A 56,779-nucleotide genomic window follows, 5' to 3' on the forward strand; every position below is an offset into this window, starting at 1 on the left:
CGCCGTTTCCCCCACAGGATCCAGGAGACCCAGTGCCGCTCCCCACGCTTCGCCGTACCCAGGGCGCAGCCCTCGCCGCCGTCCTGGCCGCCGCCACCCTGGCGACGACCGCGACGGCCCCCAACGCCTCGGCCGCCGAGACTCCCCGGCTGAAGGTGCTGACGTACAACGCCTTCCTGTTCAGCAAGAACCTGTACCCCAACTGGGGCCAGGACCACCGGGCGAAGGCGATCCCGGCCACCTCCTTCTTCCAGGGTCACGACGTGGTGGTGATCCAGGAGGCCTTCGACAACTCCTCCTCCGACGCGCTGAAGAGCAACTCCTCGGCCCAGTACCCGTACCAGACCCCGGTGATGGGCCGCAGCAGGACGGGCTGGGACGCCACCGGCGGCTCGTACTCGGCCACCACGCCCGAGGACGGTGGGGTCACCGTGCTGAGCAAGTGGCCGATCGTGCGCAAGGAGCAGTACGTCTACAAGGACGCGTGCGGCGCCGACTGGTTCTCCAACAAGGGCTTCGTGTACGCCGTGCTGAACGTGAACGGCACGAGGGTGCACGTCGTCGGCACCCACGCCCAGTCCACCGACCCCGGCTGCCGCGCGGGCGAGGCGGCGCAGATGCGCAGCCGGCAGTTCAGGGCCATGGACGCCTTCCTGGACGCGAAGAACATCCCGGCGAGCGAGCAGGTGCTGGTCGCCGGTGACTTCAACGTCGACTCGCGCACCCCGGAGTACGCCACGATGCTCGCCGACGGCGGCCTGGCGGACGCCGACGCGCGGACCGGGCACCCGTACTCCTTCGACACCCAGGACAACTCGATCGCGTCCGAGCGCTACCCGGACGACCCGCGCGAGGACCTGGATTACGTGCTGCACCGCGCGGGTCACGCCCGGCCGGCGGGCTGGACGAACAACGTGATCAAGGAGCAGAGCGCGCCCTGGACCGTCACCAGCTGGGGCAGGAGCTACACGTACACCAACCTGTCCGACCACTATCCGGTGGTCGCGTCCGGGCAGTAGCTGCGAGGCTGTCGCACCTGGTCAGCGGGCGCTTTTCGATGCTGGCTGCAGGGGAGTTGGTGTGCCACGGTGGTGTTCATGACGAGTCAGGGACACCACCGTCACGGCCACGGACACCACCATCACCACTCCCACGACCGGATCGACAGCGCCCTGGAGGGATCGGCGGCGGGACTGCGGACCCTGTGGTTCTCGTTCGGTGTGCTCGCCGCCACCACCGTCGTCCAGGCGGTGATCGCCGCGCTGTCCGGCTCGGTCGCGCTGCTGGGCGACACCGTCCACAACGCCACCGACGCGTTCACCGCGCTGCCGCTCGCCGTGGCCTTCCTGCTGGGCCGGCGGGCGGCGACCCGCCGCTACACCTATGGCTTCGGCCGGGCCGAGGATCTGGCGGGCGTGTTCGTCGTCCTCGTCATCGCCGCCTCCGCCGTGTTCGCCGGGTACGCCGCCGTGCGGCGGCTGATCGAGCCGCAGGACGTCAGCCACCTCCCGGCGGTCGCGGCGGCCGGCCTGGTCGGCTTCGCCGGCAACGAGTGGGTGGCCAGGGCCCGTATCCGTACCGGCCGCCGGATCGGATCGGCGGCCCTGGTCGCCGACGGTCTGCACGCCCGCACGGACGGATTCACCTCGCTCGCCGTGCTGCTCGGCGCGGGCGGCGCGGCGCTCGGCTGGCGCGTGGTCGACCCGCTGGTCGGACTGGCGATCACCGGGGCGATCGTGCTGGTGCTGCGCGGCGCGGCGCGCGAGATGTGGCACCGGCTGATGGACGCGGTCGACCCGGCCCTGGTGGACGAGGCGGAGCACGCGCTCGGGCATGTCGAGGGAGTACGGGCGGTGGGCGCCGTACGTCTGCGCTGGCTCGGGCACAGTCTGCGGGCCGAGGCGGCCATCGTCGTGGACCCCGGGCTCACGGTCGTCGAGGCCCACACGCTGGCGGTGGCCGCCGAGCACGCCCTGCTGCACGCGGTCCCGCGGCTGGCCGCCGCCACGGTCCATGTCGACCACACCCCGCAGGGCGCGACCGACCAGGACCCGCACGCGCCGCTGGCCCACCATTTCGGCTGACGGAGACGTGGAGGTTTCACATCGTTGGTGAGACAGCAATACTGTTGAACCACGCGCAGAGAGAGTGAGGCACCGCCGATGACCACGCAGGCCACTCCGGCGCAGGAGCCCACGCTCACGGTCGACGAGCTGGCCGCGCGGGCCGGGGTGACCGTCCGCACCGTGCGGTTCTACAGCACGCGCGGGCTGCTGCCGCCGCCGGTGATCGGTCCCCGCCGGGTCGGCCACTACGGTCCCGCGCATCTGTCCCGGCTGGCCCTCATCGAGGAGCTTCAGCATCAGGGCATGACGCTGTCCGCGATCGAACGCTACCTGGAACAGCTGCCGGCTGATCTGAGCGCCCACGATCTGGCCATCCACCGGGCTCTGGTGGCTTCCTGGGCGCCCGACTCGGCCGAGGACTCCTCCCGGCCGGAGCTGGAGCGGCGGGCCGGGCGGGCCCTGTCGGAGGAGGACATCGACCGGCTCGCGGCGATGAACGTCCTGGAGCGCGCGGCCGCGCCCGACACGTTCCGGGTGGACCCCGGCCTGCTGCGGCTCGGCGTACAGCTGCTGGACGTGCCGATCGCGACCGAGACGCTCCTGGCGGCCCGCACGGTCCTGGTGGAGCACACCCGCGCGGTGGCGCAGGAGATGACCCGGCTGTTCCGGGACGAGGTCTGGGGGCCCTACCGCGAGCGGGAGTCGGACCCGGAGCATGTCGCGGCGATGAAGTCGCTGTCCGCCCATATGCAGCCCCTGGTGGTGCAGGCCCTGGTGACGGCGTTCCAGCGGTCGCTGAAGCAGGAACTGCGGGCGGCGTTCACCGCGGAGTGAACCGCCGTGAACACCGCCCGCGTTACCGGCACGGGCCGGGTCAGTCGCTGAACGTCTCGCCCCGCTCGGCCTTCCCGACCAGCAGCGCCGGGGGCGCGAAGCGGTCCCCGTACGCCGCCTGGAGCTCGCGGGCGCGGGCCACGAAGCCGGGCAGGCCGCCCTCGTACCCGTTGATGTACTGGATCACGCCGCCGGTCCAGCCCGGGAAGCCGATGCCGAGGATCGAGCCGATGTTGGCGTCGGCGACCGAGGTGAGCACGCCTTCCTCGAAGCACCGGACGGTGTCCAGCGCCTCGGAGAAGAGCATCCGCTCCTGCATGTCGGCGAACGGGATCTCCGCGCGCGGGCGGGCGAAGTGCTCGCGCAGGCCCGGCCAGAGGCCGGCCCGCTTGCCGTCCTCCCCGTACTCGTAGAAGCCGGCCCCGCCGCTGCGGCCGGTACGCCCGAACTCGTCGACCATCCGGTCGATGACCTCGTCCGACGGGTGCCCGGTCCAGGTGCCGCCGGCCTCCTCGACCGCGCGCCGCGTCTCGTTGCGGATCTTGCGCGGGAGGGTGAGTGTCAGCTCGTCCATCAGCGAGAGCACCTTGGCCGGGTAACCGGCCTGCGCCGCCGCCTGTTCGACCGAGGCGGGCTCGATGCCCTCGCCGACCATCGCCACGCCCTCGTTGATGAACTGGCCGATGACACGCGAGGTGAAGAAGCCGCGCGAGTCGTTGACGACGATCGGGGTCTTGTTGATCTGCCGGACCAGGTCGAAGGCGCGGGCCAGCGCCTCGTCGCCGGTCCGCTCGCCCTTGATGATCTCGACGAGCGGCATCTTGTCGACGGGCGAGAAGAAGTGCAGCCCGATGAAGTCCGCGGGACGCGACACGCCCTCGGCGAGGACGGTGATCGGGAGGGTGGAGGTGTTCGAGCAGAGCAGCGCGTCCGGCTCGATGACGTCCTGGATCTCCTGGAACACCTTGTGCTTGAGCGCGGTGTCCTCGAAGACCGCCTCGATCACCGCGTCACAGCCGGCCAGGTCCTGCGGCTCGGCGGCCGGGGTGATCCGGGCAAGCAGCGCGTCGCGCTTGGCCTCGGTGGTGCGGCCCCGGGAGAGCGCCTTGTCGAGCAGCTTCTCGGAGTACGCCTTGCCCTTCTCGGCGGCTTCGAGCGTGACATCCTTGAGGACGACCTCGATACCGGCCCGGGCGCAGGAGTACGCGATGCCCGCGCCCATCATCCCGGCGCCGAGGACGGCGACCTTGCGGACCGGGCGCGGTTCGATGCCCTGGGGCCGGTTGGCACCGGAGTTGACGGCCTGGAGGTCGAAGAAGAACGCCTGGATCATGTTCTTCGCGGTCTGGCCGGTGACCAGCTCGGTGAAGTAGCGGGCCTCGATGGTCAGGGCCGTCTCGAAGTCGACCTGGGAGCCCTCGACGGCCGCGGCGAGGATGTTGCGCGGGGCCGGGTAGGGGGCGCCGTTCAGCTGCTTCTTCAGGTTGGCCGGGAAGGCCGGCAGGTTGGCGGCAAAGCGCGGGTTGGCCGGGGTGCCGCCGGGGATCTTGTACCCCTTGACGTCCCACGGCTGCTGGGACTCGGGATTCGCGTCGATGAAGGCGCGTGCCTTGGCGAGCATCTCCTCGGGCGTGGCGGCGACCTCGTGCACCAGGCCGTTCTCGAGGGCGCGCTGCGGGTTGTACTGGGTGCCCTGGAGCAGGACCTTGAGCAGCGCGTCCGCGATGCCCATCAGCCGTACGGTACGGGTGACGCCGCCGCCGGCCGGCAGCAGGCCGAGCGTGACCTCGGGGAGGCCGATCTTGGAGCCGGGGGCGTCGAGGGCGATGCGGTGGTGGGAGGCGAGGGCGATCTCGTAACCGCCGCCCAGGGCCGCGCCGTTGATGGCCGCGACGACCGGCTTGCCCAGGGTCTCGATGCGGCGCAGGGAGTTCTTGATGGCCGTACCGGTGTCGAAGGCGAGCTGGGCGTCCCCGGGGCGGAGGCGGATCATGTCCTTGAGGTCGCCGCCCGCGAAGAAGGTCTTCTTCGCGGAGGTGTAGATGATGCCGCGGATGGAGTCCTTCTCGGCTTCCGCGCGGTCGGCGATCGCCGCGATGGACTCCTTGAAGGCCTGGTTCATGGTGTTGGCGGACTGGTTGGGGTCGTCGAGGACGAGGGTGACAACGCCGGTCTCGTCCTGTTCCCAGAGAATGGTCGACACAGCGGGGGTTTCGCTCATGGTGTGGCTACTCCGTAAGGGAAAGGACGGTCAGAGACGCTCGATGACGGTGGCGATGCCCATGCCGCCGCCCACGCAGAGCGTGGCCAGGCCGTACCGCTTGTCCTGGCGCTCCAGTTCGTCGATGAGGGTGCCCAGGATCATCGCGCCGGTCGCGCCGAGCGGGTGGCCCAGGGCGATCGCGCCGCCGTTGACGTTGATCTTGTCGAGCGGGAGCCCCATGTCCCGGGCGAAGCGCAGCACGACGCCCGCGAAGGCCTCGTTGATCTCAACCAGGTCGATGTCGTCGATGGTGAGGCCCGCCTTGGCCAGTGCCTTACGAGTGGCGGGCGCGGGGCCGGTCAGCATGATGGTCGGCTCGGAGCCGGAGACCGCGGCCGAGATGATCCGCGCCCGCGGGGTCAGGCCGTAGCGCTCGCCGACCTCCTTCGAGCCGATGGCGACCAGGGCCGCGCCGTCCACGATGCCGGAGGAGTTGCCCGCGTGGTGGACGTGGTCGATCTTCTCGACCCAGTGGTACTTCTGGAGGGCCACGGCGTCGAAGCCGCCCATGTCGCCGATCGTCGCGAACGAGGGCTTGAGCGCGGCCAGCGAGTCCGCGGTCGTGCCCGGGCGCATGTGCTCGTCGCGGTCGAGGACGACCAGGCCGTTGCGGTCCAGGACCGGGACGACGGACCGCTCGAAGCGGCCGTCCTTCCAGGCCGCGGCGGCCCGTTCCTGGGAGAGCGCCGCGTACTCGTCGACGTCGCGGCGCGAGAAACCCTCGATGGTGGCGATCAGGTCGGCACCGATGCCCTGCGGGACGAAGCCGGTGTCGTAGTTGGTCATCGGGTCCGCGAACCAGGCGCCGCCGTCGGAGGCCATCGGCACGCGCGACATCGACTCGACGCCGCCCGCGAGGACCAGGTCCTCCCAGCCGGAACGGACCTTCGCCGCGGCCATGTTGACGGCTTCGAGACCGGAGGCGCAGAAGCGGTTCTCCTGTACGCCGGCGACCGTGTCGGGCAGCCCGGCCGCGATCGCGGCGATCCGCGCGATGTCGGAGCCCTGGTCGCCGACCGGGCCGACGACACCGAGCACGATGTCGTCGACGGCGGCCGGGTCGAGGTCGGGGAACCGGCGGCGGATCTCGTGGATGAGCCCGACCACCAGGTCGATCGGCTTGGTGCCGTGCAGGGCGCCATTGGCCTTTCCGCGGCCGCGCGGGGTGCGGATCGCGTCGTACACAAACGCTTCGGTACTCAAGACAACAGCCTTTCGCAATGCGGATGAGGGTGGGGCGGGGCTCAGGCGAGCAGCGAGCGGCCGATGATCTCCTTCATGATCTCGGTCGTACCGCCGTAGATCGTCTGGATACGGCCGTCGGTGAAGGCCTTGGCGACCCGGTACTCGGTCATGTACCCGTAGCCGCCGTGGAGCTGGAGGCACCGGTCGGCGACCCGCTTCTGCAGTTCGGTGGCCCACCACTTGGCCATCGAGGCGTGGACCGCGTCGAGTTCACCGTTCGCGTGGTCGACGATGCAGCGGTCGAGGAACGTCCGGGTGACGGCGCACTCGGTGGCCATCTCGGCTATCTCGAACCGGATGTGCTGAAGCTTGGAGAGCGGCCGCCCGAAGGCCTCCCGCTCCTTGACGTACTGCGTGGTGATCTCCAGCAGGTGCTCGGCGGCGGCGATGCCCGCGACCGCGATGCCCATCCGCTCCTGCGCGAGATTGGTCATCAGGTGGATGAACGCGCCGTTCAGCTCACCGAGCAGGTTCTCCTTGGGCACGGTGACGTCGTGGAAGAACAGCTCGGCCGTGTCCTGCGACTTCTGGCCGATCTTGTCGAGGTTGCGGCCGCGCTCGAAGCCGGCGGCTCCGCGCTCGACGACGAGGAGGGAGAGCCCCTTCGCACCGCCCTCGGGCGTCGTCTTCGCCACGACGATCACCAGGTCGGCGAGGATGCCGTTGGAGATGAAGGTCTTGGAACCGTTCAGCACCCAGTGGTCGCCGCGGTCCTCGGCGGTCGTCCGGATGCCCTGGAGGTCGGAGCCCGCGCCCGGCTCGGTCATCGCGATGGCGGTGATGATCTCGCCGGTGCAGAAGCCGGGCAGCCAGCGCCGCTTCTGCTCCTCGGTGGCCAGGCCCGTCAGGTAGGGACCGATGATGTCGTTGTGCAGGCCGAGGGCGAGCCCGGCGGCGCCGGCCCGGGTGAACTCCTCGGCGAGTACGGCGCTGTAGCGGAAGTCGGGGGTGCCGCCGCCGCCGTACTCCTCCGGCACGGCCATCCCGAGCAGCCCCTGCCGGCCCGCCGCGAGCCAGGCGTCCCGGCTGACGATGCCGTCCCGCTCCCACTGCTCGTAGTGGGGCAGGACCTCCTTGTTCAGGAAGGTACGTACGCTCTCGCGGAACGCCTCGTGCTCGGCGGTGAAGATCTGGCGCTTCATGCGTGCGTGCCGCCCTTCGTCAGGCTCGGAACGTCCCAGTCGCGTGCCACCGCGTCGGTGTCCGCCCCCGGCCGGGCGGGCGGCCGGGTGACCGCACCCGGGGTGGCGGAGAACCGTGGGGCGGGGGCCGGCTGGGTGATTCCGCCGTGGTCGGTGAAGGTGCCGCGGGCCGCGAGATGCGGGTGGGCGGGGGCCTCGCGCAACGACAGCACGGGCGCCACACAGGCGTCCGAGTCCTCGAAGACGGTGGTCCACTCGGCTCGCGTCCTGGCCCGGAAGCGGGCGGCCACCGCGTCGCGCAGCTCGTCCCAGCGGGCGAAGTCCTTGCGGGCGGGGGCGTCGTCCGCGAGGCCGAGCCGCTCGGTGAACTCGGTGTAGAACTGCTGCTCCAGCGCCCCCACGGCCATGTACTGGCCGTCGGCGGTCTCGTAGGTGCCGTAGAAGGGGCAGCCGCCGTCGAGCAGGTTCGCACCGCGCCGGTCCTGCCAGCCGCCGGCCGCCATCATCCCGTGGATCATCGTGGCGAGATGGGCGGCGCCGTCCACGATGGCGGCGTCGACGACCTGGCCCGTACCGCCGTCCGAGCGGGCGTGCTGGAGGGCGGCGAGGACGCCGATGACGAGGTACAGCGAACCGCCGGCGTAGTCGCCCACCAGGTTCGCGGGCACGGCGGGCGGCTCGTCCGGTTTGCCGATCATGCCGAGGGTGCCGGTGATGGCGATGTACGCGATGTCGTGCCCGGCGCGCGGGGCGAGCGGCCCTTCCTGGCCCCAGCCGGTCATCCGCCCGTAGACGAGCCGCGGATTGCGGGCGTGGCAGTCGGCCGGCCCGACGCCGAGGCGCTCGGCGACGCCCGGCCGGTATCCCTCGATGAGGATGTCGGCGCGTTCGACGAGGTCGAGGACCTGGGCCGGGCCTCCCTCGTCCTTGAGGTCGATGAGTACCGAGCGCTTGTTGCGGTTGGTGAGGTCGTGGTCCGGATCGATGCCGAGCCCCGCGCCGCCGGGCCGGTCGACCCGTACGACGTCGGCGCCCAGGTCGGCCAGGAGCATGGCGGCGAACGGGCCGGGGCCGATGCCCGCCAGTTCGACCACGCGTACTCCGGCCAGTGGGCCGTTCCCTGTCGCTGCCATCAAGCCCCCAGCACTGTGACACCACTGATGTAACACCGATGATGCTAAGAACGTGTTCCACTCCGCACAAGCCCTGTGGGTGAGCAAGTGCTTAGTTCTTTTGAGGTCAGCGTCCGTCGAGCTCCGCCACCAGTTTCTTCGGGGCGACGGTCCGGTAGCTCTCCTCGACCCACTCGCAGAGCACCTCGGCGGACGGCGCGCCCTTCTCGGCCAGCGGGATCTGCACCCAGCCGGCCTTGCCCAGGCCGTACCCGGCGGGCACCGCTCCCGGCGCGGCCATCGCGTGGCCGTGCAGCGCCTCGTCCTTGAGCTTGACGGTGACGCTCGGCGGGTAGTCGCCCTCGGTGTCACCCAGGAAGACGAAGATCTTCTTGTTCACCTTCGCCACACAGTCCTCGGGACCCCACGGGAACTCCTCCACCGCGCCCGGCAGACCGAGGGTGAATTCCCGCACCTTCTCCCATTTCCTCACCACTGTCCTGGCCACCGCAGCCATGGGATCCTCCCTGGTAGTACCGGCCGGTTCTGACCACGCTAGCCTCGGCCACCGACAGCGGCGCGGGGCGAAACGGCGGAGGGCTCAGGGATGAACCGACAGGACGGCGCGGCGCGCCCGTACGACATCGTGCTCTTCGGAGCGACGGGCTTCGTGGGTGTACTGACGGCGGAGTACCTCGCGGCGCACGCGCCGCAGGAGTGCCGCTGGGCGATCGCGGGCCGCAGCCGCGCGAAGCTGGAGCGGCTGCGCGAACGGCTCACCGCGATCAGCCCCCGCTGCGCGGACCTGCCGCTGATCGAGGCCGATGTGTCGGACTCGGCGGCCCTGCGCGAACTGGCCGAATCCACCCGGGTGGTGGCCACCACCGTGGGTCCGTACCTCTGGTACGGCGAGGAGCTGGTCGCCGCGTGCGCCGAGGCGGGGACCGACTACGCGGACCTGTCGGGCGAGCCGGAGTTCATCGACCGGATGTTCCTGGCGCACGACGCGCGGGCCCGCGAGACGGGCGCGCGGATCGTGCACGCCTGCGGCTTCGACTCGGTCCCGCACGATCTCGGTGTCTATTACACGGTCCATCAGCTGCCCGAGGGCGTACCGCTGCGCATCGACGGTTTCGTACGCTCCAACGCCGTCTTCTCCGGCGGCACGCTCGCGTCCGCGCTCAACGTGATGGGACGCGGCCGGCAGACCCTGCGGGCCGCCAAGGAGCGGCGCCTGCACGAGCCGCGGCTGGTGGGACGGCGGGCCCGGGCCCCGCTCGGCGCGCCGCGGCACAGCAAGGAGACGGGCACCTGGGCGCTGCCGCTGCCGACCCTCGACGCGCAGGTGGTGGCCCGCTCGGCGGCCGCCCTGGAGCGGTACGGGCCGGACTTCCGCTACCGGCACTACGCGTCCGTGAAGTGGCTGCCGGTGGCCCTCGGCGGTGTGGCCGTGGTCGGTGCGACCTTCGCGCTCGCTCAACTCCGCGTCGCCCGCGACTGGTTGAGCAGCCGCTACGCACCGGGCGAGGGCCCCGACGCGGAGCGCCGGGACCGGAGCTGGTTCACGGTGCGGTTCGTCGGCGAGGGCGGTGGCCGACGGGTGTTCACCGAGGTGTCGGGCGGCGACCCCGGTTACGGCGAGACGGCGAAGATGCTCGCGGAGTCCGCGCTCTGCCTCGCCCTCGACGAGCTGCCGAAGACGGCCGGCCAGGTGACGACCGCCGACGCGATGGGCGATGCGCTGCTGGCGCGGCTGCGGTCGGCGGGGATCAGGTTCCGGGTGGCGGACTCGCGCTGAAGGGGACGGTGGAGGCGGGCCGGTGGCGTCAGTCCATCGACCAGGCGGCGATGGTGTAGATCATCGAGCCGAGCCAGCCGATGCCGACGAGCGCGGCGACCACCAGCGCCGCGACGACGCTCCGCTCGACGGGGTGGAGCGGGGCGGCTTTCGGGGCGCGGTGCGTTCGGTAGGTCGTCATGCGGCCAAGCCTGCCGATCATGACCGGAAGCCGGCATCCGCTCGGGTACTCAGATGCGGTACTCAGACGCGTACTCGGTGCGGCACGCGGGTGCGGCACGCGGGTGCCGCTGGCGGGTGCCGCACGCGGAACTCAGCCGGTCGCCTCGCGCAGGGCCCGCCGGCACAGCGCGTCGGCCCTGCGGGTGGATTCCGGCAGGCGGTAGGCCGGGGCCAGCTCCAGGGTGTGGGCGCACGCGTTGTCGAGGCTGACGCGGTGGCCGACGGAGACGAACAGCGGTTTGACCCGGTCCTGGGTGCGCAGAGCGCGGCCGACCTCCTCTCCCGCCTCGTCGAGCAGCGGCGCCCAGTGTCCGCGCCGGGGGCCCGGCTGCTCGTACGAGAAGGTGAACGGGTTCTTCGCCACGCCGATCGTCGGCAGTCCGGTGAGTACGCCGAGATGGCTGGCCAGCCCGAAGCGGCGGGGATGGGCGCGGCCGTAACCGTCGCAGACCACCAGCCCCGGGTCGGCGGTGAGGGCGTCCAGGGCGGCGAGGACGGTCGGGATCTCACGGAACGCCAGCAGGCCCGGTACGTAGGGGAAGCTGACCCGGCCGACGGCGGTGGCCTCCTCGACGACGGCGAGACTGCGCGCGTCGAGCACGACGGCGCCCGCGGCGACGACGTCACGTGCGTCGTCGTAGGCGACGTCGACACCGGTGACCGTGCCGGTTCCGGGCCGCGGCCCGGGCTCGTCCAGGATGACGCGGGCGCGCAACGCGTCCTGCATCGCGCGCGCTTCGGCCTCGTCGGCGGGGGTTCGTACGCTTGTCATGGTGGGTCAGAGGGTACGGCCTCGATTGCCGTAACCTGACGATCATGTTCGTACTGGAATTGACCTACACCGCGCCCGTCGAAGCCGTCGACGCCGAGATGGAGGCGCACATCGCCTGGCTGGACGCGCAGTACACGGCCGGCGTCTTCATCGCCTCGGGCCGCAAGGTGCCGCGCGACGGCGGGGTGATCCTGGCCGCGGGAGTCGACCGCGCGCAGATCGAGAGGATCGCGGCGGCCGACCCCTTCACGGTGGCCGGCGTGTGCGCGTACCGGATCACGGAATTCGTCCCCACGAAGACGGCCCGGGACCTCGCCCCCTACCGGGAGCAGCCCCGTACGCAGTGAGCTGAGGTCAGAGACTGGTTCATTGCGGCGGCCTGCGCGCGGCGTACGTTCCCGCGCCTGCCGCCAGCAGCATCACGCAGCCGGTGAAGATCAGCCCGGCCTGGCGCAGCCCGAGCCAGGTGGCCATGGCGCCGACACCGACCACCGGCAGCGAGATCCCGGTGTAGGCGACGACGAAGAACGCCGAAATGGTGCCGCCTCGGTGCTGCGCCGGGGCCGCGCCGCTGACCAGGGTGAGCGCCGCGCGAAAGGCCAGTCCCTGGCCGGCGCCGCCGCACAGGGCGCCCAGGACGAGCAGGGGCATGGACTCGGCGATCAGTGATGACGCCACCAGCAGCAGGCCCACGATGAGGATGCCGCAGCCGACGGGGAGCGCGAGGCGCGCGCCGATCCGTTGTGTCAGGGATTGCCCGACGGTCGAGGCGAGGAACACGGAGAACACCACCGCGCCCGAAACAGCCAGGTTGCGCACACCCAGGGTCTGCGAGGCGAAGGCCGGCGCGACCGCCGTGAACAGCCCGAGCAGCGCGAAGCCGGCGAACGCCGCCAGCGAGGCGGGTGTGAAGACACCTTTCACCTCCGGGGGCACCGTGACTCCCTGCGGCTTCAGAGGTGGCCATCGCTTCGGCTCCGCCACGGTCTCCGGCAGGAGCCAGGTGATTCCGCAGGCCACCGCGACCAGCCCCAGGTGGACCCAGAACGGCAGCATCAGCGGCCAGGGCGTGTACTGGGCGAGGATGCCGGAGAGCAGTGGCCCGCAGCCCAGACCACCCATGTTCGCCGCGGTGGCGGCGAACCCGGCCCGTGCCTTCTGCGCAGGACCGGCCAGCTCGATGACCGCCGCGGTCGCCGCGCCGCTCAGCAGGGCGGCCGCGCAGCCGGACAGCAGCCGCCCCGCGAAGAGCAGAGGCAGACCGCTCTGCAGGAGGAAGCAGCCCGCACTCGCGGCCGACAAGGCCATGGCGCACAGGATCACCGGTCTGCGGCCGATCTCGTCGGAGTAGTTTCCCGCCACCAGCAGCACGGTGATGACCGCGACGGCGTACACGGCGAAAACGACGGTCACCATCAGCTCGGAGAAGCCGATCTGTTCCTGGTAGAGCCCGTACAAGGGTGTGGGCAGGGTGGTCCCGGCCATCCCGATGGCGAACACCCCTGCCGCGGCCGGATAGCCCGGTCGCCGGCCACCGCCCGCGTTCACTGCGCCCTCGCGACGAGTCACGCACGTCACCCTACGAGCGCCCTCCCCCCAGCAGCGCCCGGCACGCGGCGGCGCGCAGCCCGGGCCGCCGTTGCCGGTCGCCGGGGCGATCCGGGCGCACGGCGGTCGGGGTGATGAGCGGCCCTCAGCGCTCCAGGCGGGACCTCACCGCTCCAGGCGGGCGATCCGGCCCTTCTCGCCCGAGGCCCAGCATCCGTGGTCCGGCGCGCAGTCGACCGTGTCGTACGAGCCCGTGTCGATCGTGCGCCAGCTGCGGCCCGCGTCCAGCGTCAGGTCGGTGCCGGTCGGTCCGACCGCCAGCGCGGCACGCGAGCTGTGCGGCAGCCAGGTGACACCGGAGCGGTACGCGGGCGGCGGAGTCGTGGACTGCTGCCAACTGCGGCCGCCGTCCCGGCTGACCGCCGAGGCCTGCGGGGACGCCTGGCCCGTGCGGTAGTCGCCGCCGACCGCGAGGCCGTTGCCGCGGTCGCGGAAGGCGAGCGCGAAGACGCCCTTCGCCGGGTCGCCGGCCGGGATGGTCGACTCGGCGGCGGACCAGGTCAGCCCGCGGTCCGGGGAGTGCAGGACACGTGCGGTGGCGCCACCGCCGGTGGCCAGCCAGACGTCCTTCGGGCCCGCGCTGACCAGGCACTGGCCGCTCGCCGCGAAGCCGGCTTCGCCCGGCTGGGCGGCCGGCATTCCGTCATACGGCAGCACCTTCCACGTCCTGCCGCCGTCACCGGTGGACAGGATCCGGTACTTGCCGTCCACCGGTGACGGCGGCAGGCCGTGCCAGCTGTCGAAGAAGGTGATGCAGTCTTGAAGTTCTCTCCTGGATGAATCCGGGAGATTCCCACCTAGCTCGCGCCGGCAGGTTTGACGGGTCATGCCCGTCCGGCGACGACCCTCCCGGCCGCCGGAGCAAGTACGAGACTCACTCTGAGTGTTGAGGACTTGGTTGTCGTCCCCGACGATGTGGTGAGCGTACCAGCAGCGTCCCGGAGTGATGCTGCGGTGGTCCACACCTGCTGATTTCGGATGGCCTACACCCCCCCCGTAGACGGGGAGCACTGGTCAAGATCACGGGTGGAAGGTCCTGGGGTCAGTGTTCAGGAACGACTCGGTCCAGGTCGCGGCCGTCCTTCAGCTGCCAGCCGGGGTCCCGATCCCGCCTGCCTCCGGCGCTCGCACGTCCGTTCGTACACCTGGGCCGGGACCGTCAACGCCGCGGCGAGCGCCGCCCCGCAGATCCCCAGCGCCGTCATTCGTCTCGTCTTCCCCATGGACCTCATGGCGCGGGAAGCTAGTCCACGCTCAGGAACCCGTCCAGAGTGCGGTCCCCACCGCCCCCCGCCGGTGATGACCGGCGATCCGCGGGTACGCGGGAGTGAAACGGGAGAGACGAAGGGGACGGAGAGACGAAGGAGACGAGGAGCGCGGTGACACAGCTCACGCACCCACCGCATGCACGGATTCGCGGATTCCGTCGTCTATCCCTCCGGACCCCACCCACCGAGTCGTCGCAAGGGAGCAGGCCTTGTCCACCGTCATCGAGCAAGCCGTGCAGGCCCGCCTGGTCGCCAACGAGCCGAAGGTGCAGAGTGTCCCCGCGACCCTGCGCTACGACCGGGAGGACCCGTTCGCCGTGCGGATGGCCTTCCCGGCGCCGGCGACGCTCGAAGGCATCGAGGTGTCCTGGGCGTTCGCCCGTGAGCTGCTCGAAACCGGGGTGGACGCGCCGGCGGGCATGGGTGACGTACGGGTGCGGCCGTACGGCTTCGACCGTACGGTCGTCGAGTTCCACGCGGCCGAGGGCACCGCGATCGTGCACATCAGGACCTCGGAGCTGCGCAGCTTCCTGCAGCGGACCGCCGTCCTCGTCCCGGCCGGGCGGGAGCATCTGTTCCTGGACATGGACCACGACCTGGCGGAGTTGCTCGGCTGAAACAAATCGGTTGGCAGGGGTGACGGTCCGGGCATACCGTTGTTCTCGGCCCTGTTCCCGCTGAATCGGAGAAAGACATTGCTCGTCTGAGGTCTTGAGACACCACCTCGCGCACCGCTGGTGTGCGCGTGTGTCGCGTGCGACCTCGGCACTTGAGCCGTCTTCCCGGACCGGGGCCTTTGTGCTGCCCCCTCCCCGTCGTCACCCGACCCGGTGTCTCACGCGTTGCCGTAGCCGTTTCCACGCGACCCGGAGGCCCGTATGTCTACCGTCCCTTCCTTCATCACCTGCTCGTCCCTCTCCTTCGGCTGGCCCGACGGAACCACCGTGTTCGACGGCTTCCAGCTGGCCGTCGGGCCCGGACGCACCGGGCTCATCGGCCTCAACGGCTCGGGAAAGTCCACCCTGTTGAAGCTCCTGACCGGTGAACTCGGCCCCACCGAGGGGCAGGTCAAGGTGGCCGGCACGATCGGGTACCTCCCGCAGAACCTGGTGCTCGACACCGGGCTGCGGGTGGACGCCGCCCTGGGCATCGCCGGTACCCGCGCCGCACTGCACGCCATCGAGGCCGGTGAGGCGACCGAGGAGAACTTCGCCGCGGTGGGCGACGACTGGGACGTGGAGGAGCGCGCCCGCGCGACTCTCGACCAGCTCGGCCTCGGCCGGATCGGCCTGGACCGGACCATCGGTGAGGTGTCGGGCGGCGAATCGGTGCTGCTGCGGCTGGCCGCGCTGCTGCTGAGCCGGCCGGACGTACTCCTGCTCGACGAGCCGACGAACAACCTCGACCTGAGCGCCCGGCGGCGGCTGTATGCCGCGGTCGATGCGTGGTCCGGCGTGATGGTCGTGGTCAGTCACGACCGCGAACTGCTGGAGCGCGTCGACCAGATCGCCGATCTGCGCGACGGCGAGGTGCGGTGGTACGGCGGCAACCTCTCGGCGTACGAGGAGGCGCTGACCGTCGAGCAGGAGGCGGCCGAACGCATGGTGCGGGTCGCCGAGGCCGACGTACAGCGACAGAAGCGGGAACTGGCCGACGCCCAGGTGAAGTTGGCGCGCCGCAAGCGGTACGGGCAGAAGATGTGGGACAACAAGCGGGAGCCCAAGGTCGTCATGGGCGAACGCAAACGCCAGGCCCAGGTCGCCGCGGGCAAACACCGCATCATGCACACCGAGAGACTGACGGAGGCCCGGGAGCGGCTCGACGAGGCGGTGGAGGCGGTGCGGGACGACGACGAGATCCGTATCGAACTGCCGTACACGAAGGTCCATCCGGGGCAGCGCGTACTCACGCTGCGGGAGCTGCACATGCCGTACGGCGTACGGGTGCCCGGGGCGCTGGAGATCCACGGGCCGGAGCGGATCGCGCTGGTCGGACGCAACGGATCGGGCAAGACGACCCTGCTGCGGACCATCGCGGGCCTGCTGGACCCGGTCGCGGGCGAGGCGGTCGCCCATGTGCCGCTGCGTTTCCTGCCCCAGCGACTGGACGTACTGGACGACGGGCTGACGGTCGCGGAGAACGTGGCGAGAGTCGCGCCCACGGCCACCAACAACCTGATCAGGACGCGGCTGGCGCGGTTCCTGTTCAAGGGCGCCCGGGCCGATCAGCCGGCCGGGACGCTCTCGGGCGGCGAACGCTTCCGGGCGGCGCTCGCGGCGCTGCTGCTGGCGGAACCCGCACCGCAGCTGCTGATGCTGGACGAGCCGACGAACAACCTGGACATGGCGAGCGCGCGCCAGCTGACGGCGGCGCTGGAGGCTTACGAGGGTGCGCTGATCGTGGCGAGCCACGACATGCCGTTCCTGGAGTCGGTCGGCATCACCCGTTGGGTGCAGCTCGACGGCGCCGGTGAGGCGTGACGTACCTCTCGTTCCGGGGGCCGCGACCTGCCCTCATAACATACGGTTAACGGACATATCGACGGGAGGGCTTGGATCCGCCTTACCGGGGGCTTAACCTACGGTCTCGTAACCTACGTAGCCGTAAGTATTTCCCCGTCCCCCCTGGAGCACCCGTGACGATCACCTCCTCCCACCTCGGCAGCTCGGAGGCGTGGACCGACGCCCGACTGCTGTTCGCGCTGGAAGAGGTGGTGGAGAAGGAGCTCAACCGCCACCTGAAGGTCACCAAGGACTGGATGCCGCACGAGTACGTGCCCTGGACCGACGGCCGCAACTTCCCCGGCTTCTTCGAGGACGGCGAAGCCTGGGAGCCCGGTCAGTCCAAGGTCACGGACATCGGCCGCATCGCGCTGGTGGTGAACCTCCTCACCGAGGACAACCTGCCGAGCTACCACCACGAGATCGCGACCCTCTTCGGCCGTGACGGCGCCTGGGGCACCTGGGTGCACCGCTGGACCGCCGAGGAGGGCCGGCACGGCATCGTGATGCGCGACTACCTGCTCGCCTCGCGTGCCGTGGACCCGGACAAGCTGGAGCAGTTCCGCATGGCGCACATGTCGGAGGGCTTCGAGTCGGACAACCGCCACTCGATGCTGCACTCCGTGGCGTATGTCGCCTTCCAGGAGCTCGCCACCCGCATCTCGCACCGCAACACCGGCCACCAGTCCGGTGACCCGGTCTGCGACCGGATGCTGGCGCGGATCGCGACCGACGAGAACCTGCACATGGTCTTCTACCGCAACCTGCTGGGCGCGGCGTTCGAGATCGCCCCCGACCTGACCATGCAGGCCGTGCGCGACGTGGTCGTCAACTTCCGGATGCCGGGACACGGCATGCCCGGGTTCGAGCGCGCTGCCGCACAGATGGCCATCGGCGGGATCTACAACATGCGGATCCACCACGACGACGTGCTGCAGCCGGTGCTGCGCTTCCTGAAGGTCCTGGAGATCGACGGGCTCGGCCCGGAGGGGCTGAAGGCGCAGGAGGAGCTGGGTCTGTTCATGGGCGGCCTGGACGAGGAGGCGCGCAAGTTCGACGAGCGCCTGGCGGCCCGCCAGGCCCGCAAGGCGGCCCGCGCCGGCGCGTAGTCCCTGAGTATGAGTTGACCTGATGTCCGGTTCCCGCCCGGGGGGAACCGGACATCGGCGCGTCAGCACTCCTTGATCCACGCCACCCGTCCGAGTGACGGCATTTATCCCCTGTGGTCGATGATCTGCCAGGGTGATCGGCCATGAACCTCGATCTTCGGGTGCCCATCGATCAGCTGGGCCGCTTCTCGCGTGCGCTGGAGGAGTCCCTCACCTCGCTGAGCGAGGCGCGTCGCGCACTGAAACACGTACGGTCGGACCAGCTCGGCACCCCGGAACTCGACGAGGCGTGCGACGGCTTCCAGCGCAGGTGGAAGTACGGCGCGGAGCTGCTCGGCGACCGCGTGAAGACGGTGCACGACGGCATCAAGCTCAGCCACGAGGGCTACGCGCAGCTGGAGATGGCGATCCGGGACGCGTTCCGGAAGGCCGGCGCCGATGCCTGAGCCGGTCTACCCGCACCTGGGCTGGAACCCGGCGCCGGGCAGCGCGACGGAGATCGGCGCGCTGCACACCAAACTCAGCGCGTCGGCGACCTCCCTGGGCACCGCGCACCGGCTCATCGACCGGCTGCTGGGCGAGAGCGCGTACTGGCAGGGCGAGGCGGCGGACGCGTTCCGCGACGCGATCGACGGCGACCTGCCGCGCTACCTGAGGAACGCGCACCGCTCGGTGTCCAAGGCGGCGAAGCAGCTGCACGCGTGGCACGAGGACCTGGTGGGCTACCAGGCGCTGGCGCGGAAGTACGAAGCGCAGGCGAAGGAGCACCGGGCGGCGGTGGCAACGGCGGAGTCCACCCACGCGACGGCCGCCACCCACCCGGACCTGACAGCCCCGGACCCGTCGGCCGCGGCGGCGGCGTCCCGGACCCTCGACGCGGCGACGGCGTCGGTGACGAGGGCGAGGGCGGCACTGGAGTCGGTACGCAAGCTCGCCCGAGAGCTGGAGGAAACCCACCGCGCGGAGGCGTCGCGCATCGCGAAGGCCCTGAACGAGGCGACGGACCGACTGGCACCGCGGGAGCCGGGGGCGTTGAGCGAGTTCGTGGACTGGATGGTCGAGGATCTGTCGGACATTCTGTCCGGCGTCTCAGCCATTGCCGGCTTCGCAGGCCTCGTTCTGTCTGCGGTGTTCCCGCCTGTCGGACTGGCCCTGCTCATCGTGGCAACAGGAACCAGTCTCGCGGCTCTCGTCCTCCATGCTTCCGATCCCAAGATCCGGAAGTCACTCACGGGCGGCTTCACGAAGGGTGAGTTCGGCAGCGAATTCTGGAAGAGCACCGTGACGCTGACCGGCGACGCCTTGGGAGCGGTGCCGGGAGTTGCAGCAGTGGCGCAAGGCGCCAAGGCGGGCTGCGCTGCAGCCAGAACGGCCTCCGCTGTCCCCGACGCTGCGATGCCGGCCATTGCGCGCGCTGGCGCACGTGAGTTCACCGGCGCTTCCAAATCCGCCATGGAGGAGCTGCGGGACATCGACAATCCGCTTACCGGTTGGGCGCTGCGCCATGCCTCTTCGGGCGTTCAGCAGACGGCGAAATACGGCCTGCCGGCCACGGGGGCTGCCACGGCTATCGGTGGATTCACATCTCTGGACGAGAACGACACCTACAGCCATACGGCCACCGCTGTCGACGGCGCGCGGAACATCATCGACGACGGCCCGAGCAACGTGGCAAAGGCTGCCCACGCATGGGCCGCTCTCCGGCCCTAGACATCAGAGCGAGGGATCACCATGCCATTCCCACAGCCGGAATCACCACCAATCTGGTTCCGCCTGCCGCCGGGCTTCCACGATTTCGGGCTCACAGCCCTTCAAGGGTTAGACCGCACCATCACGGAAGCCCTCTCTCCTGTGCTGGGTGGCGTGACGGCTGTCGATCGCGCACTCGGCGAAGCGCGCTCACTGGCGTCCCTCGTCAACGCCCTCTACAACCAGTCCACCAAGTTCACCTCCCTCGGCTTCCATCCGGACGGTGAATCAGGCGTCTGCACATCGATCTTCTCGCTGGCAGTCCAGGCGACCGCGTCACGCCACCCACAAATGGCTCTCGCGCGAATCGGAGTCAGCCTGGCTCGCTCGCCCCTGTGGTCCACCAGCGAGTGTCGAGTTCTCGACCTGCCCTGTGGTGCCCCTGCCACACTCGTGGCAGGGACCATGACGGCTCCGCCCACAGTTCTGGCGCAAGCGGGACTCAGCCCGGTCACCAACAGTGTCTTCCAAGCCCGGCTCGCGGTGCCGTACCCCGGTGGATCCCACGTCGCCGTTGCCGACCTCACAAGTCCGGTCCTGCGCTACGCGGATGCCTACGTCGACATCCTCGAAGGCGTTGCCCACACGATTCGCTTCCTCGACCCCGAGGCGACGTCCTCACCCCCACCAGCCGGCCGCCCCTCGCGCATCCTGGAGGCACTTGCATGACGCCCGAGTCACCGCCTCTGATCAAGGCTGCGATGGACCATCCGCCGACTGCACGAGGCTTTGAGCACCTCGTCCGCAAGCGTCGAGCATGGCTGAGCGTCGTGCTGGCCTTGATTGTGGCGACCGCACTGCTCGGCCTGCTGAGGCCTTCCGCGAACACCCTCGTAGGAATGGCCTGCACCGGATTGTTCCTCCACGTACCGGCCCTGGCGGCCACGATCGTGGCCCTGGTCCGTACGCAACGCATCGCGCAGATCCTGCGCTCCTACCCCTGGCAGGCATACGGCTGCCACTACCCCCGCCGCCCCAGCACCAGCCCGACCGTCGTCGAGATCCGGTTTCGGGAGGACTACGCCCCCTTGCTGCGGGTCACCCCGTTCCCCGTGCTCCTGCAGCAGAAGCAGAACGCGCACCCCGATCTGATCTGGTTCGCCGGCGATCCCCGGTACGGGGGTGTGATTTCTCCCGTCGGGGGGCACTTCCCCGTACGTGTCGTGCCCGAATCCGTACCCGCTCAGGGGTGGGTGGGGAGCGCCGAGGACGACGTCCTCGCCGAGCAGGCCGGCCTCGTGACCGGCGGCAAGGCGCACCAGACGTGATCACCCGACGAGCGCGACGCGCACCGAGGGGTCCTCGCATGACCGCGCCTCGCGCTCCGTGCCAGGGGGCCGCCCGGTCAGCGGGGCGTACGTCTCAGGCGGCGTCGCTCCTGCTCGGAGAGGCCGCCCCAGACTCCGAACCGTTCGTCGTGGGCGAGCGCGTACTCCAGGCACGCGGTTCTGCCCTCGCAGGCCGCGCACAGCTGCTTGGCTTCGCGGGTGGAGCTGCCCGGCTCGGGGAAGAAGAACTCGGGCCCGGTCTGTGCGCACAGCGCCTGCTCCTGCCAGGCGAGTTCGCGATCGGCGGTGGTGTTGATCAGCATGCGGCGATGGTGTCGCGGCCGGGTTGACGTCCGGTCAACGAACGGTCAACGCGTGTTTCGGCGGCCTTCGCCCCGTGCCCTCTCCCCTGCCGCCGGGACTGTCAATTCTCGGGGTAGTCGCTCTTGATCACCGCGAAGCGCGCACCGTACGGGTCCGCGAGCTTGGCGAAGCGGCCCGCGCCCTCCATGTCCACTGGCGGCATCCTGACCTTCCCGCCGAGTTCCTGCGCCTTGGCGACCGTCGCGTCGCAGTCGGCCACCTCGAAGTACGGCAGCCAGTACGCCCCCGCCTCCGCCTCCGCCGGGTCCGCGTCGAGCGGCACGACGCCACCGAAGGCCGCGTCGTCGGCGGCACCCGCGGGCTTGAGCATGGTGTACGCACCGCCCGCGAAGGGCATCTCGGAGGTCTGCCAGCCGAACACGCTGCCGTAGAAGGCGGTGGCTGCGGCCGGGTCCGCGGTGTACAGCTCGGTCCAGCACAGGGTGTTCTCGTCGGTGACCGCGTCCAGGCCCTTCCTGTGCTTGGGCTGCCAGGTGGCGAACGAGACCCCCGCGGGATCGGAGAACACGGCCATCCGGCCGAAGTCGAAGACGTCCATCGGCTCGAACAGGACCTCTCCGCCGCCCTCCTCGACCGTCTCCGCGGTCGCGTCGGCGTCCGCGCTCTGGAAGTACAGCCCCCACGCCGAGGGGCCCTGCTCCTCCGGGACGATCATTCCGCCGGCGACGACCTTGTCGCCCAGCCGGAACATGCCGTAGCCGCCTGCTTCCGGCCCTGCGGACAGGAACTCCCAGCCGAACAGTCCGCCGTAGAAGGTGTGGGCACCGTCGAGGTCGGGTGTGCCGAGGTCGATCCAGTTGGGGGCACCGGTGACGAAACGGGTGGTGAGCATGAGCGCGCTCCTTCGATGGGTCCCGTTGTGCTGCAATCGTGAGTCTCGCACCGGCCACTGACAATTCGGGGCAGGCGGGACGCAGGCGGGGCACGCAGGCAGCTCGACCGGGTCATGCTCCTCGTACGGGCACCAAGTCCGCCGCCCCGAAGGAGACCGAGAAGCGCTTGCACCAGATCACCGCGCTCTTGAAGTCGGACAGATCGGTGCCGGCCGGCACGACGTAGTTCTGGTTGCCCAGGTTGCCCTTGAGATGGGCCAGCTGGACCGCGCCGTCCCCGAGGCCGTCCTCGGCCTCCTGCGCCGAACGCGTGGAGAGGTAGACGCGCACATCGGGTCCCTCATCAGTCTTCAGGTCCTCGAACCGCAGGACCTGCGCGCCGTCCGCGAGGCGGACGGTCCGGGCCGTACCGCTGGTGGGGTGGTCGTGAGAGACGAACGAGCCCCGCGCCAGCTCCTCCGGCGCGGTGGCGGCCGGCGACTCGGTGGCCGCGCCCGGCTTCTCCGCGCCCGGTTTCTCCGGGGCCGACGCCGAGGGCACCGCGGTGGGCAGCGACTCCTCGACGGTCGTGTTGGTGAACAACTTCCACGGCTGGAAGAGGTAGAGCCCGAAGGCGGCGACAACGGCCAGCACCAGGAAGGCGGGAACCAGCGTGCGGCGGGTGAAGAGCTTCATGCCTCCACCCAACACTGCCGGCGGCGGCGCACGCACCACACTGCGCCCTCCCGTAAGACTCCCGTAATCACCGCCGCGGCCCCCGGCAATCGTCGCCGTCCCCGCCGGTCCAGAGCCGCGTTGTGGGACCATACGGGCCGGGTCGGGGATGTGCACGTGGGGGGAAGTCATGACAGGTGGCGGGCCCGAGAGCGGCCGGAGGCCGAGCGGGAAGGAAGCCAGGGACCTCCTCGTCGAGGCGGAGCGACTGCACGCGTGCGCGCGGAGCGTGCTGGCCGATCACACGCAGGCCGTCGAGGGGGTACGCACGGCTCTCGCTCCGCTGCACGACGAGCTCGTACGGCGCGAACTGAAGGCGATACCGCTCTCCCGGCTCAAGGACGTCACCGAGGGCAGGCTGCGCCTCGGCGCGGTGGAGCAGGCCGGATACCGGACGGTCCTGCAGGTGCACACCGCCAACCCCTATGTGCTCCAGCAGATCCCCGGCGTGGGTGCGCAGACCGCCGCGCAGGCCGTCGCCGCCGCCAACCAGATCGCGGGCGCCATGCGGGAGACCGTCGCCGTCCGTATCGACGTCAGTGCCCCCGAGCCCCGGACCACCGGACTGGTCATCGCGCTGCAGCGACTGATCGAGGCGGGGCCGGACGCACGGCGGGCACGCGACACCGCCGAGCGGATCGACCAGCAGCTCACCCCGCTGCTCGCCGCCGCCCACCCCGCCCGGGGCCGGCTGCGGCTGGCCCTCAGCGGGCGGGCGAAGCGCGAGCAGGCGCTGGCGGCGGTCGCCGCAATCAGCGCCGTCGTCACGGAGGCGGCGCACCGGGACGTGCCGCTGCTCCTGCGCCAGGCGTCGGTCGACCTGCTCCGGGGCCCGGCTTCGGAGGTCGAGGCGTGGGTCGACTTCGAGCTGCGTTCCGCCGAGTACTACAGCCTGCTCGCCGAAATCTCCGGACGCGGGCCCGACCGCGCGGCCTCCGAAGGCTTCCTGCCCTCCGACATCGCCGACCGCGTCCGCGACCAGCAGCTCGACGACACGCACCGCCGGGTCTCGCTCCGCGGCTACCAGGCGTTCGGTGCCCGCTTCGCGCTGGCACAGCGGCGGGTGATCCTCGGCGACGAGATGGGACTCGGCAAGACCATCCAGGCCATCGCCTCGCTGGCCCATCTCGCGGCGCGCGGACGGACTCACTTCCTGGTCGTCTGTCCGGCGAGCGTTCTGATCAACTGGACCCGGGAGATCAGGAGCCGGAGTGCGCTACGCGCCGTCCCGGTCCACGGGCCGGAGCGCCGGGAGGCGTTCGCCGAGTGGACCGAGCGCGGCGGTGTCGCGGTTACCACCTTCGACGCGCTGCACGGTCTGCCGGCCCCTGCTGACCTGCCGGATCTCACCACCGGCATGCTCGTCGTCGATGAGGCCCACTACGTGAAGAACCCCGCCGCCCGGCGCTCGAAGGCCGTCGCGGGCTGGAGCGAGCGGGCCGAGCGGGTGCTGTTCCTCACGGGTACGCCCATGGAGAACCGGGTGGAGGAGTTCCGCAGCCTGGTCCGGTACGTCCAGCCGCAGCTCGTACCGAAGGTCGAGGGCAGACACGCCGTCGCAGGCTCCCGGGCCTTTCGCACGTCGGTCGCCCCGGCCTATCTCCGCCGCAACCAGGAGGACGTGCTCACCGAACTGCCCGCCCTCGTCCAGGTGGACGAGTGGGAGGAGTTCAGCGCCGACGACCTGGCCGCATACCGGGATGCGGTGGCGGCCGGGAACTTCATGGCGATGCGCCGGGCCGCGTACGCCTGCCCGGAGAAGTCTGCGAAGCTCCAGCGACTGGGCGAACTCGTCGTCGAGGCCGAGGCGAACGGCCTCAAGGTGGTGGTGTTCTCGTACTTCCGCGATGTGCTGAGGGCGGCCCAGGGAGCGCTGGGTCCGGGGGTGTTCGGGCCGATCTCCGGTGATCTGCCGGCCGCGCGCCGCCAGGAGCTCGTCGACGAGTTCGCGAAGGCGCCCGGCCACGCGGTGCTGCTGAGCCAGATCCAGGCCGGTGGAGTGGGACTCAACATGCAGGCCGCCTCCGTCGTCATCCTCTGCGAACCGCAGGTGAAGCCGACCATGGAGCACCAGGCCGTCGCCCGGGCGCACCGGATGGGGCAGGTCCGCAGTGTGCAGGTGCACCGGCTGCTCACGCCGGACAGCGTGGACGAGCGCATGCTCGACATCCTGAGCGAGAAGACCCGGCTCTTCGACGCCTACGCGCGGCGCAGCGACGTGGCCGAGGCCACGCCGGACGCCGTGGACGTGTCGGACGGCTCGATCGCCCGCCGGATCGTCGAGGAGGAGCAACAGCGGCTGGCGGCGGAGTCCCGGAACACCGCCTGACTGCGGGTCAGCCGCTCGCCCCGACCTCGTTGTCCGGCGCCCCGTCGCCCTCCGGGGGCAGGTCGCCGCGCTCGACCGGCTGCCCGCCCGTGTCCGTACCCGTGCCTTCGGGGAGTACGGCGTCCAGCTCCTCGTCGTCCGCCACGTGCGCCGCCTCCGCGGCGCGGCGCAGGGTCGCGCGGTCCACCCGGGCGCCGTCGGCGCTGAGCCGCACCACGTGCCGGGCCTCGGCGCCGGCTACGGCGCGCGCGTACTCGTGCGTTCCCGACGAGGACCGGTACCAGAGCTCGCCGTCCCGCTCGCACTGCGGGCAGCCTGCCGCGGCCGGTGTCCCCCGGTCGACGGTCAGCGTGATCATCCCTCCGGACCGGGAGACGTAGGTGGACTGGAACCCGTCGTGTCCGGACACCCCGACGGACTGCTTCGCCAGCGCGTAACCGGGAACTTCGGTCACATAGATCAGTTCCGGGGCGGACTGCATGGCCCTGGCCCGCGCCTCGAGTTCCGCCCGGTCGACGGACGGACGGCCGGACGGTCCGGCGGACGCTCCGGCAGACGGCCCTGCGGGCGGACCGCCGGACGGACCCGCCGACGGTTCGGTGCCGCACGCCGTCAGCGCGAACGTGAGCGCGAGCGGCAACAGCAGGGCCGGGAAGCGGCGAAGGGCACGAGGCATGCGCCCATCCTGCCGCACCCCGCCCCCCGTACGGCGAATGTCAGTGCGACGCATGCCCCTGCGGGTGGTGCGGCTCGTGGCCGGGGATCGTGCCGTCCGGCTTGGCGACCAGGAAGAGGCCGGCCATACCCATGTCGGAGTGGCTCTGCACATGGCAGTGGTACATCCAGGCCCCCGCGCCGACGTGTTCGCCGGCGATGACCTGGAACCCGAACGAGTCCGCCGGGCCGGTGATCTTGGTGTCGATGACCCGGCTGGGGTCGTCCGGGCCCTCCAGCAGGCCGGTTCGGTTGTCCGCCCAGCGATGCCCGTGGATGTGGAAGGTGTGGTAGTACTCCCCGTGCGTGATCATCACGATCTCCACCCGGTCGCCCACGGTCGCTGTGAAGTCGGGGCTCTGGTGGCCCGGTCTGTTGTTGATGGTCATGTCGTTGAAGACGATCGTGAACTGCTTGTCCGGCAGGATGTCGCCCTTCCTGCGCACCACCACCGGCCCGTAGAGGCCCTTGCGGATGCCGCCGGTGCCGTGGTCCGTGCCGACGACGTGGTCGTGGTAGTGCCAGTAACCGGCGCTGCCCGCACGCCAGGTGCCGTCCTTGCGCCTGCCGGGCGCGTGGGTGCGCCAGGTGTACGTACGCGTGCCGCCCGGCTCGACATGGCTCCTGCTCAGCTTGGTCCCGTCGCTGGCGATGTCGTAGTCCACGCCGTGGACATGCAGGCTGACGGGGACGTCCATGGTGTTCTCGAACTCGATGTGCAGGGTGTCGCCCTCGATCAGCTCGATCGGCGGGCCGGGAATGGTCGCCTTGCCCTTCTCCAGTCCATAGCCCATCTGCCCGCCCGCCAACTTCTCGGCGTACAGCCGCATATGGCGGACCTGTCCGCCGGCCGGGGCCGTCTTCGGCGCGCCCTCCGCCGAGTTCGCCGCGGGGGCGGCGAGCGACAACGATGTCACACCGCTCGCCGCCACGGCGCCGCCCGCCAGGAGACGCCGGTTGAAGCTCCGTCGGTTGAGGCTCCGTCGGTCCACGCTCAACTCCCCACAGTCGTACGGTATGAGACCCCTGGGACGGCCCACACCGTAGCGGGGAAACCTTCGTTCATCCACAGCCTGGACAAAGTTGGTCGGATCCCGGCCATACCCATTGGCGAGCTCGCCGAAGAGGTCTACCTTCATCCGCTGTCGCAGTGACCAAAGTTGGGTGGGTGAACACATGCAGCGCAGAGCGCATCACCGGTCCAGAGCAGCAGTGGCCCTCGTGGCCGGAATCCTGACCGCCTCCCTCCTCGGCGGGACCGAGGCGACCGCCAGACCCTATCCGGAGCCGCCGGAGCCACCAGCACCGTCGACCGCCTCGACAACGTTGTCTCTCCCGTCGCCACCCGGTGGCGCGAATGTACGGGTCCTCGTCTTCCACGCCTCGGCGGCCCCGGAATCGCCCGCCGTCAACGCCGGCATCGAGGCCATCGAGAGAATCGGCCAAACGGGCCCCGCCGCCCAGCGGTTCCGCGTCGAAGCCACCGACGACGCCTCCGTCTTCACCAGGCCCAGGCTGGGCAGGTTCAACGCCGTCGTCTTCCTCACCGGCGGCGGCGACGTCCTCGACCCCGAGCAGGAGGCCGGCCTCGAGGCGTACATGGAGGCCGGCGGCGGCTTCCTCGGCGTCCACGACGCGGCCCGCACCGAGCCGTACTCGGACTGGTTCACCGGCCTGGTCGGCGCCCGGCCCGCGCCGGGCGGGCCCGCGAACGTACAGCGGGCGACCGTCGAGGTCGGCGACCGCACGCACCCGGCCGGCAAGGACCTGCCGCCGCAGTGGAAGCGGCCCGACAAGTGGCTGAACTGGGAGCGGAACCCGTCCGGTGACGTCCACACCGTGGCCAGGGTCCGCGAGAGCACGTACCAGCCCGGCGCCGGCGCCAACGGCTGGGACCATCCCGTCTCCTGGTGCCGCGACTACGACGGCGGGCGGTCGTTCTACACCGCCATGGGCGGCACCGCCGACGCGTACACCGAGACCGACTTCCGCGAGCACCTGCGCGGCGCGCTGCTCTGGACGACCCGGCTCGTGCGCGCCGACTGCAAGGCCACCATCAGCGCCCACTACGCCGCCGAGCGCGTCACCCAGCCCAACCAGCCCGGCCGCTCGGACCAGATCGGCGAGCCGCACGGGCTGGTGACCGCCCCGGACGGCCGGGTCCTCTACATCGGCCGCGGCGGGGGCGACAACAGCGCGCCCGTCGTCACGGACTGGAACAACCCGGACATCGGCAAGGGCCGGGGCCAGATCCACGTCTACGACCCGAAGACCAGGAAGGTCACCCTCGCGGGAGAACTCACCGTCTTCGGCAACAAGGGCGGCGGCGACGAGCTGGTCAAGAACGAGGAGGGACTGCTCGGCATCGAGCTCGACCCCGCGTTCCGGATCAACGGCTGGGTGTACCTGCACTACACCCCGCACGCACGGATCAACCGCGACACGCGGATGGCCGAGCGGCGGGTCTCCCGTTTCACCCTGGACCCGGAGAGCGGCAGGCTCGACCTCGCATCGGAGAAGGTCCTGCTCACCTGGCCGGTGCAGATCCATAGTTGCTGCCATGCGGGCGGCGGGATGGCCTGGGACTCCAAGGGCAACCTCTACATCGCCACCGGCGACAACAACTCCTCCCGGTTCAGCGACGGTTACTCGGGCAACAACCCGGAGCCGGCCTACAAGGGCGTCTCCTTCGCCGACGCCCGCCGCACCTCCGGCAACACCAACAACCTCAACGGCAAGATCCTGCGCATCCACCCCGAGCCCGACGGCACCTACACCCTCCCGGACGGCAACCTCTTCACCGGCAAGGAGCCGGACGAGGGCGGCGGCAAGACGCGCGGCGAGATCTACGTCATGGGTGTACGCAACCCGGCCCGGATCGCCGTCGACCCCAAGACCGACATCCTGTACGCGGGATGGGTCGGCCCGGACGCCGGCGCGCCCAGCACCACCTGGGGCCCGGCCAAGTACGACACCTTCGCGGCGATCACCAGGCCGGGCAACCACGGCTGGCCGTACTGCATGGGCAACAACCAGCCGTACCGGGACCGCAATCTGCCCGATCCGGGCAAGCCGCTCGGCTGGTACGACTGCGCCAAGCCGAAGAACGAGTCGCCGCACAACGACGGCCTGGTGAACCTGCCGCCCGTCACGCCCAACACCATCTGGTACTCCCCGCAGGGCGGCGCCCCGGACTTCCCGCGCGACGCGGCCGGCATCCCGAGCTACAAGATCGCGGAGCAGAAACTGCTGCTGCCGTGGCTGAAGGGCGGCGGCCAGGCCGCGATGAACGGCCCGGTCTACCGTTTCGACGCGGCGAGCGCGTCCACGGACAAGTGGCCGGCCTACTGGGACGGCAAGTGGTTCGTCGGTGACTTCTACGACGGCGACCAGCCTCGGCACGCGGTGCTGACCGACCCGAAGACGGCCGGCAAGGGCGGCCTGCCGGTGCACGCGGAGAGCCTGAAGAAGATCGTCCCGGTCGGTGCGAACGGTATCCGCAACCTCATGGACTGGAAGTTCGCCCCGGACGGCTCGCTCTACGTCCTGGACTACGGGCGCGGCTTCTTCACCTCGGACTCCAAGTCGGCGCTGTGGCGGGTCACCTACCGGGGCGGCGAGCCGACTCCGGCCGCCGCCGATCTCGCGAGGAAGGCGGAGCAGTGGAACGAGCAGTGAAACAGCGAAACCCACGCCTCTGGACGGCCCTGCTGGCCGCTCTGCTGATGCTGCTGGGGCTGAACTCGCCCGCTGCGTACGGCCGTACGGACGACCCGGCACCGGCGGCCGCCGACCAGGTGCTCACCTGGACCGCGGGCGACCCCATCGACCGCTATCTCACGTTCCCGGCGACGGCCGTGGCCGGCAGGGCGACCATCGTCTTCGAGAACAGCAGGGCGACCGGCAACACCACCGGTATGCCGCACACCCTGACCTTCGACGTCTCCGACCCCGAGTACAACAACGACGTCCGGCTGAACATCCTCGCCAACCCCAACGACGACCAGGGCGGAAGGCACACCGCCGAGGTCACCCTCACCCCGGGCCGGTACCTCTACCACTGCACGATCCCCGGCCACGGCCAGATGCAGGGCATCCTCACCGTCACCGAGGGCGGCGAGGACACCTCGGCGCCCGAGACCTCCGCGAAGGTGGAGGGCGAGAAGAACGCCGAGGGCGCGTACGTCGGGCACGCGACCGTGACCGTGTCGGCCACCGACGCCGGCTCGGGGGTGGACACCGTGGAGTACGCGGTCGGTACGGACGGCGCCTGGCAGCCGTACACCGCGCCGGTCATGGTCCACGAAGTCGGCACCCACAAGGTCCGTTACCGGGCCACCGACAAGGCGGGGAACACAGCCGCCGAGAAGGCCGTCGACTTCCGGGTGGTGGCGCCTCCGACGGACGACAGGACGCCGCCGGAGACCTCGGCGACCGTCAGCGGCGAGAAGAACGAGCAGGGCCAGTACCTGGACATGGCGACGGTCACCGTGACCGCCTCCGACACCGGGTCCGGGGTCAACACCATCGAGTACGCACTCGGCTCGGGCGCCTGGCAGCCGTACACCGGGCCGGTGATGGTCCACGGGGCGGGGACCCACCGCGTCCGCTACCGGGCCACCGACAAGGCGGGCAACGCGGCCGCCGAGAAGGCGGTGGAGTTCACCGTGGTGGCCCAGCCCGCCGAGGACAGGACGCCGCCGGTCACCTCGGCGGTGGTCAGCGGGCAGACCAACTCCGACGGCGCGTACGTCACCAGCGCCAAGGTGACGGTCACCGCGTCCGACACCGGTTCGGGCGTGGACAAGGTCGAGTACTCGCTCGACGGCGGGCCCTACCTCGCGTACACCGCACCCGTCCTCGTCGACCGCGTCGGGCGGCACACCTTCGCCCACCGGGCGACCGACAAGGCGGGCAACACCTCGGTGGCGGGGCAGACGGCGTTCACGGTCGCGGAGGGCGGCGGCGTCCCCGCGCCCCACTGCCCGGAGTGGGACGAGCGGCTGACGGTCATCGTGGGCACGGTCGACACCGGGGTGCCGAGCCGCATCACCCGCAGCAGGTGCACCATCAACGAGCTGATCGAGGACGAGAAGGACTGGACCTCCCACGCCCTCTTCCTCAAGCACGTCGATCAGGTGCTGGACCAGCTGCTCGCGGACGGTGTCGTCGACCAGCGCGAGCACAGGAAGATCTACCGGGCGGCCAGGCAGTCCGGCATCGGCAAGCCGGGCCAGACGGGCGGCTACCGCGACCTGTTCGACGGTACGCAGAAGTCATTCGCCAAGTGGAGCCATGTGGGCGGCGGTTCGTTCGGACTGAACGCCGACGGCTCGATGACCAGCGGCACCACCCGGGGCGGCCTCGGCATGCTGTGGTTCCCGGAGCGGACGTACGAGGACTTCTCGCTGAGGCTCCAGTGGCGGGACGACGCGCCGGGCCCGGGCCACGCCAACAGCGGTGTCTTCGTCCGCTTCCCGCAGGTGCACGGCCATCCCGAGGAGCCGCGCCCGGAGTGGGTCGCCATCAAGTACGGCCACGAGGTGCAGGTGCTCGACCGGCCGGACGGCGACATGTACAAGACCGGCTCGGTCTACGGCTTCGACCGGGTGGGCCTCGGCGGTGCGGGCGTCACGCCCAAGGGCACCTGGAACGACTACGAGATCCGGGTGGTGGGCCAGCACTACTCGGTCCACCGCAACGGGGTGCTGATCAACGAGTTCGACAACGTGGGCGGTCAGGACTTCGTCCCGGCGCGTGCCGACGACCCGGGCACCGACGGCCGGCGCTTCGCCGCCGGCTACATCGGGCTCCAGGTGCACGGCACCACGGATGTGATCTCGTACCGCAACATCCGGATCAAGGAGCTGTGATCAGGCACTCGTAGGAGGGCCCTCGGGGCTCTTCGCGCGGCTCGGCTGTACCCGCTTGGGCTCCCCCGGCATCTTGGGGTAGTCCGGCGGGTACGGCATGTCGCCGAGGCCGTGGTCCTGCTCGTGCCGGTCGGCCAGCTCCAGCAGGCTGTCGAGACGGAACCGGTGGTCGTCCATGTCCGCGTGCACGTCGCCCAGTTCGGCGTACCGGGCTGGCATCGTGGCGAGGTCGAAGTCGCGGGGCTCGGCGTCGTCGACCTCGTCCCAGGTCAGCGGCGCGGACACGGGCGCGTGCGGCTTGGGGCGGACCGAGTAGGCGGAGGCGATGGTGCGGTCGCGGGCGGTCTGGTTGTAGTCGACGAAGATCTTCTCGCCGCGCTCCTCCTTCCACCACGCGGTGGTGACCCGGCCCGCCATCCGCCGTTCCAGTTCCCGGCCCACGGCGATCGCCGACCGGCGGACATCGGTGAAGGTCCACTCCGGCTCGATCGGGACGAAGACATGCAGCCCGCGTCCGCCGGAGGTCTTGGGCCAGCCCCGCAGCCCGTGCTCGTCGAGCAGGGCCCGCAGCTCATGGGCGACCGCCACCGCGTCGGCGTAGTCGGTGCCCGGCTGGGGGTCGAGGTCGAGCCGCAGCTCGTCCGGGTGGTCGACGCGGCCCCGGCGGACCGGCCACGGGTGGAAGGTGAGGCAGCCCAGCTGCGCGGCCCACACGACGGCCGCCACCTCGGTGGGGCAGATCTCGTCGGCGAAGCGGCCGCTGGGGAAGGCGATCCGGGCGGTGGGGATCCAGTCGGGCGTGTTCTTGGGCGCGCGCTTCTGGAAGAAGAACTCACCGTCGACCCCGTCGGGGTAACGCTCCAGGGTGGTCGGGCGGTCCCGCAGGGCGCGGGTGATCCCCTCGCCGACCGCGAGGTAGTAGCGGGCGACGTCCAGCTTGGTGAAGCCGCGCTCGGGGAAGTACACCTTGTCCGGATTGGACAGCCGTACGGTCCGCTCGCCGGCCTCCAGCTCCACCGCAGTACCCATGTCGGCCACGGTAGGCCGACCTGCCGGGCCGCGCATACCGGGCATTCGGCGCGTCCGCCCCGCAGAATCGAGTCATGGATCTGCCGGTGATGCCGCCTGTGAAGCCGATGCTGGCCAAGTCTGTGGCCCGCATCCCGCCCGGAATGCACTACGAGGCCAAGTGGGACGGCTTCCGTGCGATCGTCCACCGCGACGGTGCCGAGGTCGAGATCGGCAGCCGTACCGGCAAAACGCTCACCCGATACTTTCCCGAGCTGGTCACCGCGTTGCGGGCGAACCTGCCCGACCGGTGCGTCGTCGACGGAGAGATCGTCATCGCGTACGAGGGCCGGCTCGACTTCGACCGGCTGACCGAGCGCATCCACCCCGCGGACTCCCGGGTGAGGATGCTCGCCGAGCGGACTCCGGCGAGTTTCGTCGCCTTCGATCTACTGGCCCTCGGCGACGAGGCGCTGCTGGACGCGCCGCTGTCGCTGCGCCGCGCCACGCTGACCGCCGCGCTGGCCGAGGCCTCCCCGCCCGTCCATCTGGCGCCCGCCACCACCGACATCAAGATCGCGGAGGAGTGGTTCGAGCGGTTCGAGGGCGCGGGGCTCGACGGTGTGATCGCCAAGCCGCTGGATCTCCCGTACCGGCCGGACGCCCGGCTCATGTACAAGATCAAGCACGAGCGGACCGCGGATGTCGTGGTCGCCGGCTATCGCTACCACAAGAGCGGCCCGGTGCTCGGCTCGCTCCTCCTCGGCCTGCACGACGACTCGGGCCGGCTGCAGCACGTCGGAGTCTGCGCGGCCTTCCCGATGAAACGGCGGCAGGAGCTGGTGGCGGAGCTGGAGCCGCTGCGCATGGAGAATCCGGAGGGCCACCCGTGGGCCGCCTGGGCGGAGGAGGCCGCCCACGAGAGCGCCCGGCTGCCCGGCGCGCCGAGCCGCTGGTCCGGCAAGAAGGACCTGTCGTGGATTCCGCTGCGGCCGGAACGGGTGGTGGAGGTGGCGTACGACCACATGGAGGGCGACCGGTTCCGGCACACGGCGCAGTTCCGGCGCTGGCGTCCGGACCGCGAGCCGGCCGGCTGTACGTACACCCAGCTGGAGGAACCGGTGCGGTACGACCTGGACGAGGTGCTCCGGACGCCGTGAGCGCACGCCCCCCGACCGCGGGCGCGGGTGGTCCGCCGGGTTGGGCCGATTATCCTCACGGAGACCACCGGCCCGGACTTCCTCGGAGGACACATGTCAGCGCAGGCCGCCGCGGCGGAGCGCCCCGATCGCGCGTTTCCCGTCCCCAACGGCATCACCGGGGTCGGCGTGATCGTCACCGATCCGGACGGCCGGGTACTGCTCGGGCTCGGTCACGACGGACGGTGGGAGCTCCCCGGCGGCAAGGTTGACGCCGGGGAGAGCTTCGAGCAGGCCGCCTCACGCGAGCTGGCGGAGGAGACGGGGCTGCGGGCCCCGGCCGAGGAAGTGCGCATCTTCGCCGTCCTGATGGACGGGAAGGGCGGCATCACCCGGATCTCGGCCGCCGCCCTCGCCGAGGCGGTGACCGGCACCGCCCGGGTGACCGAGCCGCAGAAGATCAGGCGGTGGGAGTGGTTCGAGCCGGGACGGATCCCGGCCCGGCTGTTCGAGCCGTCGGCGGCGGTCCTGCGCTCCTGGCGGCCGGAGCTGGAACTGCCGCGGGTCGACGCGCACTGCTATCCGACGGTTCCGTCCGGTCGGTAGGGTCGGCCAAGTCAGTCCCGTGAGTCCCGTCAGTCCCGTCAGTCGCGCAGATAGCCGAGACCGGGGTGTTCCTTCGTGTACGCGTCGACGAGCCGGCGCGCGACCGAGACCGAGTCGACCAGCGGGTGCAGGGCGAAGGCCTTGACCGCGGTGGCGCGCGAGCCGCTCTCGGCGGCGGCCAGCACCTCGCGTTCGACGGCCTTGACCGCCGTCACGAGTCCGACGGCGTGGTACGGCAGCGGGGTGGCGGACACCGGGTGGGCGCCGTTCGCGTCGACGAGGCAGGGCACTTCGACGACGGCGTCGGCGTCGAGCACGGAGAGCGTCGCGCGGTTGCGGACGTTGAGGATGAGGGTGGTCCGCTCGTCCTTGGCGACGGCCCGCATCAGGGCGAGGGCGACCCGCTCGTAGCCGCCCGACTCCAGGTCGCTCGCCTCGCGCGCGCCGGCGCCGGCCGCCTCCCGGTTCTCCGCCATGTACGTGGCTTCGCGCTCGGCGCGGGTACGGTTCCAGGCCGCCAGGGCCGGCGTCGCGGGGCTCGCCGCCTCGGCGTAGAAGCGGGCCTGCTGGTCGCGCAGGAACGCGCCGCGGGTCCGGACGGCCTGCTGCTGGGCGCGGACGGCTTCCCGGGTGAAGTAGTAGTAGTGCAGGTACTCGTTGGGGACGGCCCCGAGGGAGCCCAGCCAGCCGGCGCCGAACAGCCGGCCCTCCTCGAAGGAGCCGAGCAGGGCGGGGTCGGCGAGCAGGCGCGGCAGTTCGTCGCGGCCGGCGATGTGCAGTCCGCGGACCCAGCCGAGGTGGTTCAGTCCGGCGTAGTCGATCCACGCCTCGTCGGGGTCCGCGCCGAGCAGCCGGGCGATCCGGCGGCCGAGTCCGACGGGCGAGTCGCAGATGCCGATGACCCGGTCGCCGAGGTGGCGGGACATGGCTTCGGTGACCAGGCCTGCGGGGTTGGTGAAGTTGATGACCCACGCGTCGGGCGCGAGGCGGGCGACGCGCCGGGCGATGTCGACGGCGACCGGCACGGTCCGCAGTCCGTACGCGATGCCGCCCGCGCCGACCGTCTCCTGGCCCAGGACGCCTTCGGCCAGCGCGACGCGTTCGTCGGCCGCGCGGCCTTCCAGCCCGCCGACGCGGATGGCGGAGAAGACGAAGTCCGCGCCGCGGATCGCCTCGTCGAGGTCGGTGGTGGCGGTGATTTGCGGGGCGTCCCGCACGCCGGCGGCCTGCTCGGCGAGGACGCGTGCGACGGCGGCCAGCCGGCCCGCGTCGAGGTCGTGCAGGGTGACGTGCTTGACCCGGCCGTCGGCGTGGTCGCCGAGGAGGGCTCCGTACACGAGCGGTACGCGGAACCCGCCGCCGCCGAGGATGCTGAGCTTCACGCCGGCCACTATCGCATCGTGGCCTCGGTCGCGCGGGACCGGCGGGGCGCATAGCCGTATCTGATGGGTTGACAGCCGCACCGGGCTCGCGCCACAGTCCCGCCGATGGAGATCACTGATCTGACGCCCCCGGAGCGCCGGATATGGGACGCGTTTCCGCGCGGCGGGATTGTCGACTTCCGCACGACCCCCGAGGAGGATGCCGCACTCGGTGACACCTGGGGCCCGGAGCGGACCGTACGGGCCGAGGTGATCCGGGCGTTACTCCTGAACGGGGCCCGCGAGCCGCACGAGATCGCCGCGCTGCGTGTGGAGGGTGCGCGCATCGCGGGACCGCTGAACCTGCACTACGCGAACGTCGACTGCGCGATCCGTCTGATGCACTGCCACTTCGAAGACCCTCCACACCTGTACGGAGCGCAGGTCCGGCAGCTGAACCTGAGCGGGTCCGTGCTGCCCGGCCTGGCAGCCGGGACGATCCGGGTCGACGGAGTGCTGCGGCTTACCGACTGCCGGGTCACCGGCACGGTCCGGCTCGACGGCGCGAAGGTCTCCGGCGCGCTCTTCCTCGACCGCGCGCACCTGGGCACGGCCGACGACGCCGACCAGGACGGGCCGCCCGTTCTGGTACTGAACCAGGCCGCCATCGAGGACGATCTCTGGGCGCCGGGCCTGCTCGCGCACGGCCAGGTCCGCATGAGCGGTACGGCGATCGCGGGATCGGTGAACCTCAACGACGCGGAGCTGGGCCGCGTCGGCGGCACGGCGCTCCAGGCGGAGACGCTCACCGTCGGGTCCGATCTGCACGCCATGCGGCTGCGCGCCCGCGGCCGGCTCAACATCCGCGGGGCGCGGATACCCGGACAGCTCAACCTCGCGTACGCCCGGCTGTCGAACCCGGACGGCGTCGCGCTCCGGGCGAGCAGCTGCGTCATCGGCGAGTTGTGGCTGCGCGAAGCCGCTCCGATCGAGGGGGCGGTGAACCTGCGCCGCTCGCAGTTCGATCTCGTCCACGCCACCCCCGCGGTCTGGCCCGAGACGGTCCAGCTCGACGGGCTCACGTACGTCGCGCTCGCCCCGCACGTACCGGCCGAGCAGCGCCTGCCCCTCCTCGAACGCGAGAAGGACGGCTATGTTCCGTACGGGTACGAGCAACTCACAGCCGCGTACCGGCGGATCGGCGACGACGCGGCCGCCCGGTCGGTCCAGCTGGCCAAGCAGCGGCGCCACCGGACCACGCTGCCCGGGTACGCCAGGCTCTGGGGGTACGCCCAGGACGCCACCGTGGGGTACGGCTTCCGTCCGCTGCGGGCAGCGGCCTGGTTCGTATCGCTCCTGCTCATCGGTTCGCTCGCGTACGCGCTGCACCACCCGAGCCCGTTGAAGGCCGGGGAGGCCCCGGCCTTCAACCCGGTCTTCTACACGCTGGACCTGCTCCTGCCGATCATCGACTTCGGGCAGGAGAAGGCGTACCGCCCGGACGGCGGGTACCAGTGGCTCTCCTACCTCCTGATCGTCACCGGCTGGATCCTCGCTACCACCATCGCCGCCGGCGTCACCCGCACCATCAGCCGCCAGTGACGCCGTCGGCGGCGGGCCGTCAGGCCTTGCGGGCCACGCCCGCGTAGACCGGGATCGTCTCGTCGCCCGGTGCGCGCTGGTCGGGGCCGATCTCGGGGTGCCACTCGGCGGCGAGCACCACCGCGGGGTCGACGAGTTCGAGGGCGTCGAAGAAGCCGGTGACCTCGGCCTGCGAGCGGAGCCGCAGGGTGACGCCGCCCGCGCGGTACAGGGCGACGGCCCGCTCGGCGCCGACCGGGTCGAAGTCGCCGGTGACATGGGAGAGAACGAGGTAGCTGCCGGGCGCCAGGGCGTCCATGAGCCGGCCGACCAGGCCGCGCGGGTCGTCCTCGTCGCCCAGGAAGTGCGCGAGGGCTATCAGGGACAGCGCGACCGGCCTGCTGAAGTCCAGGACGCCCTTGGCCCGGTCGAGGATCGTCTCCGGCTCGCGCACGTCGGCCTGGATGTACTCGGTGACGCCCTCGGGGGTGCTGCGCAACAGGGCCTCGGCGTGGCGCAGCACGATGGGGTCGTAGTCGGCGTAGACGATGCGCGCGTCGGGCGCCGACGCCTGCGCGATCTGGTGCAGGTTGGGCTCGGTGGGGATGCCGGTGCCGATGTCGAGGAACTGGCGTACGCCGTTGTCGGCGAGCCAGCGCGTCGCGCGGTGCATGAACGCCCGGTTGACGCGGGCGATGTCCTTGCCGCGGGGTTCGAGGGCGAGGAGCTGCTCGGCGAGCTGCTCGTCGACCGGGTAGTTGTCCTTGCCGCCCAGGAACCAGTCGTACACGCGTGCGGGGTGCGGCTTGCTGGTGTCGATCTGGTCGGCCGCGGGATTCTGGCCGTTCGTCCCGGTCGTCCCGGTCGTCTCGTTCGTCCCGGTCATAAGAAGCTCCATGGTGTGAGTGCGGTCATGTCACAAGGAAATCTGCGTGCCCGGCCTTCGCTCCCTGGATGAAGGCCGCGAGTTCGCCGGAGGTGTAGATCAGGGCAGGGCCGTCGGGGTCGGCGGACTGGCGTACGGCGACCCTGCCGTCGGCCAGCTTCATGGCCTCGACGCAGTTGCCGCCGTTGCCGCCGCTCCACGGCTTGTGCCAGCCCTCGGCCGGGAGGTCGGCGGCGGGCATGCCGTTGTATATGGGATCCATCAGAGCTCCTTGCGGAGATCCTTCAGGATCTCCTTCGTGCGTGGTGCAGTCGCGGCCTGCGCCGCCATGCGGTCCATGACCTCCAGGTGGGTGGCCACCTCGGGGCGCGCGTCCAGATAGACGGCGCCGGTCAGGTACTCGCTGTAGACCATGTCCGGCAGTTCGGGGATGGCGAAGCGGAAGAGGACGAACGGCCCGTACGTCCCGGGGTGGTGCCCGGTCGCGAACTCCGCGATCTGGAGCGTGACGTTGGGCAGCGCGGTGGCCGCCAGCAGCCGGTCGAGCTGCGCCGCCATCACGCCCGGCCCGCCGACGCGCCGGCGCAGTACCGTCTCGTCCATCACCACCCACAGCTTGGGCGCGTCGGGCCGGGTGAGCAGGGACTGCCGCTCCATGCGCAGGGCGACATGGCGTTCGATGTCGGCGGGGCTCGTCCGGCCGAGCGCCCCGGTACGCATGACCGCGCGGGCGTAGTCCTCGGTCTGCAACAGGCCCGGTACGAAGTGCGGTTCGTACGCCCTGATGAGCGCGGCCGCGCCCTCCAGGCTGACGTACATACTGAACCAGTCCGGCAGGATGTCGTGGAAGCGCTGCCACCAGCCGGGCTTGATGGCCTCCTCGGTGAGTTCGACGAAGGCGTCGGCCTCCTCGTCGGTGATTCCGTAGGCCCTCAGCAGCAGTTGGACGTACGGGATCTTCAGCGCCACCTCGGCCGTCTCCATCCGGCGGATGGTGGCCGGGGCAACCCGGAGGACCTTGGCGGCCTCCTCGCGTTTCAGGCCGGCCCGTTCGCGCAGATCCTGCAGGCGCTTACCGAGAACGACCTGGCCCACGGTCGGTGCGGACCGCGGTTCACTCACTTCAGACCTCCCGGGGCGCTAGGCCCTCTCTCTCGGATCTTGCCGGGCTCGCGTGCCCTGGCACCGCACCTCTCCCCCGTAGCCCTTCGGGCACGGGAGGTACCCCCAGCGTTGTCGTCAGTCGCCAGGGCTCCGCCATGGCTCCTTCCTCCGCCTTGCGATGCACGGCACCAGACCCCGCTCCCTGACCCGGCCTGATCCAAGAGAGAGGGCCAAGTGCGAGCAGTGTGCCATGCCCTCCCCGCACAGAACGCGACACTCTGCAATTTCCAGAGTGCCACTTGCCAAGTGTCGCAGACGGAGGGAGAGTTAGCCGGTGCACCAGTTCACACGGCTGCCGCGCCCTGCCCTCGGGGAGACGTGGATCGGCGCCGCTTCCCCACTGTTAGGAATCGGTCGTGGCATCTGGTAACGCGCTCAGCCCGCGGGCCTCCGGCCCGCTCTCCGGTTCCGGTGTCCGCCGCTTCGGGTTCGAACTGCCCGCCTGTGCCGAATCCGTGGCCCTGGCCCGGCGCCGGGTGCGGGAGCGGCTTCTCGGCTGGCGCATCGACGCATGCACCCGCGACACCGCGGCCCTGGTCGTCTCCGAGCTGGTCACTAACGCCGTCGTGCACACCGGCAGTGACCGCGTCGGCTGCGAACTGACCGCCGACGAGGGGCGGTTGCGCATAACCGTGCGGGATCAGGGCGTACTGCCCACGGGTCCGCGGCTGCGCCGGGACTCACCGGAGGAGGGCGGGCGCGGGCTGCTGCTGGTCGACGCGCTCAGCAGCGCCTGGGGAGCGCAGGAGACGGGCCGCGCCGGCAGCGGACGCGGGCCGGGACGGCTCGTCTGGGCGGAGCTCCCGCACGGGGCGGGAGAGCCGCGTTGAAGCTCGCCGCCGGCTTACGCCTCCCGCTGCCGCCCGCGCTTCCGGCGGCCCTCGGCTACGACGCGGTGGGAGTGCCCGCGGAGCACGGCTTCGGCATCATGGCCCGGCTCCACCGGCCGGGCTGCGTCTTCACCGACGGGGACCGGTGGTGGTGGATCGTTCCGGCCGGCTCCGACCACGAGCTCGACTGGCCCGCCCCGGCCCGCTACTCCGCGGGCGGCTATGTGGCGTCCCCGCGGCCGCAGTTGCTCCACTATCCGGACGCCGCCACGCCGTACACGCCGCCGATCCCGCTCTATCTGATGCTGTGCCAGCTGGCCGGTACGACACCCGCCTGGACCCGGCCGCGGACCCGTGGTCAGCGCGCGGGAGACGGCGCCGGGTCAGACGGCGGCGGGTGAGCCGGCAGCGGGTGGGAGGGGAGAGCCCGCAGCCGTGGCCGGTCGAGCCGGGGCTCGGCCAGTACGAGAGTGAGCCGGGTGAAGCCGAGCGACTCCAGGGACCAGGGCGTCTCGCAGACGAGCCGGCAGGTGGTCCGCCCCCACCGGGGGTCGGGGTGCCGGAGTGGCCGCACGGCCCCGTCCTGGTACACCACGTCGGCCCCCACCGCCCGGACCCAGTACGGCACGCCCTGCCGCAGCGCGGTGTCCATGATCGGGTCGCGGGCGATCTCCTCGCGTACGGCCAGCAGCCCGGGATCGTCGCTGTGCGCCTTGAGAGCCCCCGCGAACTGGGCGAGGAGGGGAAGGCACCAGCTCGTCTCGTGGTCGGCGAGGACCGTGTGCGCGTCCGGGTGGAACAGCACGAACCGGAGCAGGTTGTGCCGGGGCATGGCCGTCGGATGCGGCCTGACGTCCCGGAAGAGCGCGTCGAACGCCGGATTGGTGAGGGCGACGTCCCAGCGGTGGTCGAAGAGGACCGTGGGGAAGGCGACTGCGTCCATCATCGTGGCGTAGTCGCGCAGATACGCCTGGGTCTCGGTGTCCGCGACCACCGCCGCGCGCGCCAACGGGGCCCAGGACTGCGGAGGTTCGCGGTCGACGGTGAGCCGGAAGAGCCAGAACCGCTGCTGCTCGCTCATCTCCAGCGCCTGGGCGAGGGCCAGCAGCTTGCGGTCGGTCCACGACTTGACCGTGCCGCGCTCCCGGTTGCCGTAGGCCCGCACGCTGATCCCCAGCCGGGCGGCGACGTCCTCCTGGCTCAGCCCGAGTTCTTCCCGGCGCTGCCTGAGGAGTTCCTTGAGCCGGGTGGTACGGACCACTCCGCGTACCGCGCCGTCGCGGGCCGGACGCTCCGGGCCGGGTCTCCTCCGGACGCCGGTTCCCCCCACCACTGCAAGGTTTGCCATCGCGAATCTTACCCTTCTCGCGGACGGGCACGGGGGGCGATCTTCACACCGTGTGGCGATCCTGCTACCGGTGTCGCTGGAATGTCAACTATCGTGGCAAATCAAGCCGCTTGACACCTCATTCACGCCACAGCTGTGGCATGACCTGGATGTCTCAGACCTGAGCGACTAGGTTCTGTCCGGGCGATCAGGCTGGATCAGCGAGCGGCGTCTGGTGCGTGCAGCTGCAAGGCGGCCGGATCCGGCCATAGCGGAGCTATGGGTGGATGTGGCCAACGCGGCAGATGTGCGTGCCTGGGGGCACCTCCCAGCGGTAGCTGGGGGAGACGGGAGCCCAGCATGATCGGCCGGACAGGGCCTAGCCTCCGAACAGCCCACTTGCGTGTGCAGCGACCTCGCGTGATCTAGGAGACCTACCGGTGACAGAAGGCTTCTCGGCCTCGGGCTCGGCGGCCACGGGTCTGCTGGCGGCCACCGCCGCCCGGGTCGCCGAACTCGCCGGCGAGCTCGGACTGGGCCGCGCCGAGGTCTTCGACCTCAAGCGGCTCTCGGAGGAGTCGGGGGCACCGGCCGACGTGGTGAAGGCCCTGCTCGAAGGGCGCCCCGCCGGCGAGAGCGACCTGCAGGCACGGTTCCTGCAGCGATTCGGCCTGTTGCGCAGGACCCGGCTCAAGCCCAACGGACGCCGGTACACCCAGCAGGAGATCGCCGACGGTGCGGGGATGTCGCGGCAGCAGGCCGGGGCCCTGATCAACGGCGACCGGCGACCGACCATGGAGCACTGCGATGCCATTCAGAGGTTCTTCGGGGTCCACGCAGGCTTCCTCACCGCGGAGGACGGCGACGCACTCACCGGCGCCCTGCAGCGCACCGAGCAGAAGCTCCTTCAGGACCTGGCCGCACGGGAACGGCCGGCCGCTCCCGTCGCGCCGCCCGTCGACGACCCGATGGAACGGCTCCTGCTGGACCACGGGGTACGCGGAATCGCCTGGCGGGCGGCCCAGTTGCCCACCGACAAGCACCGGGACAAGGTCACGGAGTGGCTCGACATGCTCCTGGAGAGCGTCAAGCCCTCAGAGCCCTGACGCGGCGCGGCAGCCGGACGTGGAGCCAGACCAGCGCCGACGGGGAGAACGGTGAGCATAGGCAAAGAGCAGCGACGGCTGTGCGGCGAACTCGTCGCCGGGATCGAGCTGCCCGCCCCCGCCGAACCGGCCGCCCTCTACGCCGCCCTGTGTGACGGGATGAGCCGGCGGCGCGGCCGGCCGGTGCAGTACCGGATGGCCTCGTTCCCGCCCGGCACCGCCAGCGGCCTGTGGCTGGACATGGCCGACCGGGACCTGGTCGTCATCGAGGAGCGCACCGCCCCCGACCACCAAGTGGTCATCCTGGGACATGAGTTGTGGCACATGAAGGCCGGCCACTGCAGCCACCACGTGGACGGCGCCGTCGTGGCCGCGCGGCTGCTCTCGGACGAGGCCGACCTGCGGGCGACCGTACTGAAGGTCGCGGCCCGCACCCGGTTCGACCAGGCGGAGGAGAACGAGGCGGAGAGCTTCGGCCTGCTGCTGGGCAGCAAGTGCCGTCCCTGGCTGGCCGGTTCTAGCGCACGCGGCCCGGTGCGCCGGGACGTGCTGGCCGGGCGGATCGAGGCAGCCCTGGGATACCGCGGGCCAAAGGGCTGAGACGTGCAGGGCCCCCTCTACTACGTACCGGCCGCCGCCATGGGCATCGCGCTGGCCTGCAAGCTGCCCGGGATGGCGGGCGCCTGGCGTGACCCGCTGCTGCGTTCCGTGTGCGCGCTGCTCGCGCTGGCCGGCCTGGTCTTCTTCTTCGCCGCGCCGCCGACCATCACCACCGTGAACCGCCTCACCGGTGTCGCGAACTTCTCCGGCCCTCTCGTCTACTGCCTGCTGAGCGCGTTCAGCGCCGCCTGCCTTGTACTGATCACCAACTGGCGTGGCGGGCCCCCGGAGCGGACGCGCCGAGTGTCGCGCCGGTGGGTCGCCGGGTACGGCGTGGTGATCGTGGCGCTGGTGGTGCTCTTCTCGCTGGGGGACGCCCCGGTCGAGCGGCTGCGGGACCTCGACACGTACTACGCCACCACGCCGTACATCCGCGAGATGATCGTGCTCTACCTCGCGGCGCTCACGGTCGCGGGTGTCGCCATGACCGTCCTGTGCTGGCGGTGGTCCCTGCAGGTCCGCGGCTGGCTGCGGATCGGCCTGATGATCATCGTCGTCGGCTATCTGTTCAACCTCGCCTACCTGGGCACCAAGTTCGCCGCCGTGTTCGCGCGCTGGGCCGGCCGGGACTGGGACGCACTGAGCACCGATGCCGCACCGGTACTGGCCTCCGTCGGAGCGCAGATCAGCGCGGTCGGCTTCTGCCTCCCGCTGGTCTGCCAACGCCTGGCGGACATCTGGAGCACCTGGACCACTTACCGGCAACTCGGGCCGCTCTGGCGCGAGTTGCACACAGTGACGCCCAGCCAGAGCCGTGCCGTCCGGATGGCCTTGTGGTCCCCGGCCGAACTGAGGGTGACCCAGCGGGAGTCCGACATCCACGACGGCATGCTGAGCCTCTACCCCTACTTCTGTCCCGAGGCGCGGGCGCACGCGTACGAAGCGGCCGTGAACGCGGGATCCGACCCTGCCCAGGCCCAGGCCGTGGCCGACGCGGCGATGGTGACCGCGGCGGTGCGTGCCCGGGCCGCCGACCCGGAAGGCCAGATCATGGACGCGGCCGGGGCCGCCGGGACGGGGGCCGTGGTCGGGTCCGGGGTCGGGTCCCGGACCGGGCCCGGGGCCGTCGTATCCGAATCGACCGAGGGGCCGCGCGATCTGGTGCGGATGTCCGTCGCCCTGCGTCAGTCACCCATCGTCGCAGCAGCCCGCGGGCTCGCGGCCAGGCCAGAAAGCGACTTCCATGAGCGAGCCCGATAGAAACAGGAATCGCAGAAACCGCGGGGGCGCGGCCCCGCGGCGTGCCGTCGTCATCGGCGGCGGAATGGCCGGCATGCTGGCCGCCGCCGCTCTGTCCGGGCACGTCGACGAGATCACCGTCGTCGAGCGTGACGCCCTGCCGGCCGGTCCCGAACCGCGCAAGGGCCTCCCGCAGGCGCGCCACGTGCATGTGCTGTGGTCCGGCGGCGCCCGGGCGATGGAGCACCTGCTCCCGGGGGTGACCGACCGCTGGCTGGCGGCCGGTGCCCGCCGTATCCCGCTGCCGACGGGCCTGGTGTCCATGCAGTCCCAGGGCTGGTTCCGGCGCTGGCCCGAGATGCAGTCCATGATCGCCTGCAGCCGCGATCTGCTCGACTGGGTGGTACGCGAGCGGGTCACCGCCCACCCCGGCGTCACCGTCCTCGAGAACACCGAGCTGCTGTCCCTGGCGGGCGACGCCGCCCGTGTCACGGGCGTACGGGTGCGTACGCCGCAAGGCCGCGAGCGCACCCTCGACGCCGAGCTGGTCGTCGACACCTCCGGTCGCGGTTCACGGGCCACCGCCTGGCTCGGCGCGCTCGGAGTCGCCGAACCGCGCGAGGAGACGGTCGACTCGGGCCTGGTGTACGCGAGCAGGGTCTTCCGGGCGCCGGCAGGTGCCGAGGACTTTCCCGTGGTCAACGTGCAGTCGGACGCGCGTGCACCCCGGCCCGGCCAGACGACGACCATCGTGCCCATCGAGGGCGGGCGGTGGCAGGTGACACTGTCCGGCACCCGCGGCGGCCAGCCCACCGGCGCCGAGGACGAGTTCGAGAGCTTCGCCCGTGGAGTCAGGCACCCCATCGTCGGCGAGCTCATCGCCGGGGCGGAGCCGCTCACGGACGTCGTCGTCACCCGCAGTACCGTCAACCGGCGGCGGTTCTTCGAGAAGGTCAAGGGCTGGCCCGAAGGGTTCGTCGCGGTGGGCGACGCCGTCGCCACGTACAACCCGGTGTACGGGCACGGGCTGTCGGTGGCCGCCCAGGGTGCACTGGCACTGCGCGAGAACCTCGCCGCACACGGCCTCATGGCGCCCGGTCTGGCCCGCCGGGTCCAGCGTGCCGTCGCCCGCCCGGTCGCCGTCGCCTGGGAGCTGGCCGTCGGGCAGGACATCCTCTATCCCGGGGCGGTCGGCAAGCAGCCGGGCCTCGCGGCCAAGTTGCTCGGCCGCTACGTCGACCGGCTCCTGTTGACCGCGACCGGCCGCCCGCTCATCACCAAGGCCTTCTTCGATGTGGTCACGCTGTCGGCGCCGACCACCTCGCTGGTCAGACCGGAGGTCGTCCTCGCCGTCATGCGAGGCCCCCGACGCTCGCGGCTGACGGCCCCTCCCCTGACGGAAGCGGAACGAAGGGCGGCCGCGCGGACGCCGTGAGGCGAGGAGGCCCCTAGGGCCTGTCCGGCCCTAGGCAGGAGTCGCGCTTACGGGTACGTTTCGCTCCCTGCGGTGAACGGGTGTTGAACCGTGCAGTCTGCAACTGGGGGAAGAGAGAAGCCATATGCACGAGATGGGCGCTCCCTGTGGTGCCGGACCGCTGCTGACCGGAGGCCTCGCGGATTCGGTGTACGACACCGCCGAGCGCACCCCCGACCTGGTCCTGCTCTCCCGCCGCAGCGCCGCCCACCCGGACGGCTGGGAGCCGACGAGCGCGGCGCGGTTCCGCGACGAGGTCATGGCGGTGGCCAAGGGGTTCCTGGCCAACGGCATCCGGTTCGGCGACCGGGTCGCGCTGATGTCCCGTACCCGCTACGAGTGGACGGTCCTGGCGTACGCCCTGTGGTCACTGGGCGCGGAGGTCGTGCCGGTCTACCCGACGTCGTCCATCGAGCAGGTGCGCTGGATCCTGTACGACGCGGAGGTCCGGGTCGTCGTCGTCGAGCACGAGAACCACGCGATGACCGTGGCGGCGGCCTGTGACGCGCAGACCGAGCTGTCCGCGATCTGGCAGATGGACATGGACTGCCTGGCGACCCTGACCGACCAGGGTCTCGGCCTCGCCGACGACCTGATCCACCGTCACCGGCGGTCCGTACGGCCGGACCAGGTCGCGTCCATCAGCTACACCTCGGGCACGACGGGCACCCCGAAGGGCTGCCTGATCACCCACGCCAACCTGGCCGCCGAGTGCGACATCCTGCTCGCCGGCTGGGGCGGGATCCTCGCCGAGCCGGGCGAGCAACCGTCGATCCTGAACTTCCTCCCGGTCGCGCACATCTACGGCCTGATGGTGGGAGTGGCCTGTCTGCGGGGCGGTGTCCGCCTGGGCCACCAGCCCGATCTGACCCCCGAGGAGCTGCTGCCCGCGCTGGCGTCCTTCCGGCCGACGTTCGTCTTCGCCGTGCCGTACATCTTCGAGAAGATCTTCCACAAGGCGCGCCGCGGCGCCGAACTGGCAGGCCGCGAACGGCTCTTCGACCGGGCCGCGGACGTCGCGGTGCGTTACGCGGAGGCGGTGGAGCGGCGGTCCATCGGCTCGGGCGCCGGCCCGGGCCCGGCCCTGAAGCTGCTGCACGCCCTCTACGACCGGCTGGTGTACGGCAAGCTGCGCGACGTACTGGGCGGCCGCGTACGCAACGCCGTGTCCGGCGGTTCGACACTCCGCCGGGAGCTGGGCCTGTTCTTCGCCGGCACGGGCGTCACCGTCTACGACGGCTACGGCCTGACGGAGACGGCAGGCGCGATCACGGCGCAGCCGCCCGGAGCGGTCCGTTTCGGCACGGTGGGCCGCCCGCTGCCGGGCAGCGCGGTGCACATCGCCCAGGACGGCGAGGTGTGGGTGCGCGGCGACACGGTCTTCGCCGGCTACCTCAACAACCCCAAGGCCACGGAGGCGGTCCTGCGGGACGGCTGGTTCGCCACCGGTGACGTGGGCCGTCTCGACGCTGAGGGTTATCTGGTCATCACCGGACGCAAGAAGGACATCATCATCACCAGCGGCGGCAAGAGCGTGGCCCCGCTGGTCCTGGAGGAGCAGCTCCGCCACCACCCGCTGATCTCGCAGTGCCTGGTGGTGGGCGACAACCAGCCGTACATCGCGGCACTGATCACGGTGGACCGGGAGGCGCTGGCGCACTGGCAGCGCCTGAAGGGCAAGGAACCGGCGGACCTGTCGACGATGACGGACGACGACGAGCTGCGGGCGCAGATCCAGCGGGCGGTCTCGCGGGCCAACACCCGCGTCTCCAGGGCGGAATCGATCCGCGCGTTCCGCATCCTGCCGACGGAGTTCACGATGGCCGACGGCCTGATGACACCGTCCCTGAAACTACGCCGCCGGGCAATCACAGGCGCATACGCGGCGGACATCGAGGCACTCTACGCGCGCTGAGGGCCTGGGCCGTCGTGTGGCGACGCACCCAGCCCTCCTGCACAGCCCGCTGGGCATCGGTCACCGACAACAGCGGCTCAAGGCCTGGACCGTCACACGGTTTCCTCGGCTGCGGCACGGAGCGCGGTCAGGACGAGTTCGGCGACCTGGCCGACGGTACGGCGCTGCATGAACACCGCGATCGGCAGGGTGGTTCCGAGATCCTCGGTGATCCTGTTGCGCAGTTGCACGGCCATGAGCGAGTCGATGCCGAGGCGGTTGAGGCGCAGGCCGCCCTGGACGCGTTCGACCGGGAGTTTCACGACGGTGGCGATCTGCGCGCAGAGGTAGGCCGTGATCGTGGTGTGCGCGCTCGTCTCGTCCTCAGTGAGCAGATTCCCGAGCTCGACGGCGGGAGCCGAGTCCTTGGGGGTGGTGTCGAGGTCGTGGAGGAGGGAACCGGTACGCACGGCGGGGAAATCGCGTGCCCAGACGGCCGGGTCGAAGGCCATCACGCCCACCTGGGTCGTGGGGTGGTGCAGGAGCCGACCGAGGACGGCGAGCCCGTCGGCGGGGGCGAAGCCCTTGAACCCGCGCTCGGCCAGCCGCAGGTCGTGCGTGGCCTTGGCGACCTGGCCGGTCTGCGCCCACTGTCCCCAGTTCACGCTGAGGGCGGGCAGGCCCAGGGCCCTGCGGTGGTGGGCGAGACCGTCGAGATAGGCGTTGGCAACGGCGTAGTTCCCCTGGCCGGGTGAGCCGATGAGGGAGGCCGCGGAGGAGTTCAGGACGAAGAAGTCGAGTTCCATGTCCCGGGTGAGGCGGTGCAGGTTCCGGGCCCCGTGGACCTTGGCGGGCATGACGGCCAGGAACCGCTCGGGGGTGAGCTGGGTGAGGACGGCGTCGTCCAGGACGACGGCGGAGTGGACCACGCCGCGGAGCGGGGGCATGGTGGCCGCGATGGAGTCGAAGACCTCGGTCATGCGGTGGAGGTCGGAGACATCGGCTTGCTCGACGCGGACCTGTGCTCCCTGGGCCGTGAGTTCGGCGAGTTGTACACCGGTCTCGTCGGTGGGTGAGCTTCGTCCCACGAGGACCAGGTGACGTGCCCCGTTCCGGGCCATCCACTGGGCGGTGAGCAGGCCCACACCGCCCAGTCCGCCGACGATCAGATAGGTGGCGTCGGACCGCAAGGTGGCCGCGGGGTCACGTTCGGGCAGCGTGCCGCGGGTCAGACGGGAGGCGTACTGGATTCCGTCGCGCACCGCGATCTCGTCCTCGGCGCGGTTGCCGGCGAGGGCCGCGCACAGCGCGGTCAGGTCCCGGGGGGTGGGCCGATCCGGCAGGTCGGCCAGGGAACAGCGCAGGTCGGGCACCTCGTAGCGGACGACGCGGCCCAGTCCCCACAGGGCGCTGTGCGAGGGGACCACCTGGTCGTGGTCGTGGACGGCGTGGGCGGCGCTGGTGAGCATCCACAGGCGGGGCGGTGCGGTGGTCTCGGCCAGGGCCTGCACCAGGGCGAGGGCGGGCAGGACCGCCTGGGGGTCGTCGCCCGCATGCACGTAGACCACTGTCCGGGGGTGGCGCAGGTCGCTGCCCAGCCCGTCCAGCAGGCCATGCCAGTCGAGCTTCCCCACGGCGTCGAGTCGGATGTCGGGGACCAGAGCGGCGGGGATGCCCTGGGCGAGGAGTTCGGCCTGCACCCCGGCCCCGTCACCCAGCACGAGAATCGTTCCTTCCCCTCGGGGGGCGGGTTCGACCGGATTCCAGGTCAGGTCGTGGAGGAGCTGCCGTGCCCGTTGTTCGAAGAGCTCCGGCATGTCCCCTCCCAGCCGCTTGAGGCAGAAATCCTCGATGCTCAGCAGGTGTCGGCCCGAACTGTCCCCGATCACGAAGTCGCCGCGCACCAGATCGATGTCGTTCTCGGGCGAGGTACGGGTGACGACGCACCACAGGTCGCTGCCCGGGGCGGGGGTAGCCGTGCCGAAGAAGCGGGCCGTACCGACGGGCAGGTAGGTGTCGTGTTGCACCCCGTCCCCGGTGAGCAGCGACATCAGGGGCTGCAGCGCACAGTCCAGGAGAGCGGGGTGCAGGAGGTAGGCATCGCCGCCCGCGGGGAGGGTGTGGGGGACAGTGATGCCGGCCAGGATGCGTCCCGGTGCCCTGCGCAGGGAGGTGAGCGCCTGGAAGGGGCCGCTCTGGACGATCCCGCGGGCCCGCGAGGCGGCGTAGTGGTCCGCGATGTCGATCTGCTCGGGGAAGAGTTCGGGGTCCGGCAGGGTGACGGCCGGGGCGGCCTGCCGCGAGTCCGTCACCAGGGTGGCGGTGGCCAGCTGGATCCAGTCTCCGTCGTGGGTGTAGCAGGACCAGGAGTACCGGTCGGGGCCATCGGCGGCGCAGCGGATCTGGAGGCGGGCGGCGTCGGTGGCGGAGAGGAACAGGGCGCGGTCCAGGCGCAGGTGCTCGACATGGAAAGGCGTGGAGTCGTGGATCTGCTTGCCGGAGGCGAGGGCCAGTTCGTGGTAGGCGGCTCCGGGAAGGACAGGCACATCGTGGACCCGGTGTTCGGTCAGGTACCGCAGCCGGCCGAGGTCCAGTTCCAGGTCCCAGAGGTAGCTGCCCCCGGGGGCCAGGGCGAGGTAGGTCCCCAGGAGGGGGTGCGGGGAGATCGGTGCGGTGGGGATGAGGGTCCCGGTGCGCCGCGGGTTTGCCAGACCTAGCTCCTCACGCCAGTGCCGTTCGCGCTGCCAGGGGTAGGCGGGCAGGGAAACCAGGCGTGCGCCGGGCTCGGTGAGCTGCTCGAAGGGGACCGGGCGGCCCTGGGTGTACAGCTCGGCGAGGGCGTTCAGCAGGGCCTGACAGCCGTCGCCGCCGCGGACCATGGCGGGCACGGCGGGCCCGCTGAGGTCGCAGTGCTGCAGGTTCTGCTGTACGGCCTGGAGCAGTACGGGGTGCGGCCCGAACTCGACGAACGTGTCGATGCCTTCGCCGGCCAGCTGCTGGATCGCCTCGCCGAACAGGACCGGTTCCCGCAGGTTGTCCATCCAGTACGCCGCGTTCAGCTGGGTGCCCTCGACCGGTTGCCCGGTGACCGTCGAGTGCATGGGGATGTGTCCGGTGCCCGGCCGCAAGGGGGTCAAGGCGTCCAGGATCGCCGGGCGGAGGGGTTCCACCTGGGGGCTGTGGGAGGCGATGTCGACCTTGACCATCCGACCGGTCCTGCCCTGTTCGGTCAGTTCCCGGAGGATCCCCGCGACGGCTTCTTCCTCCCCGGACAGCACGCAGGACGCGGGACCGTTGTTCACGGCCAGCGATACGCCGGGGTGTCCGGCGACCGCCTCGCGGGCCTCTCGCAGCGAGATGTCCACGGCGGCCATGACCCCCTTGCCGCTGATGGCCCGCAGGGCGAGGCTGCGGCGGCAGATCAGCAGGGCGGCGTCCTCAAGGCTCAGGATGCCGGCGACATGGGCGGCGGCCGCCTCACCCATCGAGTGCCCCACCACGACATCGGGGGCCAGGCCCCGGTCCAGCCACAGTGCGGCCAGGGCCACCTGAACGGCGAAGATCACCGGCTGTGCGACATCGATCCTGGCGAGCAGGGAATGCTCGGGTGAGGCGGTGAGCTGTGCGGTCAGTGACCACTGCACGTGCGGGGCGAAGGCGGATTCGCAGGCCGCGATCTTCTCGGCGAACACCTTCTCCGTGAGCAGCAGGTCACGGCCCATGCCGAGCCACTGCCCGCCCTGGCCGGGAAAGATCCAGGCGGTCGCGTGCGGGCGTTCGAGATCGTCCTCCGCATCACCGGTGTACAGACCCTCGGTGAACTCCCCCCGGGCATAGGCTTCCAGGCGCTCCGCGGCCTCCCGCGCCGAGGAGGCGACCACCGCGAGTCGCTGACCGTGATGGGTACGGCGCATCGACGCCGAGTAGGCGATGTCGGCCGTCGCCAGCTCACCGGCCGCCAGCAGCTCGCCGTAGCGGCGGGCGAAGTCCCGCAGCGCCTGCTCGCTGCGCGCGGAGACCGGCAACAGGAAGGGACCGGAGGCCGGTTGCTGGGCCGGTTCCGCAAGGGGCGGTTCCTCCAGGACGACATGCACGTTCGTGCCGGTGATACCGAAGCTGCTCACCCCCGCGCGGCGCGGGCCGTGCTCCTCCTGCCACTCCCGGCCGGCTGTCGCGACCCTCACGTTGATGTCGTCCCATGGGATGGCCGTGCTGGGGGTGCGGAAGTTCAGGCTCTCGGGGATGAAGCCGTGTTTGACGCAGAGCGCGGCCTTGATCAGGCCCATCGCGCCGGCAGCCCCCTCGCAGTGACCGATGTTGGTCTTCACCGAACCGACCACCAGTGGGCGGCCCGCCGGACGGCTGCTGCCGAGCACCTCCTGCAAGGCGGCGATTTCCACGGGATCGCCCACGCTGGTGCCCGTCCCGTGGGCCTCGATGTAGCCCACGCTCGCTGGATCCACCCCCGAGTCGCGGTAGGCGGCCCGCAGTCCGGCACTCTGACCGTCGGTCTGCGGCGCCATGAAGCTCTCGCCGTGTCCGTCGTTGCTCGCCGCACTGCCGCGGATCACGGCGTGGATCCGGTCGCCGTCCTCGATCGCCCGGGACAGGAGCTTGAGGACGACCACGGCCGCGCCCTCGCTCCGGACGTATCCGTCGGCGCGGGCGTCGAAGGCCTTGCACTGTCCGTCGGGCGCCATCATCAGGCCCTGGGAGAACCCGATCGCATGATCCGGATTGAGGATCATGTTGACTCCGCCGGCCAGAGCCACCTCGCAGTCACCCGCCCGCAGGGCACGCGTCGCCAGGTGCACGCCGACCAGAGACGAGGAACAGGCCGCGTCGACCGCCACGCTCAGCCCGCGCAGGTTCAACGCGTAGGAAATTCGTCCGGCGTTGCCCCCGCGCGTGCTGCCGCCGACCGTGTGGACATCAAGGTCGTCCAGCAGGTGGGACTGACGGTCCCAGTAGTCGCTGGTGATCACACCCATGAGAACCGCGGCGTCCAGAGTCGAGGCCGCCCGCAAGCTCAGGCCCGCGTCCTCGAACGCCTCCCACGCCACCTCCATCAGCAACCGCTGCTGGGGGTCCATGCACTCGGCCTCGCGTGGCGAGATACCGAAGAACTCCGCGTCGAACTCCTCGATCCGATCCAGGAATCCGCCAAAGCGGCTCATCATCCGCCCCGGAGTCGCAGGGGAGGGATCGTAGAAATCCTCCACGTTGAACCGTGCCGCAGGCACCTCGGTGATGGTGTTGCGGCTGTCGCACAGCACCTGCCACAGCTCGCTGACACCCGCTGCTCCCGGGGCGCGTGCCGCCATACCGATGATGGCCACCGCCTCCGCGGAGTTCTGCGCCGCTTGCGGATCCTGCCCAAGAGCCTGCGTGTGCATGCCGTCCTCCCATGGGAACTCGAACACGCGCGGATCTTGCGCATGGGTACTGAACCCGTGCGCAGGTCGGCGCGGTCGGATTCAGGGCCGCCTCGCAACCACGCGTGGAACTACTGGCTGTGCAGAAATGCATGCGCAGAGTAACAGCAAAGTGGATCACTAAATGACCCCGAGCGGGAACCGAGCGCCTGCACCGGAGTTGAGCCCGGGCTCGCGATACTCGCCGCAGCCCCGGTCCCACCGAGCACGCTGGAACAGGCCGGAGAGGCCATCCGCGCCTCCCGCGCCGTCGCCCTCTCCTCAAGGAGCTCAGCGCTTGAGCGTGAAGGTGAAGTCGCCGGAGAGCTTGCCGCTCAGCCGGATTGCCGAAACGAGTTTCCCCTCCGTGATCAGTCTCTCGACCTCGGCCCGTGGATGCTGGTGCACGGAGCCGCCCCCGGACGGAGGGCGGCGTCGTGTTGTGGGAACGTCGGTCAGGGCTGTGCGACGTTCTCGGCGTGGAAGCGGGGCGGTGGTTTCAGGCGAGGGGGATGTCATGTCCGGGGCCGCGCTCGGCCTCGGGGGCGCGGGCCGAAGTAGCAGCGGTCGGCCTCGCTGACGGGCAGGTCGTTGATGCCAGCCTCGCGGCGGCACATCAGGCAGTTGTCGGCGAACTCCCACAGTTCGTTGCCGTAGGAACGGAACCACTGGCCTTCGGCGTTGCGCCACTCGTACTGGAAGCGGACGGCCATGCGGTTTTCGCGGAAGCCCCACAGGCCCTTGCGCAGGACGTAGTCGAGTTCGCGTTCCCACTTGACGGTGAGGAACTCGATGATCTCGTCGCGGCCGGTGAGGAAGACGCCCTCGGTCATGGCAGGGCGGTCGTTCACTGTGCGGGCCGGTCGGTCAGCGGCGGGTTGTCGGGTGCCGCGGTGACGGTGTCGGCCAGCAGCGGCAGCAGGCGGCCGGTCACCACGTGCTGGGGAGCGAAGTGGACGCGGCGGCCGGTGCGGTCGTCGTCACCGGCGACGCCGGGGCGGGTCCATTCCAGGTCGGCCCGGCCGGACAGATGCAGGGTGCGGCCGGTGGTGAAGTCGCAGAAGAGCAGGGCGGCGGTGGAGTCGGTCTGGAGGTTGCCGAGTGTGTTGAACATGTTGTTGCCCCGGTAGTCGGGCCACCACAGTCGCCCGTCCACGACCCGGACGAATCCCGGCGGGCCACCGCGGTGCGAGGCGTCGTTGCCGCGGCTGGGGTGGGTGGTGCCGATCAGGAATGTGTCGGAACGGCGGACGAGCTCGGCGTCGCCTTGTGTGAGGGTGCTTGCGTGCCGGGCCGGCTCTGCGCTGTGGGCCGTGAGGGGTGCGGTGTGCAGGTGCCGGCTCTGGATGTACTGGGGGCAGTTGCCGTACGCCTGCTCGACGTCGATGCGCAGTCCGTCGCTGCCGGTACGGGACAGAGTGCCGTTGATCCGCAGCCGTCTGCGGGTGGTGAACTCGACGACGATCAGCCCGATTGGCTGGTGCGCCGGCAGGTGACGCAGCGGGTCGCCGTCGGCGGGCAGTGTTCGCACATCAAGGGCGGCCGGTGAGGCCACGTGGAGGAACCCGGGGAGCCCTGCAAGGGGGGAGGTCCACAATGTGCCGTCGGCATCGCGAGCGGTGATCGCGGCGAAGGTTCGCTCCGCCATGAACCGCGTCACGCCGCCGCGCAGCTGGGCGGGCGCCAGCATGCCGGAGAGCCGGGCCGCGTCCCTGGCCACGCCTGCCTGGTGCTGCACGGCCAGTTCGCCCTCGTGGAAGCCCGCAGTCGGGTTACGTACCGGGTCGGTCATCGTTCTTCCTTCCACATACAGCCGGCGATGTCGCCGGCGGGTGGGCGAGGGGTGTGGCCGCCGGCCCGGCTGGGGCCGGGGTCGCTGGTGACGGGGCGGTGCGGCGGGGCGGGTCAGGCTGCGATACGCGGGGTGACCACGGGCCAGTCGTTGTCGACCTTGGCGAGGATGTTGAAGTAGTTGGTGAGGACGTTCAGCGCCAGGTGGCCGACGACCTCGCCGATCTCGGCGTCGGTGGCGCCGGCGTCGCGCGCCGCCTGCAGAGCGGCGTCGTCGACCTGGCCGCGACGGCGGGCGATGGCGTTGGACAGGGTCAGCAGTGCGGCGGTGTGCGGGTCGGCGGCCTTGGCGTCCCGGGCCGCCTCCAGCTCGACGGCGTCGATCTTGGCGATGTTGGCGCCGATGTAGGTGTGGGCCGACAGGCAGTACGCGCAGCCGTTGTACTCGGCGGTGGCCACCGCGAGGCGCTCGCGGACCGGTGCGGACAGCACGCCGCCGACCAGCGCACCCGACAGGTCCAGGTAACCCTTGAGCAGTGCCGGGCTGTTGGCCATCACCTTGGTCATGTTCGGCGTCAGGCCGAACGTCTTCTGCACGTCGGCAAGCAGCTCAGCGGCCTTGCCGGTCGCGGTGGCGGGCTCGACGGGGGTGAAGCCGGTCATGAGAGCACGACTCCTTCGTCTATCCAGTTCTGACGCTTTGATGCGCCAGTACCCGTTAGAAGAACGATGGCAGGCGTTGGCCGTCATGTCAAACGGTTGAAGCTGCATGCAACCGTTAGAAGTGCGGTAGTTTCGGCGGCATGGACACGAACGCGCCGCTGCTGGGCGAGCCGCTCCCCGTGGAGCTGATGAACACCATCTGGGCCGACCGGGACGGCGTGCACGACGCGCTACGCGATCCCGACGGCACCAGGGCCTGGCTGCACGCCGTCGCTTCCCGGATCGACCTGATGACCCCGGGCGCCCTCGACACCCTCACCACCGCTGACCTCGACCGCCTCGGCGACCGGCTGACCGGCCTGCGCGACGCTCTGCGCCGGCTGGCCGCCGAGGCCACCCAAGACCCGCGCCCGGCAGCCATCTCCGGCACCCGAGAACTGCATGCCGCTGTGACCGTGCTCAACCAGGCCGCCAGCGACACACCCCACTGGTCAGCACTGTCCTGGACACCCGGACAGGCGCCCTCACGTCACACCCGCACCGGCGGGCAGGCAGCCTCCGTTGCGCTCTCCGCCCTCGCCGAGGAAACCATCACGCTCTTCAGCCAGGACACTCGCCACCAGCTGCGCGCCTGCCTGGCGCCGGGCTGCGTCCTGTACTTCCTCAAGCACCACCCCCGCAGGGAGTGGTGCTCCGCGGGCTGCGGCAACCGCGCCCGCTCCGCCCGCCACTACCAGCGCCACCGCGGGACCACCTCCTGATCGTCGCGCAGCAGGCCCACCACACCGGCAGGACCAGCACCGAATGCACCCTCCATGTCGGCGTACACGTGAACGTCCCCACCCGCGTACGGATGAACGTCCCCAGTTCTTGATGCCTTGAAGGGACACCT

General features: G+C 70.9%; 48 protein-coding genes and 3 pseudogenes. 26 read left to right on the forward strand and 25 right to left on the reverse strand.

The window, feature by feature from the left end; translation table 11 throughout:
• Positions 1-32: 32 nt before the first annotated feature.
• The 3 genes from sph to ACWV17_RS15980 all read left to right on the forward strand — a co-directional run bounded on the left by sph (position 33) and on the right by ACWV17_RS15980 (position 2,900).
• A complete protein-coding gene (gene sph / locus ACWV17_RS15970; protein WP_455351522.1) occupies positions 33-1,019 on the forward strand; it encodes a sphingomyelin phosphodiesterase in 987 nt (328 codons plus the stop codon).
• Positions 1,020-1,097: 78 nt separating this feature from the next.
• On the forward strand, positions 1,098-2,084 hold the full coding sequence (locus tag ACWV17_RS15975) for a cation diffusion facilitator family transporter (protein WP_455360228.1): 987 nt from the start codon (positions 1,098-1,100) through the stop codon (positions 2,082-2,084).
• Positions 2,085-2,162: 78 nt separating this feature from the next.
• Positions 2,163-2,900: a MerR family transcriptional regulator gene (locus ACWV17_RS15980; RefSeq protein WP_455360229.1), complete on the forward strand. Its 738-nt coding sequence runs from the start codon at positions 2,163-2,165 to the stop codon at positions 2,898-2,900.
• 40 nt (positions 2,901-2,940) lie between these two features.
• On the opposite strand, the gene ACWV17_RS15985 is transcribed toward ACWV17_RS15980, so the two are convergent.
• The 5 genes from ACWV17_RS15985 to ACWV17_RS16005 all read right to left on the reverse strand — a co-directional run bounded on the left by ACWV17_RS15985 (position 2,941) and on the right by ACWV17_RS16005 (position 9,179).
• Positions 2,941-5,121, reverse strand: a complete 2,181-nt coding sequence (locus tag ACWV17_RS15985; protein WP_455360230.1) for a 3-hydroxyacyl-CoA dehydrogenase NAD-binding domain-containing protein — start codon at positions 5,119-5,121, stop codon at positions 2,941-2,943.
• Positions 5,122-5,151: 30 nt separating this feature from the next.
• Complete coding sequence (locus ACWV17_RS15990; RefSeq protein WP_455360231.1) at positions 5,152-6,366, reverse strand: acetyl-CoA C-acetyltransferase; 1,215 nt, start codon at positions 6,364-6,366, stop codon at positions 5,152-5,154.
• A gap of 41 nt (positions 6,367-6,407) precedes the next feature.
• Positions 6,408-7,550, reverse strand: coding sequence for an acyl-CoA dehydrogenase family protein (locus tag ACWV17_RS15995; protein ID WP_455360232.1), 1,143 nt, complete (start codon positions 7,548-7,550; stop codon positions 6,408-6,410).
• The gene (locus ACWV17_RS16000) at positions 7,547-8,683 is read right to left on the reverse strand and encodes a CaiB/BaiF CoA transferase family protein (RefSeq protein ID WP_455360233.1); all 1,137 of its coding nucleotides are present in this window, start codon (positions 8,681-8,683) and stop codon (positions 7,547-7,549) included. The genes ACWV17_RS15995 and ACWV17_RS16000 overlap by 4 nt, the downstream gene beginning before the upstream one ends.
• A 106-nt stretch (positions 8,684-8,789) precedes the next feature.
• On the reverse strand, positions 8,790-9,179 hold the full coding sequence (locus ACWV17_RS16005) for an MmcQ/YjbR family DNA-binding protein (RefSeq protein ID WP_455360234.1): 390 nt from the start codon (positions 9,177-9,179) through the stop codon (positions 8,790-8,792).
• A 90-nt stretch (positions 9,180-9,269) separates the two neighbouring features.
• On the opposite strand from ACWV17_RS16005, the gene ACWV17_RS16010 reads away from it, so the two are divergent.
• Entirely contained in the window at positions 9,270-10,460 is a 1,191-nt protein-coding gene (locus ACWV17_RS16010) for a saccharopine dehydrogenase family protein (protein WP_455360235.1), read from the forward strand.
• A 28-nt stretch (positions 10,461-10,488) separates the two neighbouring features.
• Here ACWV17_RS16010 and mmpA read toward each other — a convergent pair whose 3' ends face one another.
• Together mmpA and ACWV17_RS16020 are read right to left on the reverse strand one after the other, a co-directional pair.
• A complete protein-coding gene (gene mmpA / locus ACWV17_RS16015; RefSeq protein WP_455351531.1) occupies positions 10,489-10,641 on the reverse strand; it encodes a morphogenic membrane protein MmpA in 153 nt (50 codons plus the stop codon).
• A 132-nt stretch (positions 10,642-10,773) separates the two neighbouring features.
• A complete protein-coding gene (locus ACWV17_RS16020; RefSeq protein WP_455360236.1) occupies positions 10,774-11,454 on the reverse strand; it encodes an endonuclease V in 681 nt (226 codons plus the stop codon).
• Between the two features lie 44 nt (positions 11,455-11,498).
• On the opposite strand from ACWV17_RS16020, the gene ACWV17_RS16025 reads away from it, so the two are divergent.
• The gene (locus ACWV17_RS16025) at positions 11,499-11,801 is read left to right on the forward strand and encodes a YciI family protein (protein WP_455360237.1); all 303 of its coding nucleotides are present in this window, start codon (positions 11,499-11,501) and stop codon (positions 11,799-11,801) included.
• Between the two features lie 19 nt (positions 11,802-11,820).
• Here the strand turns inward: ACWV17_RS16025 and ACWV17_RS16030 are convergent, their stop codons facing one another.
• Positions 11,821-13,023, reverse strand: a complete 1,203-nt coding sequence (locus ACWV17_RS16030; RefSeq protein WP_455360238.1) for an MFS transporter — start codon at positions 13,021-13,023, stop codon at positions 11,821-11,823.
• Between the two features lie 144 nt (positions 13,024-13,167).
• Positions 13,168-13,821 (reverse strand): annotated as a pseudogene (locus ACWV17_RS16035) (WD40/YVTN/BNR-like repeat-containing protein); the annotation flags it as partial.
• A gap of 718 nt (positions 13,822-14,539) precedes the next feature.
• Between ACWV17_RS16035 and ACWV17_RS16040 the strand changes: the two are divergent.
• The 7 genes from ACWV17_RS16040 to ACWV17_RS16070 all read left to right on the forward strand — a co-directional run bounded on the left by ACWV17_RS16040 (position 14,540) and on the right by ACWV17_RS16070 (position 20,957).
• Positions 14,540-14,947 (forward strand): SsgA family sporulation/cell division regulator, encoded by a 408-nt coding sequence (locus ACWV17_RS16040; protein ID WP_455351536.1) that lies wholly within the window; start codon positions 14,540-14,542, stop codon positions 14,945-14,947.
• 261 nt (positions 14,948-15,208) lie between these two features.
• On the forward strand, positions 15,209-16,810 hold the full coding sequence (locus ACWV17_RS16045; protein ID WP_455360239.1) for an ABC-F family ATP-binding cassette domain-containing protein: 1,602 nt from the start codon (positions 15,209-15,211) through the stop codon (positions 16,808-16,810).
• 155 nt (positions 16,811-16,965) lie between these two features.
• On the forward strand, positions 16,966-17,940 hold the full coding sequence (locus tag ACWV17_RS16050) for an acyl-ACP desaturase (protein ID WP_455360240.1): 975 nt from the start codon (positions 16,966-16,968) through the stop codon (positions 17,938-17,940).
• Positions 17,941-18,083: 143 nt separating this feature from the next.
• Entirely contained in the window at positions 18,084-18,386 is a 303-nt protein-coding gene (locus tag ACWV17_RS16055) for a hypothetical protein (RefSeq protein WP_455360241.1), read from the forward strand.
• Complete coding sequence (locus ACWV17_RS16060) at positions 18,379-19,650, forward strand: hypothetical protein (protein ID WP_455360242.1); 1,272 nt, start codon at positions 18,379-18,381, stop codon at positions 19,648-19,650. Before ACWV17_RS16055 ends, ACWV17_RS16060 begins: the two co-directional genes overlap by 8 nt.
• 21 nt (positions 19,651-19,671) lie before the next feature.
• Entirely contained in the window at positions 19,672-20,358 is a 687-nt protein-coding gene (locus ACWV17_RS16065; protein ID WP_455360243.1) for a hypothetical protein, read from the forward strand.
• Positions 20,355-20,957, forward strand: coding sequence for a hypothetical protein (locus ACWV17_RS16070; RefSeq protein WP_455360244.1), 603 nt, complete (start codon positions 20,355-20,357; stop codon positions 20,955-20,957). The genes ACWV17_RS16065 and ACWV17_RS16070 overlap by 4 nt, the downstream gene beginning before the upstream one ends.
• Before the next feature lie 77 nt (positions 20,958-21,034).
• Here the strand turns inward: ACWV17_RS16070 and ACWV17_RS16075 are convergent, their stop codons facing one another.
• The 3 genes from ACWV17_RS16075 to ACWV17_RS16085 all read right to left on the reverse strand — a co-directional run bounded on the left by ACWV17_RS16075 (position 21,035) and on the right by ACWV17_RS16085 (position 22,849).
• Complete coding sequence (locus ACWV17_RS16075) at positions 21,035-21,280, reverse strand: WhiB family transcriptional regulator (protein WP_455360245.1); 246 nt, start codon at positions 21,278-21,280, stop codon at positions 21,035-21,037.
• Positions 21,281-21,381: 101 nt separating this feature from the next.
• Positions 21,382-22,173 (reverse strand): VOC family protein, encoded by a 792-nt coding sequence (locus ACWV17_RS16080; RefSeq protein WP_455360246.1) that lies wholly within the window; start codon positions 22,171-22,173, stop codon positions 21,382-21,384.
• A gap of 112 nt (positions 22,174-22,285) precedes the next feature.
• Positions 22,286-22,849, reverse strand: coding sequence for a DM13 domain-containing protein (locus ACWV17_RS16085; RefSeq protein ID WP_455360247.1), 564 nt, complete (start codon positions 22,847-22,849; stop codon positions 22,286-22,288).
• Between the two features lie 169 nt (positions 22,850-23,018).
• Between ACWV17_RS16085 and ACWV17_RS16090 the strand changes: the two genes are divergently transcribed.
• Positions 23,019-25,217: a DEAD/DEAH box helicase gene (locus ACWV17_RS16090; protein WP_455360248.1), complete on the forward strand. Its 2,199-nt coding sequence runs from the start codon at positions 23,019-23,021 to the stop codon at positions 25,215-25,217.
• A gap of 7 nt (positions 25,218-25,224) precedes the next feature.
• Here ACWV17_RS16090 and ACWV17_RS16095 read toward each other — a convergent pair whose 3' ends face one another.
• Both ACWV17_RS16095 and ACWV17_RS16100 read right to left on the reverse strand, forming a co-directional pair.
• Positions 25,225-25,893 (reverse strand): hypothetical protein, encoded by a 669-nt coding sequence (locus ACWV17_RS16095; RefSeq protein ID WP_455360249.1) that lies wholly within the window; start codon positions 25,891-25,893, stop codon positions 25,225-25,227.
• Positions 25,894-25,933: 40 nt separating this feature from the next.
• Complete coding sequence (locus ACWV17_RS16100) at positions 25,934-26,923, reverse strand: multicopper oxidase domain-containing protein (protein WP_455360250.1); 990 nt, start codon at positions 26,921-26,923, stop codon at positions 25,934-25,936.
• Between the two features lie 184 nt (positions 26,924-27,107).
• Between ACWV17_RS16100 and ACWV17_RS16105 the strand changes: the two genes are divergently transcribed.
• Together ACWV17_RS16105 and ACWV17_RS16110 are read left to right on the forward strand one after the other, a co-directional pair.
• Entirely contained in the window at positions 27,108-29,609 is a 2,502-nt protein-coding gene (locus ACWV17_RS16105) for a ThuA domain-containing protein (RefSeq protein ID WP_455360251.1), read from the forward strand.
• Positions 29,610-29,656: 47 nt separating this feature from the next.
• Positions 29,657-31,804, forward strand: a complete 2,148-nt coding sequence (locus ACWV17_RS16110) for an OmpL47-type beta-barrel domain-containing protein (RefSeq protein ID WP_455360276.1) — start codon at positions 29,657-29,659, stop codon at positions 31,802-31,804.
• On the opposite strand, the gene ligD is transcribed toward ACWV17_RS16110, so the two are convergent.
• Positions 31,805-32,833 (reverse strand): non-homologous end-joining DNA ligase, encoded by a 1,029-nt coding sequence (gene ligD, locus ACWV17_RS16115; protein WP_455360252.1) that lies wholly within the window; start codon positions 32,831-32,833, stop codon positions 31,805-31,807.
• 74 nt (positions 32,834-32,907) lie between these two features.
• Between ligD and ACWV17_RS16120 the strand changes: the two genes are divergently transcribed.
• Together ACWV17_RS16120 and ACWV17_RS16125 are read left to right on the forward strand one after the other, a co-directional pair.
• The gene (locus ACWV17_RS16120) at positions 32,908-33,972 is read left to right on the forward strand and encodes an ATP-dependent DNA ligase (RefSeq protein WP_455360253.1); all 1,065 of its coding nucleotides are present in this window, start codon (positions 32,908-32,910) and stop codon (positions 33,970-33,972) included.
• A gap of 93 nt (positions 33,973-34,065) precedes the next feature.
• Entirely contained in the window at positions 34,066-34,557 is a 492-nt protein-coding gene (locus ACWV17_RS16125) for a nucleotide triphosphate diphosphatase NUDT15 (RefSeq protein ID WP_455360254.1), read from the forward strand.
• 38 nt (positions 34,558-34,595) lie between these two features.
• Here the strand turns inward: ACWV17_RS16125 and ACWV17_RS16130 are convergent, their stop codons facing one another.
• Positions 34,596-35,939 (reverse strand): 6-phospho-beta-glucosidase, encoded by a 1,344-nt coding sequence (locus ACWV17_RS16130; RefSeq protein ID WP_455360255.1) that lies wholly within the window; start codon positions 35,937-35,939, stop codon positions 34,596-34,598.
• Between the two features lie 105 nt (positions 35,940-36,044).
• Here ACWV17_RS16130 and ACWV17_RS16135 point away from each other — a divergent pair, with 105 nt between their 5' ends.
• A complete protein-coding gene (locus tag ACWV17_RS16135) occupies positions 36,045-37,520 on the forward strand; it encodes a membrane-associated oxidoreductase (RefSeq protein WP_455360256.1) in 1,476 nt (491 codons plus the stop codon).
• Positions 37,521-37,539: 19 nt separating this feature from the next.
• Here the strand turns inward: ACWV17_RS16135 and ACWV17_RS16140 are convergent, their stop codons facing one another.
• The 3 genes from ACWV17_RS16140 to ACWV17_RS16150 are packed head-to-tail and all read right to left on the reverse strand — an operon-like array spanning position 37,540 to position 39,507.
• A complete protein-coding gene (locus tag ACWV17_RS16140; protein ID WP_455360257.1) occupies positions 37,540-38,385 on the reverse strand; it encodes an SAM-dependent methyltransferase in 846 nt (281 codons plus the stop codon).
• Between the two features lie 25 nt (positions 38,386-38,410).
• Positions 38,411-38,647, reverse strand: coding sequence for a DUF397 domain-containing protein (locus ACWV17_RS16145; protein ID WP_455351557.1), 237 nt, complete (start codon positions 38,645-38,647; stop codon positions 38,411-38,413).
• Complete coding sequence (locus ACWV17_RS16150; RefSeq protein ID WP_455351558.1) at positions 38,647-39,507, reverse strand: helix-turn-helix domain-containing protein; 861 nt, start codon at positions 39,505-39,507, stop codon at positions 38,647-38,649. Before ACWV17_RS16150 ends, ACWV17_RS16145 begins: the two co-directional genes overlap by 1 nt.
• Before the next feature lie 398 nt (positions 39,508-39,905).
• On the opposite strand from ACWV17_RS16150, the gene ACWV17_RS16155 reads away from it, so the two are divergent.
• Together ACWV17_RS16155 and ACWV17_RS16160 are read left to right on the forward strand one after the other, a co-directional pair.
• Positions 39,906-40,379 carry an ATP-binding protein gene (locus ACWV17_RS16155; RefSeq protein WP_455360258.1) on the forward strand — a complete coding sequence of 158 codons (474 nt, stop codon included), beginning with the start codon at positions 39,906-39,908 and terminating at the stop codon, positions 40,377-40,379.
• On the forward strand, positions 40,376-40,780 hold the full coding sequence (locus ACWV17_RS16160) for a hypothetical protein (protein ID WP_455360259.1): 405 nt from the start codon (positions 40,376-40,378) through the stop codon (positions 40,778-40,780). The genes ACWV17_RS16155 and ACWV17_RS16160 overlap by 4 nt, the downstream gene beginning before the upstream one ends.
• Here the strand turns inward: ACWV17_RS16160 and ACWV17_RS16165 are convergent.
• On the reverse strand, positions 40,738-41,727 hold the full coding sequence (locus tag ACWV17_RS16165; RefSeq protein ID WP_455360260.1) for an MmyB family transcriptional regulator: 990 nt from the start codon (positions 41,725-41,727) through the stop codon (positions 40,738-40,740). The genes ACWV17_RS16160 and ACWV17_RS16165 overlap by 43 nt on opposite strands.
• A gap of 419 nt (positions 41,728-42,146) precedes the next feature.
• Here ACWV17_RS16165 and ACWV17_RS16170 point away from each other — a divergent pair, with 419 nt between their 5' ends.
• From ACWV17_RS16170 to ACWV17_RS16190, 5 genes are all read left to right on the forward strand, one after another.
• The gene (locus tag ACWV17_RS16170) at positions 42,147-42,812 is read left to right on the forward strand and encodes a helix-turn-helix domain-containing protein (protein ID WP_455360261.1); all 666 of its coding nucleotides are present in this window, start codon (positions 42,147-42,149) and stop codon (positions 42,810-42,812) included.
• Positions 42,813-42,863: 51 nt separating this feature from the next.
• Entirely contained in the window at positions 42,864-43,412 is a 549-nt protein-coding gene (locus ACWV17_RS16175) for a toxin-antitoxin system, toxin component (RefSeq protein ID WP_455351563.1), read from the forward strand.
• A gap of 3 nt (positions 43,413-43,415) precedes the next feature.
• A complete protein-coding gene (locus tag ACWV17_RS16180; RefSeq protein WP_455360262.1) occupies positions 43,416-44,672 on the forward strand; it encodes an MAB_1171c family putative transporter in 1,257 nt (418 codons plus the stop codon).
• On the forward strand, positions 44,656-46,086 hold the full coding sequence (locus ACWV17_RS16185) for an FAD-dependent monooxygenase (RefSeq protein WP_455360263.1): 1,431 nt from the start codon (positions 44,656-44,658) through the stop codon (positions 46,084-46,086). Before ACWV17_RS16180 ends, ACWV17_RS16185 begins: the two co-directional genes overlap by 17 nt.
• A 124-nt stretch (positions 46,087-46,210) precedes the next feature.
• Positions 46,211-48,040 carry an AMP-dependent synthetase/ligase gene (locus ACWV17_RS16190; RefSeq protein ID WP_455360264.1) on the forward strand — a complete coding sequence of 610 codons (1,830 nt, stop codon included), beginning with the start codon at positions 46,211-46,213 and terminating at the stop codon, positions 48,038-48,040.
• A gap of 92 nt (positions 48,041-48,132) precedes the next feature.
• On the opposite strand, the gene ACWV17_RS16195 is transcribed toward ACWV17_RS16190, so the two are convergent.
• The 5 genes and pseudogenes from ACWV17_RS16195 to ACWV17_RS16215 all read right to left on the reverse strand — a co-directional run bounded on the left by ACWV17_RS16195 (position 48,133) and on the right by ACWV17_RS16215 (position 55,887).
• On the reverse strand, positions 48,133-53,442 hold the full coding sequence (locus ACWV17_RS16195) for an SDR family NAD(P)-dependent oxidoreductase (RefSeq protein WP_455360265.1): 5,310 nt from the start codon (positions 53,440-53,442) through the stop codon (positions 48,133-48,135).
• Positions 53,443-53,724: 282 nt separating this feature from the next.
• Positions 53,725-53,826, reverse strand: a pseudogene (locus tag ACWV17_RS16200) (DUF1062 domain-containing protein); the annotation flags it as partial.
• A 122-nt stretch (positions 53,827-53,948) separates the two neighbouring features.
• Positions 53,949-54,251, reverse strand: a pseudogene (locus ACWV17_RS16205) (DUF1348 family protein); the annotation flags it as partial.
• Positions 54,252-54,280: 29 nt separating this feature from the next.
• Complete coding sequence (locus tag ACWV17_RS16210; protein WP_455360266.1) at positions 54,281-55,225, reverse strand: pyridoxamine 5'-phosphate oxidase family protein; 945 nt, start codon at positions 55,223-55,225, stop codon at positions 54,281-54,283.
• Between the two features lie 113 nt (positions 55,226-55,338).
• Positions 55,339-55,887 carry a carboxymuconolactone decarboxylase family protein gene (locus ACWV17_RS16215; RefSeq protein WP_455360267.1) on the reverse strand — a complete coding sequence of 183 codons (549 nt, stop codon included), beginning with the start codon at positions 55,885-55,887 and terminating at the stop codon, positions 55,339-55,341.
• A 140-nt stretch (positions 55,888-56,027) separates the two neighbouring features.
• Between ACWV17_RS16215 and ACWV17_RS16220 the strand changes: the two genes are divergently transcribed.
• Positions 56,028-56,648: a CGNR zinc finger domain-containing protein gene (locus ACWV17_RS16220; protein WP_455360268.1), complete on the forward strand. Its 621-nt coding sequence runs from the start codon at positions 56,028-56,030 to the stop codon at positions 56,646-56,648.
• Positions 56,649-56,779 lie beyond the last annotated feature (131 nt).

This window comes from Streptomyces mabaensis (assembly GCF_053763515.1).

What these genes read in the sequence shown, in the direction of transcription:
- ACWV17_RS15975 (WP_455360228.1), top strand. Translation starts at nt 1,098, where the DNA reads ATGACGAGTCAGGGACACCACCGTCACGGCCACGGACACCACCATCAC.
- ACWV17_RS15980 (WP_455360229.1), top strand. Translation starts at nt 2,163, where the DNA reads ATGACCACGCAGGCCACTCCGGCGCAGGAGCCCACGCTCACGGTCGAC.
- ACWV17_RS16080 (WP_455360246.1), bottom strand. Translation starts at nt 22,173, where the DNA reads ATGCTCACCACCCGTTTCGTCACCGGTGCCCCCAACTGGATCGACCTC.
- ACWV17_RS16000 (WP_455360233.1), bottom strand. Translation starts at nt 8,683, where the DNA reads ATGGCAGCGACAGGGAACGGCCCACTGGCCGGAGTACGCGTGGTCGAA.
- ACWV17_RS16120 (WP_455360253.1), top strand. Translation starts at nt 32,908, where the DNA reads ATGGATCTGCCGGTGATGCCGCCTGTGAAGCCGATGCTGGCCAAGTCT.
- ACWV17_RS16070 (WP_455360244.1), top strand. Translation starts at nt 20,355, where the DNA reads ATGACGCCCGAGTCACCGCCTCTGATCAAGGCTGCGATGGACCATCCG.
- ACWV17_RS16085 (WP_455360247.1), bottom strand. Translation starts at nt 22,849, where the DNA reads ATGAAGCTCTTCACCCGCCGCACGCTGGTTCCCGCCTTCCTGGTGCTG.
- ACWV17_RS16210 (WP_455360266.1), bottom strand. Translation starts at nt 55,225, where the DNA reads ATGACCGACCCGGTACGTAACCCGACTGCGGGCTTCCACGAGGGCGAA.
- ACWV17_RS16125 (WP_455360254.1), top strand. Translation starts at nt 34,066, where the DNA reads ATGTCAGCGCAGGCCGCCGCGGCGGAGCGCCCCGATCGCGCGTTTCCC.
- ACWV17_RS16005 (WP_455360234.1), bottom strand. Translation starts at nt 9,179, where the DNA reads ATGGCTGCGGTGGCCAGGACAGTGGTGAGGAAATGGGAGAAGGTGCGG.
- ACWV17_RS16140 (WP_455360257.1), bottom strand. Translation starts at nt 38,385, where the DNA reads ATGACCGGGACGAACGAGACGACCGGGACGACCGGGACGAACGGCCAG.
- ACWV17_RS16185 (WP_455360263.1), top strand. Translation starts at nt 44,656, where the DNA reads ATGAGCGAGCCCGATAGAAACAGGAATCGCAGAAACCGCGGGGGCGCG.
- ACWV17_RS16045 (WP_455360239.1), top strand. Translation starts at nt 15,209, where the DNA reads ATGTCTACCGTCCCTTCCTTCATCACCTGCTCGTCCCTCTCCTTCGGC.
- ACWV17_RS16165 (WP_455360260.1), bottom strand. Translation starts at nt 41,727, where the DNA reads ATGGCAAACCTTGCAGTGGTGGGGGGAACCGGCGTCCGGAGGAGACCC.
- ACWV17_RS16095 (WP_455360249.1), bottom strand. Translation starts at nt 25,893, where the DNA reads ATGCCTCGTGCCCTTCGCCGCTTCCCGGCCCTGCTGTTGCCGCTCGCG.
- ACWV17_RS16020 (WP_455360236.1), bottom strand. Translation starts at nt 11,454, where the DNA reads ATGACAAGCGTACGAACCCCCGCCGACGAGGCCGAAGCGCGCGCGATG.
- ACWV17_RS16215 (WP_455360267.1), bottom strand. Translation starts at nt 55,887, where the DNA reads ATGACCGGCTTCACCCCCGTCGAGCCCGCCACCGCGACCGGCAAGGCC.
- ACWV17_RS16135 (WP_455360256.1), top strand. Translation starts at nt 36,045, where the DNA reads ATGGAGATCACTGATCTGACGCCCCCGGAGCGCCGGATATGGGACGCG.
- ACWV17_RS16190 (WP_455360264.1), top strand. Translation starts at nt 46,211, where the DNA reads ATGCACGAGATGGGCGCTCCCTGTGGTGCCGGACCGCTGCTGACCGGA.
- ACWV17_RS15995 (WP_455360232.1), bottom strand. Translation starts at nt 7,550, where the DNA reads ATGAAGCGCCAGATCTTCACCGCCGAGCACGAGGCGTTCCGCGAGAGC.
- mmpA (WP_455351531.1), bottom strand. Translation starts at nt 10,641, where the DNA reads ATGACGACCTACCGAACGCACCGCGCCCCGAAAGCCGCCCCGCTCCAC.
- ACWV17_RS16010 (WP_455360235.1), top strand. Translation starts at nt 9,270, where the DNA reads ATGAACCGACAGGACGGCGCGGCGCGCCCGTACGACATCGTGCTCTTC.
- ACWV17_RS16065 (WP_455360243.1), top strand. Translation starts at nt 19,672, where the DNA reads ATGCCATTCCCACAGCCGGAATCACCACCAATCTGGTTCCGCCTGCCG.
- ACWV17_RS16060 (WP_455360242.1), top strand. Translation starts at nt 18,379, where the DNA reads ATGCCTGAGCCGGTCTACCCGCACCTGGGCTGGAACCCGGCGCCGGGC.
- ACWV17_RS15985 (WP_455360230.1), bottom strand. Translation starts at nt 5,121, where the DNA reads ATGAGCGAAACCCCCGCTGTGTCGACCATTCTCTGGGAACAGGACGAG.
- ACWV17_RS16105 (WP_455360251.1), top strand. Translation starts at nt 27,108, where the DNA reads ATGCAGCGCAGAGCGCATCACCGGTCCAGAGCAGCAGTGGCCCTCGTG.
- ACWV17_RS16055 (WP_455360241.1), top strand. Translation starts at nt 18,084, where the DNA reads ATGAACCTCGATCTTCGGGTGCCCATCGATCAGCTGGGCCGCTTCTCG.
- ACWV17_RS16110 (WP_455360276.1), top strand. Translation starts at nt 29,657, where the DNA reads ATGCTGCTGGGGCTGAACTCGCCCGCTGCGTACGGCCGTACGGACGAC.
- ACWV17_RS16075 (WP_455360245.1), bottom strand. Translation starts at nt 21,280, where the DNA reads ATGCTGATCAACACCACCGCCGATCGCGAACTCGCCTGGCAGGAGCAG.
- ACWV17_RS16025 (WP_455360237.1), top strand. Translation starts at nt 11,499, where the DNA reads ATGTTCGTACTGGAATTGACCTACACCGCGCCCGTCGAAGCCGTCGAC.
- ACWV17_RS16090 (WP_455360248.1), top strand. Translation starts at nt 23,019, where the DNA reads ATGACAGGTGGCGGGCCCGAGAGCGGCCGGAGGCCGAGCGGGAAGGAA.
- ACWV17_RS16145 (WP_455351557.1), bottom strand. Translation starts at nt 38,647, where the DNA reads ATGGATCCCATATACAACGGCATGCCCGCCGCCGACCTCCCGGCCGAG.
- ligD (WP_455360252.1), bottom strand. Translation starts at nt 32,833, where the DNA reads ATGGGTACTGCGGTGGAGCTGGAGGCCGGCGAGCGGACCGTACGGCTG.
- ACWV17_RS16220 (WP_455360268.1), top strand. Translation starts at nt 56,028, where the DNA reads ATGGACACGAACGCGCCGCTGCTGGGCGAGCCGCTCCCCGTGGAGCTG.